A 53,986-nucleotide genomic window follows, 5' to 3' on the forward strand; every position below is an offset into this window, starting at 1 on the left:
TACTCGGCGGCCTGTGGCTTCATGGCTGATCTGAAGTTGTGTAGATACCTATGCCTATCGCTGGCAAGCCAGCTCCCACAGGGATCGCGTGCACCGCTGAACCTGTGGGAGCTGGCTTGCCAGCGATGAGGCCCGAAGGATCACTTCCAGCGACTGATCCGGCTCCAGATCCCCAGCACGGTATTCTCCACCGCCCCACTGGCCGCCAGCCCTACCCGCTCCTGCAGGCTCTTGCGCTCGGCAAAATGCAGGTGATACAGGTTCGATTCCCGGGCCCGCTCGCTGAGGTACTCGTCACTGGTCTTCAGTTCGTCCACCAGTTGCTTGTTCAGCGCCGCCACGCCCAGCCACACCTCACCGGTCGCCACTTCGTCGATATGCAACTGCGGCCGGTAGCGCGAAACGAAGTCCTTGAACAACTGGTGGGTCACATCCAGGTCTTCCTGGAACTTCTCCCGGCCCTTCTCGGTGTTCTCGCCGAACACGGTCAGGGTGCGCTTGTACTCGCCGGCGGTCAGTACTTCGAAATCGATGTCGTGCTTCTTCAGCAGGCGATTGACGTTGGGCAACTGCGCCACTACACCGATCGAGCCGAGGATGGCGAATGGCGCACTGACGATGCGCTCGCCGATACAGGCCATCATGTAGCCGCCGCTGGCGGCGACCTTGTCGATACACACGGTCAGCGGCACGCCAGCCTGGCGAATACGCGCCAGTTGCGAAGCGGCCAGGCCATAGCTGTGGACCATGCCGCCGCCGCTTTCCAGACGCAGCACCACTTCGTCCCGTGGTGTCGCCAGGCTCAGCAGCGCGGTGATTTCATTGCGCAGGCTCTCGGTGGCCGAGGCCTTGATATCACCGTCGAAATCCAGCACGAAGACCCGCGGTTTCTCGTCCGCCGGGGCTTTCTTCAGTTTCTTCTGCTCCTTGGCCTGCTGCTTGCGCAGGGCCTTGAGCTGATGCTTTTCCAGCAACCCGGCTTCAAGGCGCTCGCGCAGGTCCTTGTAGAACTCATTGAGCCGGGTGACCTGCAACTGCCCGCCGGCCTTGCGCCGGCCCTTGCCGCGCATGCCGGCAATGGCCGAAAGGACAACCAGCACGGCGATCACCAGGGTCGCGGTTTTGGCGAGAAAGCTTGCGTACTCTGCAAGAAACTCCACGATTACTCCTTGTTGAACTGCGCCGCCATGGCGCGAAAAACGATAGTGAAGCATACCGGCGACAACCTGCCCTCGCCAGCGTAGGAAATGTCTGGCACCACAGTTCAAACGCTCTTTTCAAACGCTTGTATGTTTTTTCGTTGACACTGCGCTGGCGGCAACCTAACCTCGCCAAATCCTATTTCCCCGGGCAGACGACGTGGGCAGCATCTACCTGATTCGACATGGCCAGGCCTCCTTCGGTTGCGACGACTACGACGTGCTGTCGACGGTCGGCAAACGCCAGAGCGAAGCCCTGGGCGCCCACCTGGTCCAGCTCGGCACCCGCTTCGATCGCTGCATCGCCGGTAGCCTGCGGCGCCAGCAGGACACCGCGCGCCTTGCCCTCGACGTGATGCAGGAAGACGGCGCCAAGGTACCCGAGGTGGAAACCGACCCCGCCTTCAACGAATTCGATGCCGACGCGGTGATCCGCGCCCTGCTCCCCGCACTGCTCCCGGAAGAACCCGAAGCCCTGAACGTACTGCGCAATGCCCGCGAACACCGCGCCGAGTTCCAGCGCCTGTTCGCCCTGCTCGTGCAGCGCTGGCACGGCGGCCAGCATGACCGCGACGGCATCGAGAGCTGGGCGGCCTTCGTCCAGCGCACCGGTGAGGGCCTGCAGCGCGTCCTGGACCAGGCCGCCAGCGGCGACAACATCGCCATCTTCACCTCGGGCGGGACCATCGCCGCCCTGCTCCACCGCATTCTCGGCATCAGTCCCAGCCAGGCCTTCGAGCTGAACTGGCAGATCATCAACACCTCGCTCAGCCAGCTGAAATTCCGCGGCATCGAGGTGACCCTGGCCTCCTTCAACAGCCAAGCCCATGTGCGGCTGATGAGGGTGCCGGAACTCGTCACCTGGCGATGATCCGGCGTGTAACGACCCTGCGTCACTGAAACCACTCAATAAGGAAAACACCATGAGCGAAGTCGCCAAAGCCGTTGAAGCCATGAAAGCCAAGTTCAATCCAGGCGCCGCTGCTGGCCTGGACCTGGTCTTCGGTTTCAACATCACCGATGAAGACAAGCACTACGCCCTGATCGTCAAGGATGGCACCTGCGACCTGCAGGAAGGCGAGAACCCGGACGCCAACTGCACCCTGGTCATGGACAGCGAAACCCTGAAAGGCATCGTCAGCGGTGAAACCGACGGCATGCAGGCCTTCATGGGCGGCAAGCTGCGCGTCGAAGGCGACATGATGCTGTCGATGAAGCTCAGCGAGCTGTTCCCGGCGTAAGTACAACGCCCGTGACGAAGAAACCGAAGCGCTTATCCGCTTCGGTTTTTTTTCGCCACCAACATGCATCAGGAGCGTTGATCGACCGGCAACACCCGCGCCAATAAGGCGTGTCGCTGCTTGGCAGGTCCGGACGCGAGAATTAGATTAGCCAATGTTCCATGGCTACCAAAATAAGGAAAAGGCATGTCGCTCACCGATCAGTCCACCCAGGTCCGCCCCGGCGAGGAGCTCGACTCCGCCCTGATCGATCCGTACCTGAAGGCCCACATCCCTGGCCTCGACGGCACCCCGGTGATCAGCCAGTTCCCCGGCGGCGCTTCGAACCTGACCTACCTGGTCAGCTACCCGCAGCGCGAGTTCGTCCTGCGCCGCCCGCCGTTCGGCAGCAAGGCCAAATCGGCCCATGACATGGGCCGCGAGTTCCGTATCCTCAACCAGCTCAACGCCGGCTTCCCCTACTGCCCCAAAGCCTACGTGCACTGCACCGACGAGTCGCTGATCGGCGGCGAGTTCTATGTGATGGAACGGGTCAAGGGCATCATCCTGCGCTCCGACCTGCCGCCGGAGCTGGGCTTCGACGCGGCGCGCACCGAAGCGCTGTGCAAGAGCTTCATCGACCGCCTGGTGGAGTTGCACCAGGTCGACTACCACGCCGTCGGCCTCGCCGACCTGGGCAAGCCGGATGGCTACGTCCAGCGCCAGATCGAAGGCTGGGCCACTCGCTACGAGAAAGCCCTGACCCCCGACGCACCACGCTGGGAAGCGGTGATTGCCTGGCTGCGCGACAAGATGCCGGCCGACCACCCACGCCCGGGCATCATCCATAACGACTACCGCTTCGACAACGTGATCCTCGACGCCGACAACCCGATGCGCATCATCGGCGTGCTGGACTGGGAGATGACCACCATTGGCGACCCGCTGATGGACCTGGGCAACACCCTGGCCTACTGGATCGAGGCCGACGACCCGGCACCGGTGCAACTGATGCGCCGCCAGCCGTCCAATGCCCCGGGCATGCTCACCCGTCGCCAGTTCGTCGACTACTACGCCGAGCGCGCCGGGATCGAGATCAGCAATTTCGACTTCTATTACACCTACGGCCTGTTCCGCCTGGCCGGGATCGTCCAGCAGATCTACTACCGCTTCTACCACGGCCAGACCCAGGACAAGCGCTTCGCCCAATTCATTCATATGAACAAGCTGCTGGAGCAGATGAGCCTCAAAGTCATCGCCGAATCCAGCCTCTGAAGAACGACAACAAGGAACCCGCCATGTCCAAGACCCAACTGTTCGACCTCGACGGCAAGATCGCCTTCGTTTCCGGGGCCAGCCGCGGTATCGGCGAAGCCATCGCCCACCTGCTGGCCCAGCAGGGTGCCCATGTGATCGTCTCCAGCCGCAAGCTGGACGGTTGCCAGCAGGTTGCCGAGGCCATCGTCGCCGCTGGCGGCAAGGCCACTGCCATCGCCTGCCATATCGGCGAGATGGAGCAGATCGGCGCGGTGTTCGCCCGCATCCGCGAAGAGTTCGGGCGCCTGGACATCCTGATCAACAACGCGGCGACCAACCCGCAGTTCTGCAACGTGCTGGACACCGACCTGGGCGCCTTCCAGAAGACCGTCGACGTGAATATCCGCGGCTACTTCTTCATGTCGGTGGAAGCCGGCAAGCTGATGCGCGACAACGGTGGCGGCAGCATCATCAACGTCGCCTCGATCAACGGGGTTTCGCCTGGGGTATTCCAGGGCATCTACTCGGTGACCAAGGCGGCGGTGATCAACATGACCAAGGTGTTCGCCAAGGAATGCGCGCCGTTCGGCATCCGCTGCAACGCCCTGCTGCCGGGCCTGACCGACACCAAGTTCGCCTCGGCGCTGGTGAAGAACGACGCCATCCTCAACACCGCGCTGCAACAGATCCCGCTCAAGCGCGTGGCCGATCCGAAGGAAATGGCCGGTGCGGTGCTGTACCTGGCCAGCGATGCGTCGAGCTACACCACCGGCGTGGCGCTGAATGTGGATGGCGGGTTCCTGTCCTGACTCTCCGCTGACCTCAGGGGCCCTATCGCTGCAGATGCAGATACCCATGCAGCGATAAGGCCATCAGGGCCGGTCAGGCGGGATCGGCAACCGGCTGTCCGACCTCTCGTTGCCCCCGGCTCTTCCACTTGCGCCGCACCCACTTGCGGCTCGGCTCTTCGATGAAATAGAAACCCAGCGCCGACAGCAGGGTCAGCACCACGAAGGCCGCCAAGGCCAACATGTGGTTATCGTTGAACACGGGGAAACGCGCCACCAAGGCATCGTGGTGGTCGATCAGGAACAGCAGCACCAGGGCCTGGAATGAATAGAAGCAATAGCTGATCTTGCCCAGCCAGACGAAAAGCGGCCGCGACAGCAACCAATCGAGCGGGCCACCGCCGAGGAACAGCGAGCCGATGACGAACGCGATCACCGGCACCACCAGCCAGTTGTGCCCGACGTAGTACGGCATGGCCACTGCGTAATTGCCCAGGTACCAGCACAGCAGGGCGATCAGCAGCGACTGCGCCAGCCACAACCCGCGCACGCGACCAAGGTCCTTCAACAACAGACAGACGCACACCCCGACGATGAACTCCGGCAGGCGGAAGATCGGCATGGCGTAGAACACCGGTATCCCGTAGCTGGGATACAGCTTGCCGGCCAGACTGAACATCAGGCCGAACAGGTAGGTCAGCGCCAGCACCGCGATCACGCCCTTGCGCGGCAGCCTGGCAAGGAAGGGAATGATCAGCGGCAGCAGGAAGTAGCAGAAGATCTCCACCGAAATCGACCAACTGCCGCCGTTGTTCCAATGGCTGAACAGCGGCGGGATCCACGCCTGGATAACGAACAGGTTGGCGACGAAGATGAACAGCATCTTCCAGATCGCCATCAGATTCGCCTCCAGGCCTTCGCCGAGAGGAATGTTCAGCCAAGGCAAAGTCACCAGCCCGGCCACGAAATAGATCGGATAGATCCGCGCCAGCCGGTTGACGAAGTAATCCGCCACCCGCCCCTCGATGGCGTGGTACTTCAGGCACAGCAGGAAGCCGGACAGGATGAAGAACACGCTCATGCCCACCGCCCCGACATCGAGCAGGCCCTTGAGCCACGGTTCCTGAGTCAGCGGCCAGCGCATATGAATGTGGAACAGGAACACGTAGAACGCCGAGACGAATCTCAGGCCGGTAAGCGATAGAACTTCTGACTGTTGTGGCACTCCGGCCTCTCCGTTCAGGGTGGTGCTTGTGTAGGAAAAGCCGTGGATTGTGGGGGATTGGGGCGAGGGTTGCCAGAGATTTACTGGCATCGTTGAGACAGCACCAGGGTGATCTGGACGCCAATCGGGAAAGTGCCGAAGGATTCGCTCTTCTGATACCGCTGGCATAAAAAGCGTACGACTGATGCTGTATTGGCCTACAACACCTCACCAATATCCGACTTTTATGTAGGCAATTTCCCAAGCATACTTTTCCGCCTGTTCAGCCGTTGCGCTCCTGGAAATCGGCTCCTAGTCTTCGCCGGTCGCTGAAAAATCAACGACCGGTCTTGACGGACCGACTTCACGGAGCGCTGGTTGCTATGGCAGCTGTGCGTGTGGGCGCCTTCGGGCGCGCCGGGTTATCTCTGTGGACCGGTCCGTCAACCCACGCACAGTCGCCACCCTCCTGCTTGACGGCTGGTCAGTGGCGTTTCATCCCTCCACGGAGACGAACACCATGAAAAAGCTGACACCCCATCCTCCTCGTCGCAAAACGGCCAACGTTCATTTCGGCACCTGTGCTGGCGCCCATCCCCATATCTTCGCTGTGTGCCCGGACGCCGATATCGAAGATGCTCTGGCGCATCTCTCCGCGGCCCTCACTTCAGCCTTCGAAACCAATGCGCAGCTTGCGACATGCTTTCGCGGCCGTTGGCGGACAAGGCATGGGCGACCTGGCAATCGCTGGAAATCTGCCAGGCGTTGACGGAGGCGTTGCGTAACGGAGTGGCTTGTTCGCGAACGGGAGAATAAGAGGCTTGCTTGGCGGGCCGCGCGTGCGGCCCTACAGGTTCGTGCTTGGTGGCAGTTGTGCGTGAGCGCGCCACCCTGCTGACCAACCTACGTCGATCAGCAGAGGCGGAGATCAGCAAGTATCGGCACCCGAAGCATGTTAAGTAAGTGCCATTCAAATCCGCCCCCCTTTTTCGTCCCCTTTTTCGCCATGTCCCCTTTTTCGCCCCGTCCCTAACTAGCCCTGCTCATAAACTCCAAATCAGCTCGGTTATAATCAACCATGGCCAAATAAAACTCATTAAAATCAACAAATTTCTCTACAAGCTCACCTGCAAACCATAACACTTCGCCCGCCTTACCTGTCGATGGCAAAGCCATAGCAAAAATATCTTTATCAGATTGAGCTGCGGCAATTGGTAACAAGCCATCTCGATGATAGCCGACAGACGTTATGACGCTATCATCCAAATAGCTAACCATAGCCCGAGCAGCAATCATCTTTTCACTCCCAATTAAATCATCCGTACCAAACAAATCGACCGAGTGAATTAACCCTGGCCACCCGTTGGCGAACCTTAAAAATTCGATATATTTCCCATCAAGCTTAATTTTCAAAACGCTCTCCGCTGCTTGAATAGACTCATCTGTAGCCGCTAACGCAGGAAGATTAAAAGGAAACAGTTTTTCTTCGTCAACACTAGCCAACGCCTGCTTAACCATTACAAGCTTGACAATTTCCTCTGGCCAATTCATGGCAACCCACCATCAAAGACAAATATCGTTGGTTTATAGCCAAGCGGATATCCACCTGCCTGGCCACCGAGGCTCATATTTACACGAGGTGATAGGTCTAGCCAAGCATAAGGTGTTGGAGTCCCCATCCATGTGGTATCTGGAACATGCCCGACGTGACCAACATATGGGGTCCCAGCCAGCAATCCCGCTTTTCGCTCTTGCATGGCCTGTCGAGATGCATCAAACCTCAAGGCACCTTTGGTAGAAACTCGACCTGTTGGAGAAAGCACGCCTGCCAGAACAGCGTCATTGCTTAGTTTTATATATGCGTTAATTTGATCTAGCTCGACTTGGGTCATTCCTGGCATTGGCTTAATCCAGACAGGCCCCATATCACGAGGAAATGGCCCTACAAACTCAATGTCATGTATGCTTCCACTATAAGTCTTGACTACCAGCGCCTCTTCAGCCTTGATTAGTTTTTCTGCTGTCTCTGCTCGCTCCGTAGATAGAGTTACCGTTTCTAGGACTTTTTCATCGACCTTTCTTGCACGCAAGACGAGTGGAAGCATTACCGCAGCGCTCCCCCCATCTCCGATGGCACTGCCAAATTGCTTCAGTGCCATAGTCTCCGCACGAACTACTACTTGAGGTGCACCTCCAACCAATGGAAGACGATCAATACCTCCTAACCCCGCCCAAATTAGAGCTTCATCAACTGCCCCAAGCGCAAGTCTACCGCCGCTCATCACTCCAGAAACGAGATTTATCACTTCTGCTAAAGAGTCATGTCCTCTGTCACCGTTCGAAGCTATATAAGGAATTATGGAGTAGTCATTATAAAACTCCTCCAGCCGCCCTCCCAAGCTCCACTGAGGCTTGGGCGAAAGCACATACTTCCCTGTAGCCGGATCAACCTCTGGCAGAGTTGGAACATCAGAATACGAGCTCAAGCCGCCCCCTGAACCCCGTACATACTTCAGCCCAAAGTACTCATCTTCCGTCAACTGCGAAACAACATTAAACCACCCAGACTCCCTATATTCAGCCACGGCTCCAGGATCCACAACCCCCGCTACATCCGAGCGTGAAACTGGCACAGCGCTTCCATTAGAGGCGAGCTGGAGTTGACTATTAAAATCTCTTGCAGAGTCAGAAGCGCTGTGAAAGGGATTTACTCCCTCACCAATTTTCGGCTTATCTACCCAGTGCTTTAAATCATCTAGCACCTGCTTCTTATCTTTGGTTTGCTTCTTATCTTTCGCCTGCGTCGAAATCTCACCAACTATATAATCAGCCAACGCATTCCCAAACGCATCCACCGCCACCTGACCATAATCCGGTCGCCCACCACCAAACCACTTATCTCTCATCCAGGCAGAAGTATGCGCACTTGCCTGACCACGAATTACGCTCCCCATGAACCCGTCGTCGGCATAAAGCTCACCCGCGACAGCCGAGGCGATTGCCGACGCCGCCATGTTCTTCCAACTGAACGACGTGTCTAGGCCAACTATCTTGCTGCCAACATAGTTGGTGCCATAGACGAGAGCACCTTGCGCAGCGTAACGAAGCATAGTGCTGCCGGTAGCGCTCTGCACCGCTCCCAACGCTGGAGCTGCCCAACTCGCCACCCCAGCAGTGAGACCTGCTACAGCAGCCTGCTTCCAGGAGATGTGGTCCACTACCCCCATTGCCTTGCCGACAGCCTGTGATGCCAAGCTACCCACCGCAGCTCCAATTCCCCATGAAACCGCCGTTACCGCACTCGCGATGGCGGTACCTGCAACACTCAGCCCCATACTTGTCGCCACACCCCCCAAGAGCGGAGCGGCAGCTCCAGCGGTTAAAACCGTCGCAACCACAGCAACCACCACCATCACCACCGAAGCCACCGCATTACACTTCTTCTTCTTCGGCTTAGGCGGCTGCGGCGGTGTAATCACATCGCCAATAACTTCATTCGGGTTATACGGCTTGAACGTCGTCGCATCATTACGGTTACTGCTGACAACGTTGGGGATCTTCAGACTGCTACCCGCCACCAGCGCTTCACTGAGATCCTTGCCGTTGGCGTCGGCAATCAGGTACCACATGCTGCGGTCGCCCCAGACCGTCTGGGCAATGCTTTCCAAAGTGTCGCCCTGGTTGACCACATAGCTGCTCGGCGCCTGGGCCGGGTAGTTATCCGAGATCGCCTCCAGAGTGTTGCTGATCGTGGCGATCGAGAGCCCACCGGCATTGGCCAGCGCCGCGTTCTGGTAACCAAGGTAGATTTGCGCCCTGCCGGTGTAGGCATCCTCCACACCGATCATCCGCGACTCGCCATCCACGGCAAACCTGCGGAACGTGCCCTTTAAGCCGGAACTCAGGTGCAGCAGATCGCCTCTGTCGCTGTAAACGTAACTGGTAACACCCGGATCCATGCCACTTGCAGTCGCGGTCAGCTGCAACGCCTTGTAAGTTTCAAATCCGGCATAGACCGTGCTGTAGTCACCTGCCTGGGTGGCGACCCCGGAAGTGTTAAAAGTTGCGAAGCGGTAGCGGGTCTGATTGCCTGCCGCGTCGAACATCCCCGCTTCGCCGAAATAATTGCCCTGGGCCAGATACTCGACGCCATAGCTGTAGCCGTAGGTCAGCTCCGATATTTTCTGGTTATCGCCACGATAACGAGAGTATGCCGTGCTCTGTGCCACACCCTCCTTGTAACTGGTTTGCGAGATAACCCGCCCGCGGTCGTCATAGCTGTTGAGCTGGTCGAGGTAAACAGCACTTGTGGATTGCACGGCAGCATTCGAGTTCGCCCAGGACGACCTGTAGAGATGCCTGATCGTTCTGCTCGCTACCTGGTTCTGATCGTTATAGGTGTACTCATAGCGCTCATAGACCGCTTGCCCCCAGTAATCCTGGATCCAGCGTTCAGTACCCGTACGCCGACCCGCAGCGTCATAGCTGAGGGTGTAGCCTTGGAGCGCATTGGCCACGATTGCACCGTTGTCGAGGTAGCCGTCCACGACGACAGCTCGGTCAGCGAGGTCATATTTGAACCAGTTATCGACATTCGCCTGCCAGCCATTGGGCTGGGCAGATTCCATCTTCGACCGTCGACGGTTGCCATATTCATCGAACTGGTAGGAAAGATTGATGTAGGTCGTATTACCTAGCGAGTAATGGAAATTATTGCTATCCCCATATCCGTATCCATATCCATATCCGTCGTCTGAAAAACCCTCAATAAAGTTAAAAGTCCCCGTCCCGTAAGCAAAACTTCCGGCAAGTGCATTGGCATTGGCCAGGCGCCCTGCTTCGTCAAACCTGTATCGGGTTTCCTGGCGGGTACTTCCATCACCGGATCTGTTCCCACCCACGTCCGTGGACCAGTTGATATACGACGCCAGCACATCATTGACCTTGTTACCCTGGAGGTCGTAGGAGTAAGTCGAGGTCTTGATATGCTGCCATTGCTCGTTATATTCGGCGTAACTCGACTGAAAACTCCGTTGCTGACCCGAGGTAATCACAATCGACTTCAACAAGCCATTACCGTAGTACAAATACGTTTTGTCCGAGTTCTCCGCCGTTACTTGCCCAAACCCGTTATAGACATAGCTGAAGTTCCTGTTGCCCAGGTCCTTGTGCGACACCAGCCGCCCGTAATCCCCTTCGTTGTAGGTCCAGGTCAGGCTGTTGCCCAGTCCATCGATCTCCTTCACCTTGCGGTTGGCCTCGTTGAACACGAAGGTTTTCTCGATCTTCGATTCATTGCGGGTCGCAACGATATTGCCGCGCTCGTCGAACAGGCTGAAACGGGTGTTGCCCGCCACCCCGGTGACCACACTCTGATAATTGCCTTGTGCAACGCTGGCCAGTGTCTCTTCCTGCGACGCCGCACCCTCGATCTCGGCATACAGCCGCCCGGCCTGGTCGTACTGGTTGACCTGCTGGATGACCCGCTGCCCATTGCGCACGATGCCGTGGACGGTATGCCGGTCCAGCGCGTCGTATTCGTCGAAGGTGACGATGCCCGCCGCATCGCTGGTCCCGACCCGGTTGCCGTTGGCATCCATCGCGTAACCGCGACACACCGAGGGCATCGATATCCCGTACCAGTTGCCCCGCCTGGTTATAGGCGTGCTGACGGGTACGCAGCACCCCGCCTCCGGTGCTGATCAGGTCCGCTTCCTCGACCAGCAGCCCGCGCACGTCATAGCGCTTTTCATGGATCAGGCTGGCCCGGTAACTGGTGCCGTTCTCCCGCAGGATGTCGGTTTCCGGCAGGGTTTCGCTGAGTACCTGGTTGTTGTGGTCGTAGCTGTAGTTGGTGACAGATGGTTTCTCCCAGGCGATCCCACAACCGCTCCACCCGCTCCACGCCGAAAGCGCGTAGCCCTGAGTGAACCAGGCCTTCGACCACATCGACCTCAGCCTCGCCCCCCGCCCTACGCAGTGCCGCCCCATAAGCCATCCCGTGATCACGCAACGGATCCACCCCGGCAACGGCGATGAACGCCGGCGCCAACCCGCTGAAATCCTCCGCCTCCAAAGGCATGGCACAAGGATCCCGCCAGTCGCGCTGATCAGGTACATAACCCGCCAGCGAACGCTTGAGCCCCGCTACCGTCAGCAGCGGCGCATCGGCATGCTCGGTCATCGACGGTAGATGATCGCGTGCAGTGAGCACCGGATATACCAATACCTGCCCAAGCGGCTGCGGCTGCCCGTCACGACGCAGGGCCATGCACAACCCTGCCGCCAGGGTGCCGCCGGCACTGTCGCCCGCCACCACCAACCGCTCACGGCTCAATGCTGGATCGACCCGCCCTGCCCTTAGACCGTGCCAAGCCGCCAGGCAATCCTGCAGCGGCGCCGGGTAGCTATGCTTCGGCGCCAGCCGATATTCCACTGCGACGATAGCGACCGGGACCCGCTGCGCCAGGGCATGGGCAAACCAGTCGTGGGTGTCGAGGTTGCCCAGGTCCCAGCCACCGCCGTGCAGGTACAGCAGCGTCGGCCAGCCGCCTTGAGGCACTTCACCGGCAGGTTTGTAGACACGCAGGCACACGCCGTCGAGGCGGATGTCAGTGATGGCCCAGCCCGCTGGAGCCGCGGGAGTGCAGGCCCGACAGGCGCGCAGGAAGGCGTCGCGGCGGGCGGATAGGCTGTCATCGACAGGGACGAAAGCTTTGCAGGCGTCGACGTACGCCTGGATGTCGGGGTCGAGCGTGTAGGTCATGAAGGGTCTCCATAGAAAATATCGTTGTGTCGAGGGTGCTTTGCCAGCGATGGAGCCAGCAAGAACAGCCCCGCCAGCAGGATCGATGTCGAAGCTGATGGCCTCATCGCCGGCAAGCCGGCTCCCACAGGGTGCCGGGCCAGCCGCAGGATTCAGGCCAGGCACAGGAACCTGTGGGAGCTGGCCTTGCCAGCGATGAGGCCGGCAAGAACAACACAGACCCGCAAGTTTGATGTTGAAGCTGATGGCCTCATCGCCGGCAAGCCGGCTCCCACAGGGTGCCGGGCCAGGCGCAGGATTCAGGCCAGGCACAGGAACCTGTGGGAGCTGGCATTGCCAGCGATGAGGCCGGCAAGAACAACCCAACCAGCAGGATCGATGTCGAGGCTGATGGCCTCATCGTCGGCAATGCCGACTCCCACAAGGTTCCGGGCCAGCCGCAGGATTCAGGCCAGGCACAGGAACCTGTTGGAGCTGGCATTGCCAGCGATGAGGCCCGCAAGAGCAACCCGACCAGCAAGATCGATATCGACGCTGATGGCCGGGCAGTTCTTGAGCGCGCAATCAATCTGCTTGCCTGCCACCCTGGCATCTCCCACAGGGACAACGGCTGCAAAACGACAGATCAGAACAACGGCAAGGTGTACGCCAGGATCACCCGGTTCTCATCCCGGCGCCCGGTGGCGTCGCCTTGCAGCTGCACATTGCGCCAGCGCAGGGCGAGGTTCTTGAGCGGACCGCTCTGCACGGTGTAGGTGATGTCGATATTGCGCTCCCACTCACTTCCGTCCTCGCCGGCAACCTTGAAGTTGTCACCCTTGACGTAGCGGGCGAAGGCCACCAGGCCCGGCACGCCCAGCGGGGCGAAGTCTAGGTCGTAGCGGGCTTGCCAGGAACGCTCCTGGGCGCGGTCGAAGCGCAGCACCTGGACGGCGTTGGCCGCCGCCGGCAGGTCGGTATCGTGGATGAACGGCAGCGCGCTGTCGCCGGCGTTGTATTGGTAGCCGAGGCGGAAGGTCTGCGGGCCGAGGTTGGCGCTGAGCATGCCGGAGGTCATGCGGCTATCCAGCTTGCCGGCCTTCTCGGCGCCGGATTCGCCGGTGTCGAGGTAGTTGAGGGTGCCGCCGAGGGTCCAGTCGCCGAGCTTGCGGGTGTGGGTGACGGTGGCCAGGTTCTGCTGGTAGACATCCTCCAGCCGCCCGCCCCACAGGCCAACCGACCATTGCGGGGTCGCCCGCCAGGTGCCGCCGAGGTAGTTGAAACGGTCGCTGAACACGCTGTAGTAGTTGCCCACCTGAATGTCCCGGGCGCCGGCGAATTCACGCTGGTTGACCTGGCGCATCTGCCCGGCACTGAGGTCGAGGTTGTCGATCTCCTTCACATCGAGCATCGCCCCTTCGAAGAACTGCGGCAGCAGGCGTGCATCGCCAGAGCTGACCAGCGGGATTTTCGGGAACAGGCCGCCAACCTTGAGCTCGCTTTTCGAGTACTTGAACTTGACCGCCGCCGTGGCTTCGGAGAATTCATCCACCGAACGCGGATCGGCGTTGCGCGGACCGCCGGCACGGTCATAGGCCCCCGGCAGCAAGGCGCTGCCGCTGCGTGACGGCGAAGAGTCGAGCTTGAGCCCAAGACCGGCATAGAAGTCCACGCCAACGCCGATGGTGCCCTCGGTGTAGCCCGATTCACCCTTGAGGATGAAGCCCTGGGCCCACTCCTCGATCTTGGACTGCGACGGCTTGGTGGAGTCGCGCAGGTCGTGGTTGTAGTAGAAGTTGCGCAGGGTCAGGTTGGCCTTGGCGTCTTCGAAAAACGCCGCATGGGCGCCCAGCGGCGCCAGGCCCAGCAGCAGTGTCAGGGGTTTTGCCGAGCGAGCGAAGCCCGCCCCGTACGAGGATGCTTTCATTGTTGTTGTTCTCTTCTTATGGGTGATGGATCGGTGTTGCGTGGCACAGCTCAGTGGCCGTGCCAGATGAACTCCAGGGTGGTTTCCAGGGTTTCTCCGGGGCCCAGCTCATGGGTGCCGACCTCGTCCCACTGCGTCCGTGGGCGGTTGAAGGCATCGGCCAGATGGGACACCGGCTCCAGGCACAGGTACGCCGACCCTGCCGGAGCGAAGGCGACGAAATGGCCCAGGGTGCTGTGCAGGTCGAGCCGGCCCTGCGGGTAGTCGATGCGCAGCTTGCCGTCCCAGCGCGACTGGTAATGGGCCAGTGACGCGCCGTTGTCAGCGGCGATGCGCAGGGTTTTCTCAGCGTCTTGATGCTCGCCGGTGGCGAGGTAGTCGGCGTCGATCTGCCATTCGCGCCCGACCCGGTACTCCACCCGCATGCCCGGATGCCGCTGGAAATACGGATGCAGCCCGAGGCCCGCCGGCATCGGCGAATCGCCCTGGTTGAGCAGGCGCAGGGTGACCCGCAGGCGGTTGCCGTCGAGCACGAACTGCTGCTCGGCGCGAAACGCCCAGGGCCAGTGCTCGCCCTGGTAGTCGCAGCGGATCAGCGCCCTCTCCGTGCCGACCTCGACCACCTGCCAGGGCCGGGTATGACTCACCCCATGCAGGGTGTGCGGCAGCGCCGCAGGATGCGCCGGCAAGCGGTGCTCGATGCCATTGAAATCCAGCCGTGCGTTGCGGATCCGGTTGGAATACGGCACCAGCGGATAGGCCCCGGCTCGCGGCCAGTCCAGCGGATCGAAGGACGCGCTGCTGATCGGCAGCAGCAGGTCCAGCCCCTCGGCATTCAGGGCGGCGATACGCCCGCCCCAGGCCGGCAGCAGCTTCAGTTGCCAGATGGCATTGTTCAGTTCGACAGCGTGCATAAGACCCTCCGTTACCCGAAAACGGGCACGACAAGCCCCTGCCGCCACGCAGCGCGCGGCGGAGGTTGACAGCCAAAGGACGAAAAACGGTCAGGTACGACGGAAGCGCTCGATCACCTGCAGATCGATATCCAGCCCCAGCCCGGCCCCTTGCGGGATCTGCAACTGGTTGCCGCTGCGCAGCGATTCCACCGGGTACAGCCAGTCCGCCGGCTCGACGAACAGGTATTCCACCTGCGGCACCCAGGGCTGTACCGCCGCCAGATGCAGGGTGGCGATCAGGCCGGGACCGAAGTACGGGCAGTGCGGCAGCACCACGGCATCGCGCTGACGCGCCAGTTCGCCGATGCGCAGGCATTCGGAAATGCCGCCGACCTTGGTCACGCTGGGCTGGATCGAGTCCACCGCACCGCTCGCCAGCGCCTGCTCGAATTGCACCGCGGTGCACCAGTTCTCCCCTGCCGACAGCGGCACGCCCTGCCCGCGCAGGCTGGCCAGGGTGGCGAAGTCTTCCGGCGGGAAGATCGGTTCTTCCAGCCAGGCCAGCTTCATCTCGGCCAGGGCCGGTAGCCAGTCGCGGGTATCGCTGACCTTCCAGCCGCAGTTGACGTCGGTAGCCAGCGGCACCTCGTCGCCAATGGCGCGACGGCAGGCAGCGATTTCGTCGAGGGTCACCTCGTGCAGCTTGATATCGCTGAAGCCCATGGCCAGGGCCTTCTCGCAGATGGCCGGGGCCACCTCGTTATCGGCGTAGCGCACCAGGCTGGCATAGGCCGGCACGCTGTCGCGCATCGACTCGCCGAGCAGGCGGTGCAGCGGCAGGTTCTGCCGGCGCGCCGCCAGGTCCCACAGGGCGATATCGATGCCGGAGATGGCGAACATGGTCACGCCATAGCGGCCGAACAGGTGCAGGCGCAGTTGCAGCTCCTGGTTGAACGCGGCGATGTCGGTGATCTCGCGGTTAAGCAGCAATGGCGTGATCAGCCGGTCGATCAAGGCCTTGGTGGCATTGGCGACGAAGTAGCCGAAGGCCTCGCCCCAGCCGACGTTGCCCTGCTCGTCCTCGACACGGATCAGCACGTTTTCCAGGGTGTTCCAGGTGGTCGGGGTGATGCCCAGGCCCTTGCCGCCGTCATGGAACGGGATTTCCACGATCTGCGTATCGATACGAACGATCTTCATTGCCCGCGCTCCAGCAGTGAGGCCAGGGGCACGCCGGCGTAGGCACCGCCGACATGGTCGCGACCGGAGCCTTCCGGCGCCATGGCCTCATAAGGCAGGTAGTTGTCGGCCAGGTGCTCGCTGGCATTGTCCTGGGGCTGGTAGCCCAGTTCGCGGGCGCGGCGGTTGTGGAACAGCGGGTTGGGGCTTTCCGAGACGCCGTAGACGATCTCGTTGCGCACCTCTGGGTGCTCCAGGCCGATCAGCAGCAACTGGGCCAGGTCGCGGGCGCTGGTCCACATGCGCAGGCGACGAGCATCGGAAACCTTGGGGTCGGCGTTGCCGATACGGACGATAAAGGTCGCTACCTCGCTGCGCAGGGAGAAGGTGGTGCAGGCCGCCTCGCCGAACACCTTGCTCAGGGCGTAGTAGCTGTCCGGGGCTACCGGCATGTCATCGAAGAACTCGGCCTGGTCGCTGCGGTACTGGCCCAGCACATGATGGCTGCTGGCGAAGACGAAGCGCTTGACGCCAAAACGCTGCGCCGCTTCCAGCAGGTACAGGGTGCCGTGGTAGTTGGGCTCGACGGTGCTGTTGAAGTGGATATCGGTGCCGTGGGCACAGGCCAGATGGAGGATGCCGTCGACGCCTTGCACCGCCCGCTGCACGAAGGCAGGGTCGGTGAGGTCGCCGACCAGCGCGGTCTCGCCCTCGGCCAGCCCGCTGACCGCCTTGCGGTCGAGCAGGCGCAGGCTGTAGCGCTGGCGCAGGAAGGGCCGCAGAGCGGTTCCGACGATACCGGCGGCGCCGGTGACAAGAAGCGTAGGCATGACGTATTCCCGAAATCTTTGGAGAAGCACAAGCAGGTTGCGGCCCGCAGGCCGCGTTCATGTATCAGGCTGCCGCGATCACTGCGTCGCGCTTGGCCGGCGCCTTGCCGACAAAGAACGCCACGATCAGCGCCCCCATCACACCCAGGCCGCCGGCCAGGGCGAAGCCGCTGCCGTAGGTGCCGGTGGCCTGGATGATGAAGCCGGTCACGGTCGGCGCGACGATGCCGGACAGGTTGGCGAGGCCGTGCATGAAGCCGCCGGCGGTGCCCACCTGGTGGTCCGGAACCGCGTCCTGGATCAGCGACCAGTAGGCCGGTGCGGTAAGCATGAGGAAGCCGATGGCCACGGTCATCACCGCCACGGTACTGGTGACGCTCTCGACCCGCCCGGTCAGCACGATGCACACCGCCGCCACCAGCAGGCAGGTGACCAGCACCACCTTGCGCGAGAACAGTTGCTTGCCGGTGCGCTTGAACACCCAGTCGATCAGCAGACCGCCGCAGACGAAGCCGACGGTACCCACCAGCCACGGCAGCGCGGTGACGATGCTCATCGACTTGAGGTCGATGCCCTTGGCGTCGATCAGGTAGCTGGGGAACCAGGTCATGAAGAAATAGAGGATGTAGTTGTAGCAGAACAGCGAAACACCAGTGACCAGCACCGAACGCTGCAGGATGATCTGCAGCACCGGGGTGCGCGGCGCCTGTTCGGCGGTCATCACCGGAGCCACACGGCCTTCGTTGATCTCAGCCAGTTCCTCGGCCGAGACCTTGGCGTGTTCCTGCGGCGTCGAGGTGGCCAGGCGATACCAGGCGATGGCCCAGAGCACGCCGATCACCGCGATCACCACAAAGGCCACGCGCCAGCCCAGCCACAGGGCGAGGAAACCGACGATCGGACCGGCCAGGGCGCCGCCCAACGGGCCGCCAGCCTGGTTGATACCGATGGCGCGGGCGCGTTCCTTGATCGGGAACCAACTGTTGACGGTCTTGTTGGCAGTGGTGGACACCGGCCCCTCACCCACGCCGAACAGCGCGCGGACGATCAGCAGCGACCAGAAGTTGAAAGCCAGCGCGGTGGAACCGCAGAGCACCGACCAGAAGCTCATCGACCAGGTCAGCACACGCTTGGGCCCGAAGCGGTCGGCCAGGTAGCCGCCGACGAAGCAGAACAGCGCGTAGCCGAAGAAGAAGCTGGAGAAGATCATGCCCTTTTCGGCAGGGGTCAGATGGTATTCCTGGGTAATGAACGGCATGGCGATGGACAGCGCGGCCCGGTCGACATAGTTGATGATCATGGCGATGAACAGCATCGTCAGGATCGTCCAGCGGTAGTTCTTTTTCTTGTTCATGTACGTCTCCGTCCGGCGCCAGTAGCGACCGGATCTTGTTGTTATAGCGTGCGCCCCCAGGCAGCGGAGCGCACGCCGTCGGGGTCAGACGCTGTAATCCACTGCCACCCACTCGAAATACTGCTTCAGGTCCGTGACCAGGGCCTGGTGCGCGGGGTGTGGCAGGTAACGCTCTACCGCAGCCGCATCGTCGAAGCCCGCGTCGAGGATGTAGTCCCAGCAGATGGGGCGCTCCAGTTCGTTGGCGGCGACGGTCCAGTCACGGATGAAATCGATCTCCTGATCGAGGTCACGCATGCGCGCGACCAGGCGTTGCTCCAGTTGCGGCTGCCGCTCGACATGAGCCAGGCGGCGGAACATCACGACATGACGCATCATCGCGGCGCCCTCCCCTCAGCCCAGCAGCCAGGCCGGCGCGTCCTGCAACGCGACCGGGCGCAGGAAGCGCTCCAGCGCGGCATAGCCGACCGAGGTGGTTTGCGGGGTGGTGGACGATGGCCATGGCCCGCCATGCTGCTGGGCGTGGCACACCGCGACGCCGGTGGGCACGCCGCCGAACAGCACGCGACCGGAGATCTTCCCGGCGCCGCGGACCAGTTGGCGGTTGTCGGCGCTGTCCTGCTCGGCGCCCCACAGGGTGGTGGTCAGGCTGCCGCCGACGGCTTCCAGCACGGCCACGACCTCAGCAACCGAAGCGGCACGTACCAGCAAGGCCGCCGGGCCGAACATCTCCTCGCGCAGATGGGCATTGGCAATGAACGCTGCCGCATCGGTGCTGAACAGGCGCGGCGCCGGGCCGGCACCATCGGCCGCAGGAGTGAACACGGCATTGGCATTCTCGGCCACGGTGGCAGCCGCAGCGTCGAAGCCCTGGCGTATGCCGGCGGTGAGCATACGGTGCGTGGCAATCGGCGCAATGGCCTCGGCCAACTGGGCGACGAAGCGCTCGCTGTGAGCCGATTCCAGCAGCACGATCAGGCCCGGGCTGGTGCAGAACTGACCGCAGCCGAGGGTGATGGAACCCGCCAGGGTCTTCGCCAGGCCTTCGCTGTCTTTTTCCAGGGCGGCAGGCAACGCCACCAGCGGGTTGATCGAACCCAGCTCACCGAAGAACGGTACCGGACGCGGACGCTCGTTGGCCGCCTGCCACAGGGCCTTGCCGCCCTGGTAGGAGCCGGTGAAGGCTACCGCTGCGATGCCCGGATGCTGCACCAGATAGGCACCGCCAGCGCGGGACGTGGCCTCGACCAGAGTCAGCAGCCCTTCCGGCAGACCTTGCTGACGTACCACGCCAGCGGCCAGCTCGAACACTGCACGGGACAGTTCCGGATGACCGGAGTGGGCCTTGACCACCACCGGGCAACCGGCGGCCAGGGCCGAGGCGGTATCGCCACCGAGCACCGAGAAGGCGAACGGGAAGTTGCTCGCCGAAAACATCGCCACCGGGCCGAGGGCACGCTGCACACGCACCAGCGCCGGACGTCCGGCAGGCGGCGCGCCGGCCACTGCTTCACTGACGACCTGACGATATGGCACGCCGGCTTCCACTTCCCTGGCGAAACCGCGCAACTGGAAGGCGGTACGGGCTACTTCGCCATTCAGGCGACCTTCGCCCAGGCCGCTTTCACGGTCGGCAATGGCTACCAGCTCGGTCTGCTGGCTTTCCAGGGCAGCGGCCAGACCATTCAGCAGCGCGGCACGCACGGCAGCCGGGGACTCAGCCCAGAAATCGGCGGCGGCGACGGCCTTGGCGACAACCTGGTCGATCAGCGCCAGGGATGGATCCTGTTGGTTGCTCATTCAAATAGTCCTTCAGCGTGCCTTGGGTTCGAGGTGATAGCCGCGACCGCTGTAGTCGAAGTCCACCAGCTCGTTGATGGCCACCTCCTTGTCCGCCGGCGAGGCGTAGTAGGCGCGGATTTCCTTGATCAGGCCGCTGTCGGCGTCGAAGCGGTACCACTCGTCACCACGCAGGGCGGTGCCCAGCTTGCTTTTCCAGTGGGTCCACTCGATCACCGCTTCGTCGCTGTCGTGGCTGACCAGGATCTTCTCGATGGTCCACTGCGAACCGAGGTTCTCCACACACCACACCCACTTGCGGGCGATGGTGTCGGCGCTGCGCCACGGCACTTCCGGCAGGCCGGCGGGGAAGTAATGCACGGCGTCGGCGGTGAAGCAGGACACCAGCTTGTCGTAGTCGCCTTCGTTGCAGGCGTCGAAGTAGCGGCGGATGGTTTGCGCGTGCTTGTGCTCGGCCACGGCTCAGTCCTCCTTTTTGTCGATGATCGACGGGATCGCCGGACGGCCACTGGCGACCCAGGCGTGGTAGTCGGACACCGAGGCCGGGCTCGGCGGATAGACGCCCCACAGCGGCTCGCCGGAAGCGATGCGCATGGCCAGGTAGTTCTCGATGTCGTCCTGCACGGTGCAGACTTCGGCCAGTTCCTCGGCCAGGTGCGCCGGCACCACGGTCAGGCCATCGGCATCGCCGACGATGATGTCACCCGGATACACGGCGACGCCGGCGCAGCCGATCGGCACCTGCAGGTCGGCGACGTGGTGGTAGGAGATGCGGGTGGTCGCGGTGATCTCGCGGGCATAGGCCGGCAGGTTCATCGCGGCGATCTCGCTGCCGTCGCGCAGGGCGCCGTCGGTGACGATGGCCTTGGCGCCACGGGCCAGCAGGCGGGTCACCAGGATGTTGCCGGCGGAGGCCGCGGCCGGGTCGTTGCGGCTGTCGATCACCAGCACGTCACCGGCCTGCACCTGCTCCACGCCGACCCATTGCAGGTTGTCGTCGTTGGGCTTGGTGGTCATGGTCTGGTAGGTGTCGATGTCTTCACGGGCGGGGATGAAGCGCATGGTGAAGGCACGCCCGGCGAACGGCTTGGTGTCGCGGGTCATGGCACGCAGGCCGACCAGGGCCGGCTGGCGGAAGCCGCGCTTGAACAGCTGGGTGGTCAGCGAACCGCTGCTGCAGGCGGCCAGCTTGGCCAGGGTGGCATCGCTGACTTCGACACGCTTGCCCGAGGCACTTTCGTGGGCGTCGGCATAGGTATGGATGACGGACATTCTTATAGGTTCTCCAGGCGGGATTCATCCGATGGGCGGCCGACATGAATTCCCAACATATGGAACAAGTGTCGGCTTCAACCCCCGTTGAGGCCGATTCTATGGGGGAAAGTCCCAAGGAAAAGGGGCAGAATCGGTGCCATGGCCACCTCGTTCCAACTGATGGGAATAACCAATGAAAACCGGAGAAGGCACCGCCGCCCTCGAAAAAGCCCTCGACGTCCTCCAGGCCGTAGGGGCCATGTCCAACGGCATCAGCCAGGCGCAACTGGCCGAGCAGGTGCCGCTGCCGCGCACCACCCTGTACCGCATCCTTGCCACCCTGGTGGAGCGCGGCATGATCCGCCGCGATCCAACGCGCAAGGTCTACCGCCTGGGCTTCAACTACCTGGAGATGGTCCGCAACGCCTACCTGGAGCCGGACCTGGTGGCTGCCGCCAGCGAGGAACTGCGCGCCCTGCGCGATCTCACCGGAGAGACGTCGTACCTGGCGGTGCTCGACGGCAACCAGGTGCTGTCGCTGGAGCGCTGCGACGGCGCCCATACCCAGCGCTCGGCGGCCAGCCTGGGCCAGGGCAAGCCGGTGTACTGCACCGGCCAGGGCAAGGCGATCCTCTCCGCCCTTTCCGCCAGCGAACGGGACGAGATCCTCAAGGCCGTGGTGCTGGAACCGCTGACCCCACTGACCATCACCGATCGCCGTCGCCTGCTGGCGGAGCTGCAGATCACCCGCACCCGTGGCTACGCCCTGGACGACGAGGAAATCCGCCTCGGCGTGCGCTGCGTGGCGGCGCCGATCATCGACAAGCAGGGCCTGGTACGTGGCGCCTTGAGCGTGGCCGGGCCGGCCTGGCGCCTGACCCTGGAACGCCTGACCCTGCTCGGCCCGGAGCTGGCGGACGCCGCGCGGCGGGTCGGCGAGCAGTTGCGCCCGGAGCCGGCGCAGCGCCCGTCCGGCGCGCTGAATGTGCTGCCGGCACCCTGGTCGTTCCATGGCGCCTTTCCGCGCTGGCATGCCGCTAGCGGCACGCTGTATTGGGCCGACACCCTGGCCCCGGCGATCCACTGCTGGGACGGCCAGGCCAGTCGCCTGCTGACCCGCCTGGACATGCCGGTACGGGCGATGGAACTGCACCGCGACGGCCTGCTGGTGGCCCAGGCCGGTGGCTGGTCACTGGTGGATTGGCAGGGTCGCGAGCATCCGATGCAGGACGTGCTCGGCAGTCGCCTGCTGGCCCTGGCCAGTCACCCTTCCGGCAGCCTGTGGGCCTGCGCGCGGACGGCAGGCGGTTGCCTGATCGGCGAGATGAGCAGCGAAGGCGAGCTGCGTCATGGCTGGGCCCTGAGCGAGCAGATCAGTGGTTTTCGCTGGGATGCCAGTGGCAGCGCGGTGTACGCGATCGCCCCGGAAGCCGGCGACATCCTGCGTTTGCAGCCGGGCAGCACGGCGGTGCGGCGGCTGGCGTCGTTGCCACGGGGTGGCGGCAGCCTCAGCGGCCTGGCCCTGGACGCCCAGGGCGGGGTCTGGACCACCCAGCGCGACGGCTGGAGCCTGGCGCGCTTCGATGCCGAGGGTAATCTGGAGCGCATGATCGGCCTGCCGGTGCCCTGCCCTACGGACCTGTGCTTTGGTGGCGACGGGATGAAGACCCTGTTCATTACCAGTGCGCGGCAGGAATTGAAGCTGGAGGTGCTGGGCAGTGCGCCGGACTCCGGAGGGGTGTTGCAGGTGGAAACCGAGGTGGCTGGGCAGGTGGTGGGGGGGATCGACAGATTTCCTTGACCTTCAGGCCTTTATCGCTGGCAAGCCAGCTCCCACAGGATCGCCATAGCAAATGCAATAAAGGAATTAACAAATGCAAATTCAGTATTTCTGGTTCTAAAAACAAATCAGTAGTCTCGGCTCATGGCCCCCTGCTCCAGACAAGGAATCCCCCATGAGCCAAGCCGCCACCGTCATCGACTTCACCCTGCACCGCAAACGCAAGCTGGCCCAGCAACAGGGTCGCCTGCTCTGGGCGATGTATGCGCAGCAGGCCGGCCTGGCCGTGCAACCCGGGAGCGTCGCCATCGCTGCGTCGAAAGCCCCGCGCCTGGCCTGAACGACATGAACACGCCCAACCGTTTCCTGGCCACCTCCGACGAACCGCCCCTGATCCTGCCCGAAGCCGTCGCCCATGAAGACGACGGCATCGGCCAGCGCGTGGCCAGCAATCTCCAGCGCCTGCGCGCCAAGCGCCAACTGTCCCTCGACGCCCTGGCCCGGGCCAGCGGGGTCAGCCGGGCGATGCTGGCGCAGGTGGAATCGGGGCGCAGCGTGCCGTCGATCCGCGTACTGTGCAAGATCGCCCGGGGCCTGAAGGTGTCGGTAGCGGCCTTCCTCGAACAACGCGAATGTGCCGGGGTGACGCTGTTACCGGCACGCGACAGCAAGCGCCTGGTCAGTGCCAGCGGAGCATTCGTCAGCCGTGCGCTGTATCCGGTGGATGCGGCGCATCAGGTGGAATTCTACGAACTGCGGGTCAGCCCGCTGGGTGAGGAGCACTCCGCCGGACATGGTCCGGGGGTGCGGGAGAACCTGGTGGTAGCCCAGGGTGCGCTGGAGATCAGCGTCAACGAAGAGCGCTTCCTGCTCTCCACCGGCGATTCCATCGTCTTCTATGCCGACCAGCCCCACCGCTACCGCAATCCGGTAGACAGCGAGGCCGTCGCTTACCTGGTGGTGACCCATCCCGAAAGCCGGGATTGAGTCGAGCGCACCTCGATCAGCAGGTGCAGCACATCATCGGCATGCCGTTGCAGCTCATCATCATCGGCATGCTGCAGTCGTTCATCATCTTCATCATCAGCATGCAGCAGCTGTTCATCATCTCCATGCTCATGCCTGCCATCGGCATCATCTTGCAGGTCATGCCGTCGGCCATGACGGTGCATTCCATCATGCATTTCATCATCGGCATCATCATGCCGTTCATGGGCATGCTCATCATCGGCATACTCATCGGGGTCATGCCCATCATCATCAGGTTGCCGCACTGCATCATCATCGGCATGCCGCAGTTCATCATCATGCACATCATGTCCGCACTGTTGCGGAACATCGCCATGTCCATGCCGGCGGCGGGCTTCATGGTGCAGAGCATGCCGTCGTCGACCATCTTGCAGGTCATGGTGGCCATCATCATCGGCATGCCGGTCATGGGCATCATCGGCATGGCGTTGTTCATCATCGGCATCTGCATTGCGTTCATCATGGTGAAGTCCTTGTTCAAGAGTGACGAGAGGAGATGGGCGCCGATTCTAGGGCTGGGCGCAGCGGCGACAAGATGGCGGGAAAGCAGCGGCTGGCGCCGTGGCCATGGGCGAACCTGGGGCTGTGGCGATGCCGCGTGATGCAATAACGTCGATTGGAAAACCATCACGGATACAAAACCGTTCAAGGCAGCAAAACCGGCGCGATGGATATCGCCAAACGCTCCATGCTCATAACCGCCATGCATATTCGATCTAAGCCGCTGCGAAATAATTGCCCGTCGTGCCTGCATCGCGGCTCTTCACCCGCTGGCGGATCACGGCTAACCTTGGCGACCGGCCTGTCGCCCTGTTTCTGGAACCCACTGTCACGATGGAAATCTCTGCCCCTCAACCTGCGGCCAACGGCAAGGACAACGCCGGCGGACGCGTCCAGGTCATCGACCGCTCGATCGTGCTGCTGCGCGCCCTGGCCAACCTCAAGCACGGCGCCAGCGCCCTCGACCTGGCGCGGCACACCGGCATCGAACGCTCCACCATCCATCGCCTGCTCAAGACCCTGACCTACTGGGGCCTGATCGAGTCCCGCGGGGCCACTTACCATATCGGCCCGGAAAGCCTGATCTACTCCGCCGCCTACCTGAACCGCCTGAACCTGCGTCGCCTGGCCCTGCCCTATGCCATCGAGCTGCAACGGGTGATCGGCGAGCGCCCGGCGATCGTCTCGCTGTCGGTGCCGGTGGGTGACCAGGTGGTGCTGATCGAGCGCATGTGGACCCCGGCCACGCCGCTCAACGTGATCGTCGACCTCGCCGACCAGTTCCCCATCGAAGGCAGCCCCAGCGGGCGCGCGGTGCTGGCGACCTACAGCGAGGCGCTGGCCTTGAACGTGCTGGGCGAGGAGCGCTATGCCAAGGCGCTGCCGGGGTTGCAGGTGATCCGCAGCGAACAGGACTTTGCCTTTGGTCATGGCGAGTTCAAGCCGGGGTTATCGTCGGTGGCCTTCCCGATCCGGGTGGCCGGTGGCCAGGCACTGGGCGCCGTGGTGGTGGCCGGGCTGGATATGGAGGAAGAGACCCATCCGGGGTCGCCGCTGGCGGCGCATGTGCGGCGGGCTTGTGAGGGAATTGCGGCGCAGCTCGGGAATCTGTAGGGACTTCACCGACCCCATCGTCGGCAACGCCGACTCCCACAGAGCTCCCGGCCAGCCGCAGGTTCCAGGCCAGGCGCAAAACCTGTGGGAACTGGCATTGCCAGCGATGAGGCCCGCAAGAACAGCACTGACCAGCAAGATCGATATCGAAGCTGATGGCCCCATCGCCGGCAATGCCGGCTCCCACAGGGTTCCGGGCCGGCCGCATGATTCAGGCTCGACATAGGAACCTGTGGGAGCTGGCGTTGCCAGCGATGAGGCCCGCAAACACGACGCTGCCCCAACATCAGAGCCAGATCGCATCCCAATGCGGATAATCTCCAGCCTTGCATACCAGCCCGGCGCGTATGGGGTTGGCAACGATGTAACGCGCCACCGCAACAACATCTTCCTCCCGACGCAAAGCACGATCATGGAAACCTTGCTGCCATAAACGCCCGGTTCTGCCAAAGGCCTTGTTGATCAGGCAGGTGCTACGACATTTCACCCGGCGCATCAGGGTAGCCAGCGAGACTCGCTCCAGCTCTATCAACCAATGCAAATGATCAGGCATGACAACCCAGGTCAACGAGCGAACCATCCCGGTCCGCTCGGCATGACGCAACTGCTCCACCATCAACCTGGCGGTAGCGAAATCACCGAACACAGGCTCGCGCCCTGCCACCGTAGTGGTAAGCAGATACAACTGACCAGGAATCGAAACCCGACCACGACGCAACCGGTTGGAAGATGGACCGTCCATGTCACTCTCCTTGCGAACAAATCCTCAAGGTAGAAACAACAATCAGGAAACGATCAGGAACATGATCACAAGGTGTTTCCACTACCCACCCGCCAACACCGCCAACAACCGCTTCCGCTGCACCTTCCCATAATGCGAACGCGGCAGTTCCTCGACGAACCACAGCTGCCTCGGCACCTTGTAGCGCGACAGCAGCCCCCGGCAATGCTCGGCCAGCGCTTCCTGCGACACCATCTGCCCCGCCTCCAGCACCACCGCCGCACACACCTGCTCGCCCCATTCCACATCGGCCATGCCGAACACATGGGCCTCGCGCACTGCGGCGTGCCCCAGCAACGCCTGCTCCACCTCCCCCGGCTGCACCGACTTGCCGCCGCTGCGGATGATGTCCTTGCAGCGTCCGAGCACTTCAAGCTGCCCGTCAGGGCGGATCCGCCCGAGGTCACCACTGCGCAGCCAACCGTCCACCAGCACTTCGCCGGTCAGACCCGGCTGCTGCCAATAGCCCGCCATCAATTGCGGCCCGGCCAGCAGGATCTCGCCGATACCCTGGTCATCGACCCGCTCGACCTTCACCGCCGCTGAAAACAAGGAACGACCTACCACGCCTTCGGCGCTCTCACCAGCCAAGCGCAGGGCCGCCATTTGCGCGGCGGTCAGGTAGCAACTCCAGGGCGCTTCGGTCATGCCGTAGAGCACGGCGATCCGCCCGGCAAACAGGCTGAACGAACCATCCAGCACTTCCCCGGTCAAGGCAGCAGCACCGATATCCAGGCTCCTGAACGCCGGCAGATCGGCCGCAGCACTGCCGTGCTCACGCAACAAACGCAGCAACTGGGTCGGCACCAGCGAACTGAAGGCCACCCGGTATTGCCGTAGCTGCCCGAGGAACAGGCGAGCATCGAAGCGCCCGCCCAGCACCACTTCACCGCCGCTGAGCAGATGAGCCAGCACCGCCACTGCCGCGATGGGCCACAACGGCCGGACATTGAGCAGCACATCCCCCGGCAGCGCCCCTCGGGCCATGACCACGTTCTGCAGCACCGCACACAGGCTGGCATGCCGATGCATCACCGCCTTGGGCACGCCGGTGGTGCCGCCGGTGTAGTTCAGCGAGGCCAACGACTGCGGCGGTTGCGCCGGGCGTGCCGGCAATGCCGATGGCGCACCGTTCCCCAGCCCAGCCAGCGGCCGACAGTCGATGCCCTGCCCGCGCAGCCCCTCGGCCAGAGCCAGGTAGGCCTCGGAAAACAGCAGCAACGCCGCGCCGGCGTCACGCAACTGGGCCAGCAATTCGTCCTGGGACAAGGCCGGATCCAGCGGCACCCGCACTCGCCCGTTGGCCATGCAGCCATAGTCGGCGATCAGGTAGTCGACGCTGGCATCGGCCAGCAGTGCCACGCGCGCACCAGACTCGACACCCAGGCCGTCCAGCACCAGACCGAAGGATGTCAAGGCCTGGTCCAGTTGCGCAAAGGTCAGCCGCCGCCCGCTGGCCACCTCGTGCAGCGCCGGGGCATCCGGCCATTTGCGGGCCGCCTGGCCCAGCAAGGTACTGATATCCATGCCTACCACCCACTCAGGACGATACGTCCGTTGACCTGCCGCGACTCCAGCAAGGCATGGGCCTCGGCTGCCTGAGGGAACGGCAGCACCCGGTCGATCAACGGCCGGACCTGCCCGCCATGGATCAGCGCCAGGGCAGTGCGCAACTGCTCCAGGGTGGCACTGCCCGAGCCCCGCAGTTGCAAGCGACGGCCAATCAGCAGCCCCGGATTCACCGGCACGCTACCCGGCTCGACATTGCCCAGCACCACCACGCGACCGCCGAGGGTCATGCTGCGCAGGGTGTCCTCAAGGGTATGGCCGAGGTTTTCCATGGCCACATCGACGCCACGCTTGCCGGTGAGTTTCCACACCTCGGCGCTGTAGCCCGCGCTGGCGACCACCACCTCATGGGCACCGAGCTCGCGCAGGAAGTCCCGTTTCGCCTCGCTGCCGGTGACCGCGATCACCCGCGCGCCCAACGCCCGGGCCAGTTGAATCTGATGCGCGCCAAGGCCGCCGCTGGCACCGTTGATCAGCACTGTTTCTCCCGGCTGCAACCCGGCCTCGCCATACAGGGCGCGGACACTGGTGGCGATCGGACAGGAGGCCAATGCGGCCAGCGAGTAGTCCAGCCCCTCCGGCAATTCGACGGCGGAAATCGCCGGAATCCGCAGGTACTCGGCGTAGGCCCCCTCGGTGTCCACCGAAGGCAGGCCCAGGGCCCGGCACAGGTCCTGGCGCCCGCGCAGGCAATCCCGGCACTGGCCGCAGAAGCGCCGCTGATAGACCACCACCCGCGCGCCCACCTTGAGTTGCAGCACTCCGGCACCGACCTCGACCACTTCCCCGGCCACCTCATGCCCCAGCACTACGCCGGTATGGGCACCCGGCAATTGCCCGGCACGGTGCAGCAGGTCGTGGTGGCAGACACCGGCAGCGTGCACTCGCACCAGCACTTCACCCGGCCCGGCCTGGGGTGTGGGCACCTCTTCCAGTTGCAGCTGCTCCGGCCCGCCGAAGGCTTTCAGTACTATCGCTTTCATTTTTTATAACCGTTTGTGAAGAACCCAGAACATGTTCGTATAACAAACATGTTGTTTGCATTGTGAACATACTTTAAGTTTTCCCCACTTCGACGCCGCGCCGCAAGAGGCAAAACGTCTTTCTTTCACCCGCAGCGAAAACACGTCATGACAGTCGAGTACCAACACCTTGGCGACGGGGTTGTGCAGATCTCCCTCAACCGCCCCGAGCGTCTCAATGCCCTGGATGGCCAGGCCAAGCGCGAGCTGGCCGAAGCCTGGGAGCGTGCTGCCGGGGACCCGGACGCCCGCGCCATCGTCCTGCGCGGCGCTGGCGACAAGGCGTTCTGCGCCGGTTCCGATCTCAAGGAAATCCAGGCCACTGGCGAAGCGGTGGCCAGCGCCCTGCTCGCCCGTGCCCTGCCCGATGTCGGTAGCGAACTGAACAAACCGGTGGTCGCCGCCCTGCACGGCCATACCCTGGGCCTGGGCATCAGCCTGGCGATCCACTGCGATTTCCGTATCGCCCGGCCCGACACCCGCTTCAGCTTTCCGGAGGTGCGCCACGGCATGCTCTCCGGCTTCAGCGCGATCACCCTGCCCGGCCTGATCGGCGAGGCGGCGGCTCTGGACATCATGCTCAGCGCGCGCCACTTCGGCGCCGAAGAGGCCCTGGCCCTGGGCCTGATCAACCGTATCGCGGAGGACCCGCACAGCGCCGCCATCGAGCTGGCGACGCAACTGGCCGACCACTCGGCCAAAGCCATGGAATGGAGCAAGACCCTGCTGCTGGCCGAGCGCAGACGCCGCCTGCAACAGCATATGGCGCTGGTCGACCAGGCCCGACAGGACGTCATGCTGTACCGATAACCACAACGACACTGCCCAACACCCAAGCCTCGCCAGTACTGTCAGGAACACCCACCACCAGGAATGGATAGCGGCCCCCGAACCCGGAGCCTCACCATGTCTCGCCCCACCTTTTTCCAGCCCAGGCTCAACCTGCTCACCGCAGGCATCCTCGGCCTGTGCGTCGCGCCCCTGGCCAGCGCCGCCGACACCAGCAGCGACACCGCCCTGCAGACCGTAGTAGTGACCGGCGCCCGTGACAGCGGCCGTACCGTGGCCAAGAGCCTGGCGCCGATCGATGTGATCAGCGCCGACGACCTGGCCCGCTCGGGCAAGCAGAACCTGCGCGACGCCCTGGCCGCCGCCGTGCCCTCCTACACCAATGCCGCCGGTTTTACCGGCGGCACCGGGCTGTCGGTGAAATCCGCGGCCCTGCGCGGCCTCGGCGGCAACCATGTGCTGGTGCTGGTCAACGGCAAGCGCCGGCACAACACCTCGCTGATCTTCGTGCAGACCGCCGCCAGCTCCAGCGGCCAGTCGCCGGCAGACCTCGACCTGATCCCGGTCAGCGCCGTCGACCACGTGGAAGTGCTGCGCGACGGCGCCGCCGCCCAGTACGGCTCGGACGCCATCGCCGGGGTGATCAACATCATCCTCAAGGGCAACGACAGCGGCGGCAGCGCCAGCGCGCTGTACGGTCAGTACGAGAACCGCATCGGCGGCAAGGGCAATTTCGGCGCCCGCGGCCAGGGCCAGATCAACCAGGGCTTCGCCTTGCCCAATGACGGTTTCTTCAGCCTCAGCGCCGATATCGGCATCCAGGAAAGCTCCAACGTCGCCGGTGCCGTTCCGGCCCGTACCAGCATCTATTTCCCGGTCAATGGCGCCGCCGACCCGCGTGAAAACGGCGAAAGCCGCTACCGCCAGCAACTCGGCCAGCCCCGTTCGCAGACCTATAACTTCGGCTACAACGCCGAGCTGCCGCTGAACGAAAGCGTCAGCCTGTATTCCTTCTCCACCCTCAGCCACCGCAACTCCACCAGTTGGGGCACCTACCGCACCGCCAACTCGCCGCAGAACATCGTCTCGGTCTATCCGGACGGCTTCTCGCCGCGTTTCGTGGTGGAAGAGGACGATTTCCAGACCGTGATCGGCCTGCGCAACGAAGACGTGCTGGGCTGGAAGCTCGACCTCAGCACCAGCTACGGCTACAACGACGCCAACACCCGCAACGAGAAATCGCTGAACCCGTCCCTCGGCCCGGACAGCCCGCGCAACATGGACGGCGGTCATCTGATCGCCAGCCAGTGGACCAACAACCTCGACCTGACCCGGGGCTTCGACACCGGCCTGTTCGCCAAGCCGCTGAACGTCTCCACCGGCCTGGAATTCCGCCGCGACGGCTTCGAGATCGAGGCCGGCGAATACGCCTCCTATGCCGATGGCGGCTATGTCTTCCCCGCCGGTCACCCGCTCGCCGGACAACGCCCGAACCCGGGTGCTCCGGGCCTGGTCGGTTTCACCCCGGCCGATGCGCACAATTATTCGCGGACCAACACCGCCGGCTACATCGACCTGAGCCAGAGCCTCACCGATCAATGGGACGTCAGCCTGGCCGGACGCTTCGAGCACTACAGCGACTTCGGCGATACCGCCAGCGGCAAGTTCTCCACGCGCTATGCCTTCACCCCGCAATTCGCCGTGCGCGGCACCATCAGCAACGGCTTCCGCGCACCGTCGCTGCAACAGCAGTACTACTCGTCGTCGCTTACTGCCTGGCGCACCAGCCCGCTGACCGGCGTGCTGGAACAGGCCACCACCCGCTACGTCACCGTCGACGACGCGGCCGGCCGCGCCCTGGGTGCCAAGGACCTGAAGCCCGAGAAGTCGATGAACTACAGCCTCGGTTTCGTCGCCACGCCGAGCGAGAACCTCGACATCACCGTCGACCTGTACCAGATCGATATCAAGGACCGCATCCTGCAGACCAGCAACCTGCAAGGCACCGCCGTGTCCAACATCCTCGCCGCCAATGGCCTGGACCCGAACCAGATCGTCTCCTACTTCGGCAACCTGGCCGACACCCGCACCCGCGGCATCGACCTGGTCGCCGACTACCGCTACGACCTCGGCCAATACGGCAAGACCAAGTGGACCCTGCTGAGCAACCAGAGCCTGCAGACCATCGAGAAGATCAAGGAGCCTGATGCCCTCGCCGGCACCGGCGTGACGGCGGTGGGCCGCGACCGCCAGGGCAACCTGACCACGGCCTACCCGAAGAACGTCACCTCGCTGACCGCCGCCTGGCAACTGGGCGACTTCGACGTCACCCTCAAGGGCACGCGCTATTCCAAGGTCACCGGACGCAACCAGATCTCCGCCAGCCGCGACGAGGAAATCCGCCCGGCGTTCATCACCGACCTGAGCCTGGGCTACTGGATCAGCGACGCAGTGAAAGTGACCATCGGCGGCGAGAACATCTTCGACCGTCGTCCGCAGCAGCTCAACGCCGAAGCCAAGCGCTACTACTTCTTCCCCACCGACGATCCGACCTACAGCTGGTACTCGCCGTACGGGCTGGAAGGCGCGTACTTCTTCGGCAAAGTCGACGTGAGCTGGTAATCCGCGATGAGCAGCCTGTCCGCACACTCCGCCGTCGCGTTCGACCAGCGCCTGTACCGCAAGCTGGCCTGGCGCATCATGCCGTTCCTGTTCCTGTGCTTCGTGCTCAACTGGCTGGACCGGGTCAACATCAGCTTCGCCCACCTGCAGTTCAAGGCCGACCTGAACATCAGCGACGCCACCTTCGGCATCATCGTCGGGGTGTTCTCCATCGGCTATCTGCTGTTCGAGATCCCCAGCAACCTGCTGCTGGAGAAGTTCGGGGCGAAGAAGACCATGACCCGGATCATGATCCTCTGGGGCCTGGTGACCATCGCCACCGCCTTCGCCCAGACCCCGGCGCAGTTCTATGTGCTGCGGGTGCTGCTGGGGGCGGCCGAGGCCGGGTTCTTCCCCGGCGTGATCCTGTACCTGACCTACTGGTTCCCGGCGGCCTACCGGGCGCGGATCACCTCGCGCTTCATCATGGCCATCGCCGTCTGCGGCATCGTCGGCGGGCCGCTGTCGACCTGGATCATGGGTCACTTCGGCGGCTTGGGCGGGTTCAGCGGCTGGCAATGGCTGTTCGTGGTCACCGGTATTCCGCCGGTGCTGGCCGGGCTGTTCGCCTGGTACTGGCTGGATGACAAGCCGGCCAAGGCACGCTGGCTCAGCGATGACGAAAAGCGTGCCATCGAAGGCGCCCTCGCCCATGAACGGGCCAACCGCAAGCCGGGTGGCCACCAGCGTTTCGTCGAGGCGCTGAAGGACCGCAAGGTCTGGTTCATCACCCTGGCCTACTGCCTGACCATCATGTGCACCGGAAACGTCACCAATATCTGGGCGCCGTCGATCATCCGCGATTCCGGGGTGAGCAACCTCGGCCAGCTCGGCCTGTTCTCGGCCCTGCCCTATGTGGTCGGCGTGCTGGTGATGCTGTGGGCCTGCCGTCACTCGGACCTGCACCAGGAACGCCGCTGGCATTTCGCCCTGGGCGGACTGACCGCGGCCCTGGCCATGACCCTGCTGCCGAACCTGATCGCCGGCCCCTGGTCGGCCATCGCCCTGCTGACCCTGATGACCAGCGGCTACCTGGTGGCCACGGCGGTGTTCTGGACCATTCCCACCTATTACCTCTCCGACCGCGCCCGTGCCGCCGGGCTGGCGCTGGTCAACTGCTGCGGGCAGGTCAGCAGCCTGCTGACGCCGATCATGATCGGCAGCATCAAGACCAACACGGGCGATATCAGCCTGGCCCTGTACATCGTCGCCGGCCTCGTCGCCAGCGGCACCCTGATCCTTTTGCTCGGCGTTCCGCGCCAGGCCTTGCGCGATGCACCCTGACTTCCTTTTCGAGACATGCTCATGACCGACTACCTGGCACTGGCCAATCAACTGGCCACCCACATCCAACCCGGCGCAGCCGAGCGCGATGCCCAGCGCATCCTGCCCTACGAGCAACTGGACCTGATCCGTAATTCCGGCCTCGGCGCCGCGCGGGTGCCCGTCGAACTGGGCGGTGGCGATGTCAGCCAACTGCAGGTGGCGCAGATCTTCATCGCCCTGGCCAAGGCCGACCCGAGCGTGGCCCAGGCGCTGTTTCCGCATTTCGCCACGGTCGAGCATCTGCGCCTGATCGCCAACCCGGAGCAACAGCGCCGCTACCTCGGCGCCTTTGCCGAGCGCCAGCTGTCCTCCGGCGCCATCGCCGAACGCAGCGGCAAGTTCCGCGGTGAAATCCATACCCGCCTGGAGCGCGACGGTGATCGCCTGGTGCTCAACGGCAGCAAGTTCTACAGCACCGGCTGCCTGTTCGCCGACCTGCTGAAGATCCAGGCGGTGGACGAGGCCGGCAACGCGGTGTATGTCATGCTCGCCGCCGACACCCCCGGCATCACCCTGCTCGACGATTGGGACGGCATGGGACAGCGGGTCACCGCCAGCGGCACCACCCTGCTGGACAAGGTGCCGGTGCTGCCCGAGCAGGTGATCCCGCTGGCCGAGTGGTACCAGCGGCGCAACTACATCGGCGCCAGCGCGCAACTGATCCACTGCGCCATCGATATCGGCATCGGCCTGGCGGCGCTGGACGACGCGGTGCAGTGGTCGCGCACCGGGGCACGGCCAGTACGGGAAAGCGGTGTCGATGAAGCCCGCAACGACCCGTACATCCTGCACACCGTGGGCGATCTGGCCGCTGCGATCCATGGCGCCGAGGCGCTGGTGGAAAAAGCCGCGTTGAGCGTCGACCTGGCCGCGCGCAGCCAGTTGCAGGGTCTGCTCGAAGGCGAAGCGCTGGACGCCCTGCTCGCCCGTACCTCGATTGCCGTGGCCGAAGCCAAGATCGCCTCGACCCGCGCCGCCCTGCATGTCTGCGAGCGGCTCTACGAAGTCGGCGGCGCCGCCACCACCCAGTCGCGCTACAACTTCGACCGCCACTGGCGCAACGCCCGCACCCACACCACCCACGATGCCGTGGCCTACAAGTACAAGGCCATCGGCGACTACCTGGTGAACGGCAACTACCCGCCGATCGCCTTTACCTACTGATCCGGGGAGCCGGGATGCCACCGTTTCGTATCGCAGGGATTGCCCTGCTGTTCTGCTGTGCCAGCGCTTCAGCCCAGGACTGGGGCGATCTGGATGCCCGGATCGCCAAGGCCTTGCCCGGGGTCATCGAAATCCGTCACCAGATTCACCAGCATCCCGAGCTGGGCAACCGCGAGGTCGAGACGGCCAAGCGTGTCGCCCAGCGCCTGCGCGAGCTGGGCCTGGAGGTGCAGACCGGTATCGCCCATACCGGCGTGGTCGGCATCCTGCGCGGCGGCAAGCCAGGGCCGGTAGTGGCGATCCGCGCCGAGCTGGACGCCCTGCCGCTGACCGAACAGACCGGCCTGCCCTATGCCTCGACCGTGCGCAGCGTGGACCAGGGCGGCGATTTCCGCACCCGTGGCAAGGAAGTCGGGGTGATGCATGCTTGCGGCCACGACGCCCACATGGCCATGGCCCTGGGTGTCGCCGAGGTGCTGGCGGCGCAGCGTGACGAATTGCCGGGGACCTTGAAGCTGATCTTCCAGCCCGCCGAGGAGGGTCCGCCGCTGGGCGAGGACGGAGGCGCCAAACTGATGATCGAGCAAGGTGTGCTGGAGAATCCGGCGCCGGCGGTGATCTTCGGCATCCATGTCACCGCCGGTACGGCAGGCGCTTTCACCCTCAGCCGCACCCGCACCACGGCGGCGGCGGATACCTTCGTCGCACGGATCAAGGGCCGCCAGACCCATGCCGCATTTCCCTGGACCGGTATCGACCCGGTACCGGTGGCGGCGCAGACGATCCTGGCCTGGCAGACCATTCCCAGCCGCCAGTCCAACCTCAGCGTGTTGCCGGCGCCGGTGATTTCCGTCGGACGGATCGAGGCTGGCGACCGGCACAACATCATTCCCGCCGAAGTGCGCCTGGAGGGCTCGATCCGCACCGTCAGCGACGAACAGCGCGAGGACGTGCTGCAACGCATGCGCCGCACCGCCGAGAAGATCGCCGAGGCGTCGGGGGCCAGTGCCGAGGTGGAGTACCTGCCGGGCAACTACCGCGCCGGGCACAACGACACGGCGCTGGTGGATCGCCTGCTGCCGGTGCTGGAACAGGTGTCCACGGTGCCGGTGAAGATCGACAACGGCACCTATGGCGCCGATGACTTTGCCGAATATGCGCGGCAGATTCCGGGGATCTTCATGCGCATGGGGGTTACGCCTGCGGAGTTGGCGGACAAACCGGTGTGGCCGACCCACTCGCCGGGGTTCCAGGTGGATGACCAGGCGCTGGCGGTGGGGATCCGGGCGTTGAGCAGGATGACCTTGAGTTATATGCAAGAACATTGATGGTGTTCCTCAGGGCCCTATCGCTGGCAAGCCAGCTCCCACAGGTCCGGCGGTGCACGCGGTCACTGTGGGAGCTGGCTTGCCAGCGATAGGGCCACCAAGGTCTAGACTCAACCAGCCACCCCACCCCGGAGCTGCCGTCATGACCGCCAAAAACACCCTCTGCCTGTGGTTCAACGGCGACGCCCTCGACGCCGCCACCTTCTACGCCGCCACCTTCCCCGACAGCCGGGTCATCGCCGCCCACCCAGCCCCCGGCGATTACCCGTCCGGCAAGCAGGGCGACATCATCACCGTCGAATTCACCGTCATGGGTCTCCCCTGCCTGGGCCTCAACGGCGGGCCGATGTTCAAGCACAGCGAAGCCTTTTCCTTCCAGGTCGCCACCGACGACCAGGCCGAGACCGACCGTTACTGGAACGCGATCATCGACCACGGCGGCGAAGCCAATGTCTGCGGCTGGTGCAAGGACAAATGGGGCATTTCCTGGCAGATCACCCCGCGCATCCTCACCCAGGCCATCACCCACCCCGACCCGGCCAAGGCCAAGCGCGCCTTCGAGGCGATGATGCAGATGGGCAAGATCGATATCGCCGGGATCGAAGCGGCGCTGAAGGATTAGGCAAGAACCCGGTCGAATCGGGTTACCGGCAGAAACCGTCCGACGCCGAAGATAGAGCGGTCATTCACCGCCCTCGAGGAATACAGCATGCAAGTCATCGCCTATGGTGCCCATGCCGGCCATCAGCCGCTGGAGCCGCTGACCATCACCCGCCGCGACGTCGGTGCCCACGACGTGCGGATCGAAATCGCCTACTGCGGCATCTGCCACTCCGACCTGCACCAGGTGCGCTCGGAATGGGAAGGCACCCAATACCCCTGTGTACCAGGCCATGAAATCGTCGGCCGGGTGGCCAGCGTCGGTGGCCATGTCAGTGGCTTCAAGGTCGGCGACCTGGTCGGCGTCGGCTGCATCGTCGACAGCTGCAAGCACTGCGCTGACTGCGACGAAGGCCTGGAGAACTACTGCGACGGCATGATCGGCACCTACAACTTCCCGACCCCGGACGCGCCGGGCTGGACCCAGGGCGGCTACTCGCAGCAGATCGTCGTGCATGAGCGCTACGTCCTGCGCATCCGTCACCCCGAGGCACAACTGGCGGCGGTCGCCCCGCTGCTGTGTGCCGGGATCACCACCTGGTCGCCACTGCGTACCTGGGGCGCCGGGCCGGGCAAGAAGGTCGGCGTGGTCGGCATCGGCGGCCTGGGCCATATGGGCATCAAGCTGGCCCATGCCATGGGCGCCCACGTGGTCGCCTTCACCACCTCCGAGTCCAAGCGCGAAGCGGCGCTGGAACTGGGCGCCGATGAAGTGGTGGTGTCGCGCAATGCCGAGGAAATGGCCGCCCACGCCAAGTCCTTCGACCTGATCCTCAACACCGTCGCCGCGCCCCACGACCTCGACGCTTTCCTCGTCCTGCTCAAGCGCGACGGCACCCTGACCCTGGTCGGTGCCCCTGCCAGCAACCACCCGTCGCCGAACGTGTTCAACCTGATCTTCAAGCGCCGCACGATTGCCGGTTCGATGATCGGCGGTATTCCGGAAACCCAGGAAATGCTCGACTTCTGTGCCGAGCACGGGATCGTCTCGGATATCGAACTGATCCGCGCCGAGCAGATCAACGACAGCTACGAGCGGATGCTGAAGGGCGATGTGAAGTATCGGTTCGTGATCGATAACGCGACCTTGGCGGGCTGAGCCCACCCTGTGGGAGCCGCCGGCGATGAGGCCAATCCGGTTGGTCAGTGTTGCTCTTGCGGGCCTCATCGCTGGCAATGCCAACTCCCACAGGTTTATGTGCCTGACCTGGATCCTGCAACTGGTCCAGAACCCTGTGGGAGCCGGCATTGCCGGCGATGAGGCCATCAGCTTCAGCGCCGCAACCGCTCCAGCACTTGCTGCGCATTCTCCACACAGCCCTGCCCTTCGGGCCGCGCTTCGATCCCTTCGATTGCCACCAGCAACTGCGCCTTGCTTCGAGCCAGGCGCTCCTGCATCACCTCGATCTCCGCCACCTTGCGCCGCAGGCCGGCGACCAGTTCGTCCTGCCGCCAGTCACCATTGGCCAGCGGCAGCAGGCCGCGCACTTCTTCCAGGGAGAACCCGGCGCGCTGCGCCCCGGTGATGATCTCTAGTATCCACAACGCATCCGGACCATAGCTGCGATAGCCGTTACCGGTACGCTCCACGGCATTGAGCAACCCGCTGGATTCATAAAAACGGATGCGCGATGCCGTTAAGCCGCTGCGTTTCGCCAGCTCGCCGATTTTCATGTGCCACCTCATAGCAAAGTGCTTGACCTTAAAGTTCACTTTAAACCTAAGGTGAGGCCACGACCAATCGAGGTGTCCCCTTATGACCACCCTGTTCACCCCACTGACCCTGCCCAACCACACCGTGATCGCCAATCGCCTGGCCAAGGCGGCGATGGAAGAGAACATGGCCGACGCCGACCACGCGCCGTCCGCCGAACTGCTGCGGCTCTACCAGGCCTGGGCCGACGGCGGCGCCGGGTTGCTGATCAGCGGCAACGTGATGATCGACGGCCGCGCCATGACCGGCCCCGGCGGCGTGGTGCTGGAAGATGATCGCCACCTGCAACGCTTTCGCCAGTGGGCGCAGGTCGGTCGTGCCGGGGGTGCGCAATTCTGGTTGCAGCTCAATCACCCCGGGCGGCAGATGCCGGCCAATCTTGGCCAGCCGACCTGGGCGCCCTCGGCGGTGCCCTTGGCGCTGGGCAATCTTTCCCGGCATTTCGCCCCGCCCCAGGCGATGGATGAAGCGATGATCGAGCAGGTGATCCAGCGCTTCGCCAGCAGCGCGCGGCTCGCCGAGCAGGCCGGCTTCAGCGGGGTGCAGATTCATGCCGCCCACGGTTACCTGCTCAGCCAGTTTCTTTCGCCACTGAGCAACCGCCGCGACGACCAATGGGGCGGATCGCTGGACAACCGCGCCCGCCTGTTGCTGGAAGTGGTCAAGGCCGTGCGTGCCGTGGTCTCGGAAGGCTTCACCGTGGCGGTCAAGCTCAACTCCGCAGACTTCCAGCGCGGCGGCTTCAGCGCCGAAGATGCCCGCGAGGTCGTGCTGCGCCTGAACGAACTGGCGGTGGACCTGGTGGAACTGTCTGGCGGCAGCTACGAAGCACCGGCCATGCAAGGCGATGCCCGCGACGGTCGGACCCTGGCCCGTGAGGCCTACTTCATCGAGTTCGCCAAGGACCTGCAAAGCGTGGCGAAAATGCCGCTGATGGTCACCGGCGGGATCCGTCGCCGTGCGGTGGCGCAACAGGTGATCGATTCCGGCGTGGCCATGGCCGGGGTCGGCACCGCCCTGGCCATCGAACCCGATCTGCCACGCCGCTGGCAGCAGGGCCAGGACAACGCCCCGGCGCTGCGTCCGATCACCTGGAAGAACAAGGTGCTGGCGTCGCTGGCGAACATGGCAGCGGTGAAGTTCCAGTTGCGTCGCCTGAGCCGGGGCCGCGCGCCGAGGCCGGACGTCACCCCGGCCTGGGCACTGCTGGTCCAGCAAGTGGCAACGGCCGTGCAGGCGCGCCGCTATCGCCGCTGGGCCAACGGACACAGGCGCGCCTGAAACACGCACACCTCCACATGCGTCATTTCGCATGGCACACATGTTTTCCCAGCCATGGGTCTGATGCCGGGCTTTCCCTAGCATGGGTCCGGCAATGCACCGCCGGATCGAGGCAAGCGACCCGCCGCCGCGTTGCTCCCGTGTCAGTCCCTGTCGAGGAAAACAACAACATGAACAGCGCCGCCATTGCGTGCCAGGACATCACCTGGAACCCCATCACCAAGACCAGCACCTTCAGCGCCCACGACCGCGAGATCCTCACCCGCCACTGGCATCCCGTGGCCTTTTCCACGGATGTCACCGACCAGCCCTACGCGGTGATCCTGCTCGACGAGCCGGTGGTGCTCTACCGTACCGGCGATACCATCAACGCTGCCCGGGATATCTGCAGCCACCGCGGCGCGCCGCTGAGCAAGGGCTGGGTGCGCGACGGCAATCTGATCTGTCCGTACCACGGCCTGCACTTCGGCACCGACGGCCGCTGCACGCGGATTCCCTCGGAGCCCAACGCCAAGCTGACCGAACGCCACCGCATCCAGATGTACAAGGCCCGCGAGGAATACGGCCTGATCTGGGTGCTGATGGCCGGTGACGATGCGCCCTTCGCGCAGATGCCGTCCTGGCACGACCCCGAGTTCCAGCGCATCCTGCCGCCGTCCATCGATATCGCCGCCTCGGCCGGGCGCCAGGTCGAGGGCTTTATCGATGTCGCCCACTTCGCCTGGATCCACCACGAAGCCTTCGCCGAGCGGGACAACCCGGTGGTGCCGACCTACAAGGCCGAGGTCACGCCCTATGGCGTGCATGCCGAGTACGTCAGCAGCGTCAGCAACTTCCCCAAGTCCCTCCAGCATCGTGCCCCGGCGGACTACCTGTGGACCCGCACCTTCGATGTGTTCGCGCCGTTCACTGCGCGCCTGAGCGTGGACTTCCCCGAGCCCGGCCAGCGCCTGGTGATCCTCAATGCCGCCAGCCCGATCTCGGCGCGCAAGACCCGCATGTTCTGTGCGATCACCCGCAACTTCGACCAGCACATGCCCCTGGCAGACGTGTATGCGTTCAACCAGCAGGTGTTCGAGGAAGACCGCGATATCGTCGAGCTGTGCCGCCCCGAGGATCTGCCACTGGACCTGTCCCTGGAAATCCACATTCCCGCCGATCGCTCTTCCACCGCCTATCGCCGCGCCCTGAGCGCGCTGGGCCTGGGTCGGGCCTTTACCAGCTGAGGGAGGGATGGACATGTACAAGTGGGAATGTCTGGTCTGCGGCTTTTTCTATGACGAGGCCCTGGGCCGACCGGAAGACGGTATCGCCGCCGGCACGCGCTGGGAGGACGTACCGGAGGACTGGTACTGCCCGGAGTGCGGAGTGGGCAAGGCGGATTTCGAGATGGTGCGGCTGCCGCTGGACGCCGTCGCGCCAGCGGCGACGACGCAGCCCGACCCGGTGGTCATCCTTGGCTCCGGTCTCGCCGGCTATACCGTGGCCCGTGAGCTGCGCAAGCTCGACAAGAGCACGCCGATCCTGATCGTCACCCGCGATGGCGGCGAGTTCTATTCCAAGCCGGCGCTGTCCAATGCCTTCCAGACCGGACGCTTGCCGGAGCAACTGGTCACCTCCACTGCCGCGCAGATGGCCGCCCAGTTGCAGGTGCAGGTCAGGGCCGGGGTCGAGGTGCAACGCATCGATAGCGCGGCGCAGGTGGTGTATATCGACGGCCAGCCGCAGCGCTATGTCGCGCTGGTCCTGGCCCTGGGCGCCGATGCGCGGCGGGTGGTACTGGAGGGCGACGGGGCGCAGGCGATCATCACGGTCAATGACCTGCAGGACTATCGCCGCCTGCGCGGGGAGATCGGCAGCAATGCCAGGATCGCCATTCTCGGTGCCGGGCTGATCGGCTGCGAGTTCGCCAACGACCTTAGCCATGCCGGGCACCAGGTCTGCGTGGTCGACCGGGCGAGTTGGCCGTTGAGTCGGCTGTTGCCGGCGGAGGCCGGCGAGCAGATGGCCGATGCGCTGGCGTCCCTGGGCGTGCGCCTGGAACTGGGCAATGGCCCGGTGTCGGTCTGGCGCCGGGGCACGGCCTACGAATTGCAGTTGGCGGACGGCCAGGCGATCGAAGTGGACTACGTGCTCTGCGCCGTCGGCCTCGAACCGCGGGACGCATTGGCGCGCGCCGCCGGACTGGAGGTGGGCGCCGGGATCGTCACCGATGCCTGCCTGCGCACCAGCGCGGCGAATGTCTACGCCCTCGGCGACTGCGCCCAGGTGCATGATCTGGTGCTGCCCTATGTCATGCCGATCATGCTCCAGGCCCGCGCCCTCGCCCAAACGCTGGCCGGACAGCCGACCGCGGTGGCCTACCCGGCGATGCCGGTGACCATCAAGACCAGCGTGCTGCCGACGGTGGTGGCCTCGCCCCTGGACAGCGGAGGGCAGTGGTCGACGCGGCTGGCAGAACGTTGCGACCAGGGCATCGCCAACCTGCGCTCGCTGTACCACGACGAGCAGAGCCGGATGCTCGGCTTTGTACTGATGGGCGCGGCGACCCAGGAGAAGGCGGAGTTGCTGAAGGAATTGCCGGATTGGCGGTAGTCGGGCGGATCGCTATATAGTCAGCTACGTATCGATTGTTTTTGATGGCCTCATCGCTGGCAAGCCAGCTCCCACCGGGACTGTGTGCGCCGGTCCTGTGGGAGCTGGCTTGCCAGCGATGAGGCCATCAGCATCCCCCCAGACCGCAAGCCGAGTCCACCCGTGCCCACTCCCCTGCCCAACTGCGACGCCCAACTGATCCGCACCCTGCACACCCTGCTCACCGAGTGCAGCGTGTCGCGCACCGCCGACCTGCTTGGCCAGAGCCAGCCGGCCATCAGCGTGGCCCTGCGCCGCCTGCGCGAACTGACCGGCGACCCCCTGCTGGTACGCAGCGGCCGGCGCATGGTCCTCACCAGCCACGGGCAAACCCTGATCGAACCGGCCGCCCGCGCCCTGAGCAGCATCGAGCAGATCCTCCACCCCAGCGACCGCTTCGACCCCGCCACCACCCGCCAGACCTTCCGCATCAGTACCCCGGACTACCTCAGCGTGTTCTTCGTCCCCGCCATCGTCGAACGCTTTAACGCCCAGGCGCCCCACGCCACCCTCGAACTCACCCACCTGCAAGCCGAAGGCGGCTACGCCAAGGGCCTGGAAGACGGTCACCTCGACCTGGTCATCGGCAACTGGCGCACCCCGGCCGATCACCTGCACCTGCAACCGCTGTGCGATGACGACCTGGTCTGCCTGCTGCGCGAGGAACACCCGATCCGTCCGGGTGAGTTGACGCAACAGGCCTATGCCGACGCGGATCACCTCGCCGTCATGACCCACAACGCCAGCGGCCACGGCACCATCGGCGACGAACTGGCGGGCAACGGCCTGGCCCGCCGGGTGACCACCACCCTGCCGTATTTCTGCATCGCGCCCTATGTGCTGGTGAAGTCGGACCTGGTGTTTACCACTACACGCTCGTTTGCCAAGCATTACAGCGAACTGCTGCCGCTACGGATCGAGCCCTTTCCGGTGCAGGTACCGGCGTTGCGGTATTACCAGTTGTGGCATGCGAGGAAGCATCGCTCGGAAGCTTCGCGGTGGTTGCGCGGGGTGGTGCTGGAGGCTGCACGGGAGATCGGGGCCAAAGTGCAAGGAGCGCAGCTGAGCGCCCCTCGCTCGACTCATCAGTGCTGAAAGACTTTCTTGCGGTGATGCTTCAGATACCCCAGCATCCCGTTCGGCACCGAGCGCAACGATCGTGGCAGGCCAAGTGCTGCACGGTGGCCACCACTCAGCCAATGGGACACCAGCATCTCCCCCCGCTCGTCGAAACTGATCAACCCGCGATAGAACAGCACATCCAGATTCGCCGACAACAGCAGCCCATTGTTGGCATCCAGCCGCTCCAGCGTCGTCGCCTCTGCCCACGGCTTGATATGCGAAGCTCGCAGTACCTCGCTGCACGCCAGCCCGGTCACGGCACAGGCTCCGCCCCAGATCTCCAGCAGGTCCTGGCGGAACTTGCCGCGCCCGCGGCGAGCCTGGAGATTGGTCAGTTGCTCGGTCACCAGCTCGCTGCCCTCCAGTAGCGCGTCGCGGTCCGACGCCGCCACCGGCTCGGTCGGCGCGCAGTGGATGGCATCGATCAAGCGGGTCCAGCGCTCGCCACGCTGGGCCTCGGGAATAGCGTCCATGATCCGTCCGACCAGGGCCAGGTCCAGTTCGCTGGAGCCACCGGAGAGCAGCTTCTCCACCCCGCTGATGCTGCGCGGGTCGAGGGTCACCGGCTCGTCGAGCCACCAGTAATATTCCTCGGGGCAGATCCAGTGGGGAATGCAGTGCAGGTTCTGCTTCCAGTTGCGCAGGAAGTGGTGGCGATCGTCCTCATGAATCCGCCGCACCTTGGTCACGGACCAGGCTTCTTCCCAGAGGTCTTGCAGGGTCAGTTTGTCGACGATCTGCTGGCGCTGCGGCAGCAGGCGCTCGTCGATCAGGCCGACAGCGTTTCCGGCGATGCCCACCAGTTGCAGGATGCCGTTGTGCGCGGAGGTCATGAAGACAAAGGTCTGGCCGGCATTTTCCACCAGTGGAGCGCTGCCCGAGCCGTCGGTGTGGAACACCCGGTAACGCTGGTTGCCCTGGCGCAGGAGCAGGCGCGGCGAGTTGTTCCATTCCTCATGGCCGTAGCCGTTTTCCTTGGCATAACCACTGGTGGCGAAGCCGCCGGACGGGGCGATGTACTTGTTGGTGTTCCAGAACACCGGCTTTTGCAGGAATAGCGCCATGAGCCTTGGGGGTCCTTGTGCAACTCGCTTCGGGAGAGCGTCGGATTTGATTTGTGGGCAAATGATAGCAAAAAGACACTAACGATAAGAGCCCGACAGTGGGCGCGATCCCGGTCAGTGGACCGCGTCGGCCTGACGGCATCGGCAGCGCCCTTGGTTAATGCTCAACACTGATGTTATCGACCGATAAAATACAAAATTCACATAATTAGCTTAGAACCAAAAAGCCTTTCCCTCCTACCCTCTCCCACGCCTATCGTTCTATCCCAAGACCCGACCCCATTCCCGGCGGAGGCCGTCCTCAACGACCTTTGCAGGAGTGCGCTCGTCCATGAATCCCCTGTTTCACAATGCCCCCGCCCCGCTCCAGCTGGATGCCGACGTACTGGTGATCGGCGGCGGCCTGGCCGGTAGCTGGGCGGCGGTCGCCGCTGCGCGTGAAGGCGCGCGGGTGGTGCTGGCCGAGAAAGGCTTCTGCGGTACCAGCGGCGTGACTGCCAGCGCCGGCCCCGGCCATTGGTGGGTGCCACCGGAGCAACGCCCGACCGCGATCGCCAAACGCGTCGAGAGCGCCGCCTGCCTGGGTGATGCCCGCTGGATGGCGCGGATTCTGGAAACCACCTGGCAGTCCCTGCCGCAACTGGATCGCCTCTACCACTTCCCCCACGACGACCAGGGCCGCAAGCAGTACCGCGCCCTGCGTGGCCCGGAATACATGCGTGCCATGCGCCAGTTGGCCGTGGAGCACGGCGTCACCCTGCTGGACCAGAGCCCGGCACTGCAACTGCTGCGCAACGATTCCGGCGAACTGGCCGGTGCCCGCGGCTGGCAGCGCCAGGCCAAGCGCGAATGGCAGGTCAAGGCCCGGGCCACGGTACTGGCCACCGGCGGCTGCGGATTCATGTCGCGCCTGCTGGGCAGCCATACCAATACCGGCGACGGTTACCTGCTGGGCGTGGAGGCCGGGGCCGAGCTGTCGGGCATGGAGTTTTCCGCCTATTACTGCATCGCCCCGGCCGGCAGCACCATGACCCGCTCCATGGTCTACACCTTCGGTCGCTATTTCGATGCTGCCGGGCGCGAGCTGGACATTGCCCAGGGGCCGGACTTCAACAACGTGCTGGCCCGTCATCTGCTGCAAGGCCCGGTGTTTTGCCGCCTCGACCGCATCCCCGCGGATATCCGCGCGCGCCTGCCCTATGTGCAGCCGAACCTGATGCTGCCCTTCGCCCGCCAGGGCATCGACCCCTACCGCGACAAATTCCAGGTGACCCTGCACGGCGAAGGCACGATCCGCGGTGTCGGCGGCTTGCGCGTGATCGACGAGCACTGCCAGACCAGCGTACCCGGGCTATTCACAGCAGGTGATGCGGCCAGCCGCGAAGCCGTGACCGGCGCCATCTCTGGCGGCGGCGCGGTCAACTCCTCGTGGGCCCTGTCCAGCGGACAGTGGGCCGGAACAGGTGCCGCCCGGTACGCCAAAAGAAATCGTACCGTGATACGTACCATAGCACGGTACGCAGATTTTCCATTTTCCACTTCCACCGCCGATTACCGCGAGAGCATCCGTGCCGTGCAGGACGAACTGCACCCCTACGACAAGAACCTGTTCCGCAGCGGCGCCCAGCTTGAGCGCTCGTTGCAGACGCTGGACAGCCACTGGGACCGCCTGCGCAACCGGCGCGGCGCCAGCGACCCGACCAGCCTGCTGCGCTGGCGCGAAACCGAGGCACTGCTGGCCAGCGCTCGCTGGTGCTATGCCAGCGCCCTGGCGCGCAAGGAAAGCCGTGGCATCCATCAGCGCGAGGACGCGCCGACGCAACACCGCCACTTCGACGCCCACCTGCGCAGCGGCGGCCTTGACTCGCCCTGGGTCCGCCACGACCCGGTGCAACACCACGCACAGGTGCCGGCATGATCGAACTGATCTTCAACGAGCGCTGCACCGGCTGCAGCCGCTGCGTCAGCGTCTGCCCCACCGACGTCCTCGCCACGGGCAGCGACGGCAAGCCGCGCATCGCCGACCAGGCTGCCTGCCAGACCTGCTTCATGTGCGAGCTGTACTGCCCCGGCGATGCCCTTTACGTCCACCCGGACTGCGAGCAGGCCGTGCCCCTCGACCCGGCACGCATCCTTGCCAGCGGTCTGCTCGGCCAGTACCGCCGCGACTCCGGCTGGGACGAGTTCGCCGCCGACCCGCGCTACGAAAACCAGCATTGGCGCATGGAGGGCATCTTTGCCCTGGCCCGCGAGCTGGCAAGCACTTCTCCCTCCTCTTCCCCCGACACAGGATCCCGTCATGAGTGAATCCCTCAACCACCTGCTGGCCGAGCTGCATGCCGAACGCGTGCGCACCTGGGCTCCGGAAGCCCTCAAGGTGAATATCGACCAGCGCCAGCGCCTGGTGGACGAAGCCGATCCGCAGCGCTTCATCAAGGCCGGCGACAGCGTCGAGCCGTTCGAACTGCTTAAGGTCGAAGGCGGCAGCCTCGACCTCGACCAGTTGCTGAGCAACGGTCCGGCGGTCCTGGTGTTCTTCCGCTTTGCCGGCTGCCCGGCGTGCAACATCGCCATCCCCTACTACGAGCGAAACCTGCAACCGGCACTGAAACGGCGTGGTGTTCCGCTGGTTGCGATCAGCCCGCAAGTCCCGGAGCGACTGGTGGAGATCAAGGACAAGCATCAACTGACCCTGCAAGTCGCCAGCGACCCTGACAACCAGCTCGGCCGCCGTTTCGGCGTGCTCTACAGCTTCGACGAAGCCTCGCGCCAGGCCGCCCTGGCCAAGGGCAACGGCATCGGCGCAATCACCGGCACCGGCACCTGGGAGCTGCCACAGCCGACGGTGGTGGTGATCGGTCGCGACCGCCGCGTGCACTTCGCCCAGGTCAGTCCGGACTGGCTGGTGCGCAGCGAGGCGCAGCCGATCATCGATGCGGTGGATGCCGCCCTCGATGCCGACAGCCTGCAAGTCCGCCACGCCTGGGCCTGATGCCCGTCCTTTCCGCAATCACAGGAGCTGAATCCATGAGCACACGACACTTGCACCTCGGCGCCATCCTCACCGGCGTCGGCACCGACCAGCAGGAATGGCTGGACCCGAGCATCCCGGGTAACGCCAGCATCGATATCGACTGGTACAAGCAACAGGCACGGGCAGCCGAGGCGGCGAAGTTCGACTTCGTCTTTATCGTCGACAGCCCCTACATCACCCCGGACTCGGCGCCGCACTTCCTCAACCGCCTGGAGCCGCTGACCCTGCTCTCGGCCCTGGCCGGGGCCACGGAGCGCATCGGCCTGGTGGCGACCCTGACCACCTCCTACACCGAGCCGTTCAACGTCGCCCGCCAGTTCGCCTCGCTCGACCAGATCAGCCATGGCCGCGCCGGCTGGAACGTGGTCACCACCGGCCTGGAAGGCGCCGCCGGCAACTTCGGCCGCGAGCAGCATATCGACCATGGCGAGCGCTATCGCCGTGCCCACGAGCATGTGGCGGTGGTCCAGGGCCTGTGGGACTCCTACGAGGACGATGCCTTCCCCCGCGACCGGACGAGCAAGCGCTTTCTCGACCCGGCCAAGCAGCACCGCCTCGACCATCGCGGCGAGTTCTTCTCGGTCGCCGGGCCGCTGAACATCTCGCGTTCGGTCCAAGGCCAGCCGGTGATCTTCCAGGCCGGGGTCTCGGAGTCCGGGCGCGGACTGGCGGCGCAGATCGCCGAGGGCATCTTCGCCGGGGTCGACAACTTCGAGGACGCCCGCGAGTACTACGCCGATATCAAGCGCCGCGCCGCTGCGGCCGGACGTGATCCACGCCAGGTGCTGGTGTTCCCCGGCATCTCGCCGATCATCGCCGACAGCGACGAGGAGGCGCAGGCCCTGCTCAAGGCGCGGCATGGCGAACTGGACCTGAACAAGGCCCTGGTACAACTGGGCCGGCCATTCAACTACCACGACTTCAGCCAGTACGAGCTGGACGCGCCCTTCCCCGAACTGGGCGACCTGGGCAGCAACGGCTATCGCGGGCATGCCGAGAAGATCAAGCGGGTGGCCAAGGAACAGGGGCTGACCCTGCGCGAGACGGCCTTGCGCTTTGCCCGGCCATTCACCGGTTTCGCCGGCTCGCCGGAAACCGTGGCCAACGAGATCGAGCGCTGGTTCAGCGAAGGTGCCGTGGATGGCTTCAATATCCACGTCGGCGCACCGGCGGCCTTTGCCCGGTTTACCGACGAGGTGTTGCCGATCCTGCGGGCGCGGGGTCTGTTCAGGGACGACTATGCCGGCAGGACCCTGAGGGATCACCTGGGGCTGGAGGTGCCGGTCAACCGGTATCAGACGGAACCGGTAGAAGCCGTCGCCTAGAAAAGATACGCCAGCTGCGCCCACAGGCGTGGCTGGTGTTCCCCCGCTGCTGAAGCCGGTTGCTCACCGATTTTCCAGCCGGCCAGCGTACTGATGCTCCACGTTCGGGTCGACCAACCCGCGCCCAGGCCTGCCGCAGACAGCCGGCGGGGCGCGGTGTCGATACTCAGGGCCGGGGCATTCAGGCGTGCTTCGCCGTGGTCGGCAAAGGTAACCAGGCGCCAGTTATCGGTGAGGGCGTAACGCAGCTCGGCGCTGGCCAGCCAGCCGCGGTCGCCGAAGGCCGCCGTCTGGTAGGTCGAGCGCGCGCCGAACACGCCGCCGATGTACAGCCGCTGCGAGTCATCCAGGTTGTCATCGCTCCACTGGCCTTGCGCACGAAGGTACAGGGCCAGGCCTCCACCCAGCTGCTGCAGGCGCGCCAGCCTGACCCGCAGCACGCTGAAATGCCCCGGGTCGGCCTTGCCCACCAGTGACCAGGGCGAGCCATCGATATCCAGGTGGCCCTCGCTCCAGCTCAGGGTCAGGCTGCTATCGGCCCCTGCGAGCAACCCATCGCGAACGCTACCGGTAACGCTGTAGTCGAGGACGCGGGAGCGCTTGTCACTGTCGATGCCGAGCAGGCCGATTTCGTCCTCCAGGCGCTTTTCGTCGTACTGCAACCGGGCCTTCAGGCTGAACCCCTGCCCTTGCACCAGCGGCTGGATGATGAAGGCACTGGCGGTACGGGTCTTGCCCTTGGCCGCGAGGATCTTCAGCTCGTCACCCAGCTCATAGGACAAGTCCGACAGGATAAAGCCCGCGCGCGTCGACCAGGGCCCGATGCCCAGGTGGTACGCCGCCCAATGGTAATGCCCCTGCTCCGCCGAGCCCATGCTGCGCAGGCTGAGCAGATCGCTCGACGCCAGCAGGCCGCGGAAGTTGATGGCCGTGGCCAGCCGCCCTTGGTCCTCGTGGCCGCCGAAGTTGTCCAGCGCCACGCCCCCGCTGAGAAACGGCATGCTGGCCAGGTCCTCCGGCGGCTCGTAGGAGGTGTCACCCTGGGTCAGGCTGGTAGCGGACGGCAGATCGGGAATTTGCTGGAACGGCAGCAGGCCCTCTCCGTTGCCATTGGCCAGGCAGGCAAGAGGAAGCAGGCAGAACGCGGACAACAGGCAGGACGCCATGCGCATACGGGCAATACCGGGAGGATGATCGGAGGACCTAGCTCGGGCGGCGTCCCTGCATTCGCCCTGGATCCGGCAAGATATGGCTTTGTGCCACCCTCACGCAAGCACTGCCCGACAGCTAATACCTGTCAGGGGCCGCTCTGCGGCCCTTCGCGAGCAAGCTCGCTCCCACAGAGTTTGGCGCCGTGGGAGCGAGCTTGCTCGCGAAGGGCTGCAACACAGCAGCAAAATCAGTCACCAATAGGCTGACTGACTAGCATTAACTCCGAGCCTGTTATCAACGCAGCATGGTCGCCGCACAGACTTAGAAGAACTTCACCACCTGCACCCACACCCGCGGGCTGCGGTCGACATCGCTTTGCGGGTCATCGTTGCCCAGCTTCCACGCCGACACCGCATTGACCTGCCAGCCATACGCGGCCCAGCGCGCGCCGACACCCGCCGCCGACAGGCTGCGGTGGTTCTCGCCATTGCTCCAGGTGTTCTTGTTCAAGCGCACTTCACCGTGGTCGACGAAGGTACTCAGCTGCCAGGCATCGGTCAGCGCGTAGCGCAGTTCGAGGTTGGCCAGCCAGCCCTGGTCGCCGGATGCCTCGCCCTGGGGATAGGCACGCACCCCATAGGCGCCGCCAAGGCTGATCTTCTCCGAGCTGTCGAGGTTGCCGTCGGCCCACTGGCCTTGCAGTTGGGTGTACAGGCTGAAACGGTCGGTCAGGCGCTGAAGACGCACCAGGCTCGGGTTGAGCTTGTGGAAGCGGCCTTGCGTGCCAGCGGTCAGGTCGTCGATGGCCTGGTTCAACTGGCCGTCGATATTCAGGCTGCCCTGGCTCCAGGCCAGGGCAAAACTGTTGACGCCGCCGCCGAGCAGGTTGTCGCGGCTATTGCCGTTGAGGGTGGCGATAACCACCCGTGAGCGCTTGTCGCTCTTGCTGTCGAACAGGTCGATGTCGTCCTTCAGGCGCTTGTCGTCGAACTGCACTTGCGCGTAGAGGGAAAAGTCGCGGCTGCGCACCAGCGGCTGGATCGCGTAGAGGCTGGCGATACGGGCATTGCCGTGGGCCTTGAGGTCATCGAAATCCTTGGCCAACTGGTAGTCCATATCGGAATAGGCCACACCGACCTGGGTGGCCCAGGGGCCGAGCGGCAACTGGTAGGCAATTCGACCGTATTGCTGGTCTTCGTCCGAGCCCATGGCGCGCAAAGTCAGGCGATCGCCCAGGCCCAGCGGGCTGTTGACGTTGAGCGTGCCGCCCAGACGGTATTCGCCGGTGAAGCGGTTGCCGTAGTTGTCGGCATCCACCGAGCCGGACAGCAGCGGCCCCGGCGTGACATCCACCAGCAGGTCGGTGGCGCCCACCGAGGCGCCCGGCTTGAGCGTGGACTTCACCTCCACGCCCGGGGTGTCGGACAGCAACAGCAGGCTGCGCTCCAGTTCGGCCGAGCGCACGGCGTCGCCGCTCTTGAGCGCCGTGAGCGGGGTCAGCGCCGCATCCGAGACCCGCGAGCTGTTGTTCAGGCCGACCTCGCCGAAGCGGCCTTCCATCACGGCAATCCGCACCACGCCGCCATCGATCTCCTGCGCCGGAATGTAGGCCCGGGCCAGCGGGTAACCGCGCTCGCGGTACAGCCGGGTGATGCGGTTGGCGCCGGCCTGCAATTCACCGAGGGACACCGTGTGGCCTTGCAGATCGCCGAGCAGGGGCAGCAGCTCGTCGCTGGCGATGGCGCCGTTGCCTTCCAGGGTGAAACCGTTGACCTGCAGGCGGGGGCCACTGGCCGTCGCCGCAGCCGGCGGCGTGTCGGGCAGGTTCAGCTCCAGGCGCTGCTTGCCGGGCAGTTGCAACGGCTGCTGGTCGATGTTCTGTTGCGACTGGCCGGCATCCGGCAAGGTGGCCGCCAGCACGGACAGCGACAGCAGGGACACGCCACCGCCGATCAAAGAACGAACGAAACGCATGAATCAAATTCCTTCTGGCAGGCGGATGCCCTGGTTGACGACGTGCAGGTTGAGGCGCTCGTCGGACGGGTTGGTGATCAGCATGTCGCGGCCCTGGGACTCGGACTCGGCGGACTGCCGCCCGGCCTCGCTGGAGAGGACCTGGCCATTGGAGGCCAGGACGCTGACATAGGGCTGGCCGGTAACGGGCAGACTCGGCTGGCTCGGCTGGCTCGGCTCAGTTGGCTGGCCAGGTTCACCAGGCACGCTGGGCGCAGGAGTAACCAGCAGGGTGCCGTCCTCGTAACGGATGGCATAGTTGTCCAAGGCCGAGCCGCTAGCGTCGCTGGCAACGATGGCGTAGCTGCCCGCCGCCGCACCGACCGGCTCGCCGCTACTGGCGAGGCTGACCGCTGCGACGCTATCGCCGGCGACCAGGCCTTGTGTGCTGTAGCCACTCAGGACAATGCCCTGCCCGGCCACCTTGCTGGCGTCAGAGGCGGTGATGGTCAGCGCAGCCTTGGCGATATTGGCTTGAGTGCTGCTGGTATCGCTGGCAAGGACATAGTTGCCGGCGTCGGCGCCTGCGAGGGTGATGCCCCTGATCGCGACCGTCTTGCCGTTGCCGGCGTTCTTGTCAGCAAAGGCGCCGCTGGCCGAAGCTACGCTCAGCTCGTCGTTGCCGAAGCGACCGCTGAAGCCGGCATTGCTGTAGTTCAGGCTGGCGTCGGTGGTGCCGTCATAGGTTCGGTCTTGCGCGGTGATACCGGTCACGGCGCTGATACTGGCCCTGGCGATATCGGCGTGGCTGCTCGCGGTGTTATCAGCCAGCGTGTAGTTGCCGGCGTCGGCGCCACCGAGGACGATCCCGGTGATCGCGACCGTCTTGTCGTTGCCGGCGTTCTTGTCGGCGAAGGTGCCGCTGGCCGAGGCCACGCTCAGTTCGTCGTTGCCGAGGCGACCGGTGAAGCCGGCACCGCCTGCGTTCAGGCTGGCATCGGTGGTCCCGTCGTAAGTGCGGTTCTGCGCAGTGATGCCGGTCACGGTGCTGATGCTGGCCTTGGCGATATCGGCGGTGGTGCTGGCGGTGCTGTCGGCCAGGGTGTAGTTACCGGCATCGGCACCACCGAGCACGATATTGCCGATATTCACCGTCTTGCCGTTGCCGGCGTTCTTGTCGGCGAAGGCGCCGCTGGCCGAGGCCACGCTCAGTTCGTCGTTGCCGAAACGACCGCTGAAGCCGGCGGTGCCGGTGCTCAGGCTGGTATCGGTCGTGCCGTCGTAGGTGCGGTTTTGCGCGGTGATGCCGGTCACGGCACTGATGCTGGCCT

47 protein-coding genes are annotated in these 53,986 nt (G+C 64.3%); 23 read left to right on the forward strand and 24 right to left on the reverse strand.

Annotation, left to right across the window (positions count from 1 at the left end):
* Window positions 1-140: 140 nt before the first annotated feature.
* Window positions 141-1,160 carry a protease SohB gene (gene sohB, locus ACODSK_RS20435; protein ID WP_489018669.1) on the reverse strand — a complete coding sequence of 340 codons (1,020 nt, stop codon included), beginning with the start codon at window positions 1,158-1,160 and terminating at the stop codon, window positions 141-143.
* Window positions 1,161-1,359: 199 nt separating this feature from the next.
* Here sohB and ACODSK_RS20440 point away from each other — a divergent pair, with 199 nt between their 5' ends.
* The 4 genes from ACODSK_RS20440 (at window position 1,360) to ACODSK_RS20455 (ending at window position 4,485) form a co-directional block, all read left to right on the forward strand.
* Entirely contained in the window at window positions 1,360-2,070 is a 711-nt protein-coding gene (locus ACODSK_RS20440) for a histidine phosphatase family protein (protein WP_489018671.1), read from the forward strand.
* 52 nt (window positions 2,071-2,122) lie between these two features.
* Window positions 2,123-2,440 carry an SCP2 sterol-binding domain-containing protein gene (locus ACODSK_RS20445; protein WP_489018672.1) on the forward strand — a complete coding sequence of 106 codons (318 nt, stop codon included), beginning with the start codon at window positions 2,123-2,125 and terminating at the stop codon, window positions 2,438-2,440.
* Between the two features lie 186 nt (window positions 2,441-2,626).
* The gene (locus tag ACODSK_RS20450; protein WP_489018674.1) at window positions 2,627-3,694 is read left to right on the forward strand and encodes a phosphotransferase family protein; all 1,068 of its coding nucleotides are present in this window, start codon (window positions 2,627-2,629) and stop codon (window positions 3,692-3,694) included.
* A gap of 23 nt (window positions 3,695-3,717) precedes the next feature.
* On the forward strand, window positions 3,718-4,485 hold the full coding sequence (locus tag ACODSK_RS20455; protein ID WP_489018675.1) for an SDR family oxidoreductase: 768 nt from the start codon (window positions 3,718-3,720) through the stop codon (window positions 4,483-4,485).
* 73 nt (window positions 4,486-4,558) lie between these two features.
* On the opposite strand, the gene ACODSK_RS20460 is transcribed toward ACODSK_RS20455, so the two are convergent.
* The 14 genes from ACODSK_RS20460 to ACODSK_RS20525 form a co-directional block, all read right to left on the reverse strand.
* Window positions 4,559-5,689 (reverse strand): acyltransferase family protein, encoded by a 1,131-nt coding sequence (locus ACODSK_RS20460; RefSeq protein ID WP_489018677.1) that lies wholly within the window; start codon window positions 5,687-5,689, stop codon window positions 4,559-4,561.
* A 1,008-nt stretch (window positions 5,690-6,697) separates the two neighbouring features.
* Complete coding sequence (locus ACODSK_RS20465) at window positions 6,698-7,219, reverse strand: SMI1/KNR4 family protein (RefSeq protein WP_489018679.1); 522 nt, start codon at window positions 7,217-7,219, stop codon at window positions 6,698-6,700.
* Window positions 7,216-11,268 (reverse strand): LysM peptidoglycan-binding domain-containing protein, encoded by a 4,053-nt coding sequence (locus ACODSK_RS20470; RefSeq protein ID WP_489018681.1) that lies wholly within the window; start codon window positions 11,266-11,268, stop codon window positions 7,216-7,218. The genes ACODSK_RS20465 and ACODSK_RS20470 overlap by 4 nt, the downstream gene beginning before the upstream one ends.
* Window positions 11,269-11,417: 149 nt before the next feature.
* On the reverse strand, window positions 11,418-12,434 hold the full coding sequence (locus ACODSK_RS20475; protein WP_489018683.1) for an alpha/beta hydrolase: 1,017 nt from the start codon (window positions 12,432-12,434) through the stop codon (window positions 11,418-11,420).
* A gap of 446 nt (window positions 12,435-12,880) precedes the next feature.
* Complete coding sequence (locus tag ACODSK_RS20480) at window positions 12,881-13,018, reverse strand: hypothetical protein (RefSeq protein ID WP_489018685.1); 138 nt, start codon at window positions 13,016-13,018, stop codon at window positions 12,881-12,883.
* Between the two features lie 41 nt (window positions 13,019-13,059).
* Window positions 13,060-14,340, reverse strand: a complete 1,281-nt coding sequence (locus ACODSK_RS20485) for an OprD family porin (protein WP_489018687.1) — start codon at window positions 14,338-14,340, stop codon at window positions 13,060-13,062.
* Between the two features lie 50 nt (window positions 14,341-14,390).
* Complete coding sequence (locus tag ACODSK_RS20490; RefSeq protein WP_489018689.1) at window positions 14,391-15,254, reverse strand: aldose 1-epimerase; 864 nt, start codon at window positions 15,252-15,254, stop codon at window positions 14,391-14,393.
* A gap of 90 nt (window positions 15,255-15,344) precedes the next feature.
* Window positions 15,345-16,436, reverse strand: a complete 1,092-nt coding sequence (locus ACODSK_RS20495; RefSeq protein WP_489018691.1) for a mandelate racemase/muconate lactonizing enzyme family protein — start codon at window positions 16,434-16,436, stop codon at window positions 15,345-15,347.
* Window positions 16,433-17,245, reverse strand: a complete 813-nt coding sequence (locus tag ACODSK_RS20500) for an NAD-dependent epimerase/dehydratase family protein (RefSeq protein ID WP_489018693.1) — start codon at window positions 17,243-17,245, stop codon at window positions 16,433-16,435. Before ACODSK_RS20500 ends, ACODSK_RS20495 begins: the two co-directional genes overlap by 4 nt.
* Before the next feature lie 64 nt (window positions 17,246-17,309).
* Window positions 17,310-18,599, reverse strand: a complete 1,290-nt coding sequence (locus tag ACODSK_RS20505; protein ID WP_489018695.1) for an MFS transporter — start codon at window positions 18,597-18,599, stop codon at window positions 17,310-17,312.
* A gap of 84 nt (window positions 18,600-18,683) precedes the next feature.
* Complete coding sequence (locus ACODSK_RS20510; protein ID WP_489018697.1) at window positions 18,684-18,977, reverse strand: Dabb family protein; 294 nt, start codon at window positions 18,975-18,977, stop codon at window positions 18,684-18,686.
* Window positions 18,978-18,992: 15 nt separating this feature from the next.
* Window positions 18,993-20,399 carry an aldehyde dehydrogenase (NADP(+)) gene (locus ACODSK_RS20515; RefSeq protein ID WP_489018699.1) on the reverse strand — a complete coding sequence of 469 codons (1,407 nt, stop codon included), beginning with the start codon at window positions 20,397-20,399 and terminating at the stop codon, window positions 18,993-18,995.
* A 12-nt stretch (window positions 20,400-20,411) separates the two neighbouring features.
* Window positions 20,412-20,858: a nuclear transport factor 2 family protein gene (locus ACODSK_RS20520; protein WP_489018701.1), complete on the reverse strand. Its 447-nt coding sequence runs from the start codon at window positions 20,856-20,858 to the stop codon at window positions 20,412-20,414.
* A gap of 3 nt (window positions 20,859-20,861) precedes the next feature.
* Window positions 20,862-21,671, reverse strand: coding sequence for an RraA family protein (locus ACODSK_RS20525; RefSeq protein WP_489018703.1), 810 nt, complete (start codon window positions 21,669-21,671; stop codon window positions 20,862-20,864).
* Window positions 21,672-21,846: 175 nt separating this feature from the next.
* Here ACODSK_RS20525 and ACODSK_RS20530 point away from each other — a divergent pair, with 175 nt between their 5' ends.
* The 3 genes from ACODSK_RS20530 (at window position 21,847) to ACODSK_RS20540 (ending at window position 24,420) form a co-directional block, all read left to right on the forward strand.
* On the forward strand, window positions 21,847-23,454 hold the full coding sequence (locus ACODSK_RS20530) for an IclR family transcriptional regulator domain-containing protein (protein WP_489018705.1): 1,608 nt from the start codon (window positions 21,847-21,849) through the stop codon (window positions 23,452-23,454).
* 154 nt (window positions 23,455-23,608) lie between these two features.
* On the forward strand, window positions 23,609-23,773 hold the full coding sequence (locus ACODSK_RS20535; RefSeq protein WP_489018707.1) for a hypothetical protein: 165 nt from the start codon (window positions 23,609-23,611) through the stop codon (window positions 23,771-23,773).
* 5 nt (window positions 23,774-23,778) lie between these two features.
* Window positions 23,779-24,420 (forward strand): helix-turn-helix domain-containing protein, encoded by a 642-nt coding sequence (locus ACODSK_RS20540; protein ID WP_489018709.1) that lies wholly within the window; start codon window positions 23,779-23,781, stop codon window positions 24,418-24,420.
* 16 nt (window positions 24,421-24,436) lie between these two features.
* Here ACODSK_RS20540 and ACODSK_RS20545 read toward each other — a convergent pair whose 3' ends face one another.
* A complete protein-coding gene (locus ACODSK_RS20545; RefSeq protein ID WP_489018756.1) occupies window positions 24,437-24,925 on the reverse strand; it encodes a hypothetical protein in 489 nt (162 codons plus the stop codon).
* Window positions 24,926-25,296: 371 nt separating this feature from the next.
* Here ACODSK_RS20545 and ACODSK_RS20550 point away from each other — a divergent pair, with 371 nt between their 5' ends.
* A complete protein-coding gene (locus ACODSK_RS20550) occupies window positions 25,297-26,076 on the forward strand; it encodes an IclR family transcriptional regulator (RefSeq protein ID WP_489018711.1) in 780 nt (259 codons plus the stop codon).
* A 286-nt stretch (window positions 26,077-26,362) separates the two neighbouring features.
* On the opposite strand, the gene ACODSK_RS20555 is transcribed toward ACODSK_RS20550, so the two are convergent.
* From ACODSK_RS20555 to ACODSK_RS20565, 3 genes are all read right to left on the reverse strand, one after another.
* Window positions 26,363-26,818 (reverse strand): REP-associated tyrosine transposase, encoded by a 456-nt coding sequence (locus ACODSK_RS20555; RefSeq protein WP_489018713.1) that lies wholly within the window; start codon window positions 26,816-26,818, stop codon window positions 26,363-26,365.
* A gap of 81 nt (window positions 26,819-26,899) precedes the next feature.
* Window positions 26,900-28,384, reverse strand: a complete 1,485-nt coding sequence (locus ACODSK_RS20560) for a class I adenylate-forming enzyme family protein (protein ID WP_489018715.1) — start codon at window positions 28,382-28,384, stop codon at window positions 26,900-26,902.
* Window positions 28,385-28,386: 2 nt separating this feature from the next.
* Window positions 28,387-29,409, reverse strand: coding sequence for an alcohol dehydrogenase catalytic domain-containing protein (locus tag ACODSK_RS20565; protein ID WP_489018717.1), 1,023 nt, complete (start codon window positions 29,407-29,409; stop codon window positions 28,387-28,389).
* 147 nt (window positions 29,410-29,556) lie between these two features.
* Here ACODSK_RS20565 and ACODSK_RS20570 point away from each other — a divergent pair, with 147 nt between their 5' ends.
* From ACODSK_RS20570 to ACODSK_RS20600, 7 genes are all read left to right on the forward strand, one after another.
* Complete coding sequence (locus ACODSK_RS20570) at window positions 29,557-30,258, forward strand: enoyl-CoA hydratase/isomerase family protein (RefSeq protein ID WP_489018719.1); 702 nt, start codon at window positions 29,557-29,559, stop codon at window positions 30,256-30,258.
* Between the two features lie 96 nt (window positions 30,259-30,354).
* A complete protein-coding gene (locus tag ACODSK_RS20575) occupies window positions 30,355-32,859 on the forward strand; it encodes a TonB-dependent receptor plug domain-containing protein (protein ID WP_489018721.1) in 2,505 nt (834 codons plus the stop codon).
* A gap of 6 nt (window positions 32,860-32,865) precedes the next feature.
* Entirely contained in the window at window positions 32,866-34,182 is a 1,317-nt protein-coding gene (locus ACODSK_RS20580; RefSeq protein ID WP_489018723.1) for an MFS transporter, read from the forward strand.
* A gap of 21 nt (window positions 34,183-34,203) precedes the next feature.
* Complete coding sequence (locus tag ACODSK_RS20585) at window positions 34,204-35,388, forward strand: acyl-CoA dehydrogenase family protein (protein WP_489018725.1); 1,185 nt, start codon at window positions 34,204-34,206, stop codon at window positions 35,386-35,388.
* 14 nt (window positions 35,389-35,402) lie between these two features.
* Entirely contained in the window at window positions 35,403-36,716 is a 1,314-nt protein-coding gene (locus ACODSK_RS20590) for a M20 metallopeptidase family protein (protein ID WP_489018727.1), read from the forward strand.
* Between the two features lie 142 nt (window positions 36,717-36,858).
* The gene (locus ACODSK_RS20595) at window positions 36,859-37,338 is read left to right on the forward strand and encodes a VOC family protein (protein WP_489018729.1); all 480 of its coding nucleotides are present in this window, start codon (window positions 36,859-36,861) and stop codon (window positions 37,336-37,338) included.
* 87 nt (window positions 37,339-37,425) lie between these two features.
* On the forward strand, window positions 37,426-38,475 hold the full coding sequence (locus tag ACODSK_RS20600; protein WP_489018731.1) for an NAD(P)-dependent alcohol dehydrogenase: 1,050 nt from the start codon (window positions 37,426-37,428) through the stop codon (window positions 38,473-38,475).
* Between the two features lie 173 nt (window positions 38,476-38,648).
* Here ACODSK_RS20600 and ACODSK_RS20605 read toward each other — a convergent pair whose 3' ends face one another.
* The gene (locus ACODSK_RS20605; protein WP_489018733.1) at window positions 38,649-39,050 is read right to left on the reverse strand and encodes a MerR family transcriptional regulator; all 402 of its coding nucleotides are present in this window, start codon (window positions 39,048-39,050) and stop codon (window positions 38,649-38,651) included.
* 82 nt (window positions 39,051-39,132) lie between these two features.
* Here ACODSK_RS20605 and ACODSK_RS20610 point away from each other — a divergent pair, with 82 nt between their 5' ends.
* The 4 genes from ACODSK_RS20610 (at window position 39,133) to ACODSK_RS20625 (ending at window position 44,100) form a co-directional block, all read left to right on the forward strand.
* On the forward strand, window positions 39,133-40,371 hold the full coding sequence (locus tag ACODSK_RS20610) for an NADH:flavin oxidoreductase/NADH oxidase family protein (RefSeq protein ID WP_489018735.1): 1,239 nt from the start codon (window positions 39,133-39,135) through the stop codon (window positions 40,369-40,371).
* Window positions 40,372-40,541: 170 nt separating this feature from the next.
* Entirely contained in the window at window positions 40,542-41,597 is a 1,056-nt protein-coding gene (locus ACODSK_RS20615) for a Rieske 2Fe-2S domain-containing protein (RefSeq protein ID WP_489018737.1), read from the forward strand.
* 13 nt (window positions 41,598-41,610) lie between these two features.
* Window positions 41,611-42,966 (forward strand): FAD-dependent oxidoreductase, encoded by a 1,356-nt coding sequence (locus tag ACODSK_RS20620; RefSeq protein WP_489018739.1) that lies wholly within the window; start codon window positions 41,611-41,613, stop codon window positions 42,964-42,966.
* A gap of 162 nt (window positions 42,967-43,128) precedes the next feature.
* Window positions 43,129-44,100: a LysR family transcriptional regulator gene (locus tag ACODSK_RS20625; RefSeq protein WP_489018741.1), complete on the forward strand. Its 972-nt coding sequence runs from the start codon at window positions 43,129-43,131 to the stop codon at window positions 44,098-44,100.
* Here ACODSK_RS20625 and ACODSK_RS20630 read toward each other — a convergent pair.
* Complete coding sequence (locus tag ACODSK_RS20630) at window positions 44,091-45,191, reverse strand: HNH endonuclease (RefSeq protein ID WP_489018743.1); 1,101 nt, start codon at window positions 45,189-45,191, stop codon at window positions 44,091-44,093. The two genes, ACODSK_RS20625 and ACODSK_RS20630, sit on opposite strands and share 10 nt — an antisense overlap.
* 331 nt (window positions 45,192-45,522) lie before the next feature.
* Between ACODSK_RS20630 and ACODSK_RS20635 the strand changes: the two genes are divergently transcribed.
* Genes ACODSK_RS20635 through ACODSK_RS20650 form a run of 4 tightly spaced genes read left to right on the forward strand, consistent with a single transcriptional unit; the run spans window position 45,523 to window position 49,550 of the window.
* A complete protein-coding gene (locus tag ACODSK_RS20635) occupies window positions 45,523-47,109 on the forward strand; it encodes an FAD-dependent oxidoreductase (RefSeq protein WP_489018745.1) in 1,587 nt (528 codons plus the stop codon).
* A complete protein-coding gene (locus ACODSK_RS20640; RefSeq protein WP_489018747.1) occupies window positions 47,106-47,498 on the forward strand; it encodes a 4Fe-4S dicluster domain-containing protein in 393 nt (130 codons plus the stop codon). The genes ACODSK_RS20635 and ACODSK_RS20640 overlap by 4 nt, the downstream gene beginning before the upstream one ends.
* Complete coding sequence (locus tag ACODSK_RS20645; protein ID WP_489018748.1) at window positions 47,491-48,183, forward strand: peroxiredoxin-like family protein; 693 nt, start codon at window positions 47,491-47,493, stop codon at window positions 48,181-48,183. Before ACODSK_RS20640 ends, ACODSK_RS20645 begins: the two co-directional genes overlap by 8 nt.
* Before the next feature lie 35 nt (window positions 48,184-48,218).
* The gene (locus ACODSK_RS20650; protein ID WP_489018749.1) at window positions 48,219-49,550 is read left to right on the forward strand and encodes an LLM class flavin-dependent oxidoreductase; all 1,332 of its coding nucleotides are present in this window, start codon (window positions 48,219-48,221) and stop codon (window positions 49,548-49,550) included.
* Here ACODSK_RS20650 and ACODSK_RS20655 read toward each other — a convergent pair.
* The 3 genes from ACODSK_RS20655 to ACODSK_RS20665 all read right to left on the reverse strand — a co-directional run.
* Window positions 49,547-50,722, reverse strand: a complete 1,176-nt coding sequence (locus tag ACODSK_RS20655; RefSeq protein ID WP_489018751.1) for a ShlB/FhaC/HecB family hemolysin secretion/activation protein — start codon at window positions 50,720-50,722, stop codon at window positions 49,547-49,549. The two genes, ACODSK_RS20650 and ACODSK_RS20655, sit on opposite strands and share 4 nt — an antisense overlap.
* Before the next feature lie 301 nt (window positions 50,723-51,023).
* A complete protein-coding gene (locus ACODSK_RS20660) occupies window positions 51,024-52,676 on the reverse strand; it encodes a ShlB/FhaC/HecB family hemolysin secretion/activation protein (RefSeq protein ID WP_489018753.1) in 1,653 nt (550 codons plus the stop codon).
* Window positions 52,677-52,679: 3 nt separating this feature from the next.
* Window positions 52,680-53,986, reverse strand: a 1,307-nt coding sequence (locus tag ACODSK_RS20665) for a YDG domain-containing protein (RefSeq protein ID WP_489018754.1), incomplete at its 5' end; no start/stop codon positions are given.

This window comes from Pseudomonas sp. FG98 (genome assembly GCF_057808595.1).

Coding starts and splice junctions, on each gene's coding strand:
- ACODSK_RS20445 (WP_489018672.1), top strand. CDS start 2,123: ATGAGCGAAGTCGCCAAAGCCGTTGAAGCCATGAAAGCCAAGTTCAAT.
- ACODSK_RS20450 (WP_489018674.1), top strand. CDS start 2,627: ATGTCGCTCACCGATCAGTCCACCCAGGTCCGCCCCGGCGAGGAGCTC.
- ACODSK_RS20455 (WP_489018675.1), top strand. CDS start 3,718: ATGTCCAAGACCCAACTGTTCGACCTCGACGGCAAGATCGCCTTCGTT.
- ACODSK_RS20465 (WP_489018679.1), bottom strand. CDS start 7,219: ATGAATTGGCCAGAGGAAATTGTCAAGCTTGTAATGGTTAAGCAGGCG.
- ACODSK_RS20470 (WP_489018681.1), bottom strand. CDS start 11,268: ATGGATGCCAACGGCAACCGGGTCGGGACCAGCGATGCGGCGGGCATC.
- ACODSK_RS20475 (WP_489018683.1), bottom strand. CDS start 12,434: ATGACCTACACGCTCGACCCCGACATCCAGGCGTACGTCGACGCCTGC.
- ACODSK_RS20485 (WP_489018687.1), bottom strand. CDS start 14,340: ATGAAAGCATCCTCGTACGGGGCGGGCTTCGCTCGCTCGGCAAAACCC.
- ACODSK_RS20490 (WP_489018689.1), bottom strand. CDS start 15,254: ATGCACGCTGTCGAACTGAACAATGCCATCTGGCAACTGAAGCTGCTG.
- ACODSK_RS20495 (WP_489018691.1), bottom strand. CDS start 16,436: ATGAAGATCGTTCGTATCGATACGCAGATCGTGGAAATCCCGTTCCAT.
- ACODSK_RS20500 (WP_489018693.1), bottom strand. CDS start 17,245: ATGCCTACGCTTCTTGTCACCGGCGCCGCCGGTATCGTCGGAACCGCT.
- ACODSK_RS20505 (WP_489018695.1), bottom strand. CDS start 18,599: ATGAACAAGAAAAAGAACTACCGCTGGACGATCCTGACGATGCTGTTC.
- ACODSK_RS20510 (WP_489018697.1), bottom strand. CDS start 18,977: ATGATGCGTCATGTCGTGATGTTCCGCCGCCTGGCTCATGTCGAGCGG.
- ACODSK_RS20515 (WP_489018699.1), bottom strand. CDS start 20,399: ATGAGCAACCAACAGGATCCATCCCTGGCGCTGATCGACCAGGTTGTC.
- ACODSK_RS20525 (WP_489018703.1), bottom strand. CDS start 21,671: ATGTCCGTCATCCATACCTATGCCGACGCCCACGAAAGTGCCTCGGGC.
- ACODSK_RS20530 (WP_489018705.1), top strand. CDS start 21,847: ATGAAAACCGGAGAAGGCACCGCCGCCCTCGAAAAAGCCCTCGACGTC.
- ACODSK_RS20535 (WP_489018707.1), top strand. CDS start 23,609: ATGAGCCAAGCCGCCACCGTCATCGACTTCACCCTGCACCGCAAACGC.
- ACODSK_RS20540 (WP_489018709.1), top strand. CDS start 23,779: ATGAACACGCCCAACCGTTTCCTGGCCACCTCCGACGAACCGCCCCTG.
- ACODSK_RS20545 (WP_489018756.1), bottom strand. CDS start 24,925: ATGATGAACGCAATGCAGATGCCGATGATGAACAACGCCATGCCGATG.
- ACODSK_RS20550 (WP_489018711.1), top strand. CDS start 25,297: ATGGAAATCTCTGCCCCTCAACCTGCGGCCAACGGCAAGGACAACGCC.
- ACODSK_RS20555 (WP_489018713.1), bottom strand. CDS start 26,818: ATGGACGGTCCATCTTCCAACCGGTTGCGTCGTGGTCGGGTTTCGATT.
- ACODSK_RS20560 (WP_489018715.1), bottom strand. CDS start 28,384: ATGGATATCAGTACCTTGCTGGGCCAGGCGGCCCGCAAATGGCCGGAT.
- ACODSK_RS20565 (WP_489018717.1), bottom strand. CDS start 29,409: ATGAAAGCGATAGTACTGAAAGCCTTCGGCGGGCCGGAGCAGCTGCAA.
- ACODSK_RS20570 (WP_489018719.1), top strand. CDS start 29,557: ATGACAGTCGAGTACCAACACCTTGGCGACGGGGTTGTGCAGATCTCC.
- ACODSK_RS20575 (WP_489018721.1), top strand. CDS start 30,355: ATGTCTCGCCCCACCTTTTTCCAGCCCAGGCTCAACCTGCTCACCGCA.
- ACODSK_RS20580 (WP_489018723.1), top strand. CDS start 32,866: ATGAGCAGCCTGTCCGCACACTCCGCCGTCGCGTTCGACCAGCGCCTG.
- ACODSK_RS20585 (WP_489018725.1), top strand. CDS start 34,204: ATGACCGACTACCTGGCACTGGCCAATCAACTGGCCACCCACATCCAA.
- ACODSK_RS20590 (WP_489018727.1), top strand. CDS start 35,403: ATGCCACCGTTTCGTATCGCAGGGATTGCCCTGCTGTTCTGCTGTGCC.
- ACODSK_RS20595 (WP_489018729.1), top strand. CDS start 36,859: ATGACCGCCAAAAACACCCTCTGCCTGTGGTTCAACGGCGACGCCCTC.
- ACODSK_RS20600 (WP_489018731.1), top strand. CDS start 37,426: ATGCAAGTCATCGCCTATGGTGCCCATGCCGGCCATCAGCCGCTGGAG.
- ACODSK_RS20605 (WP_489018733.1), bottom strand. CDS start 39,050: ATGAAAATCGGCGAGCTGGCGAAACGCAGCGGCTTAACGGCATCGCGC.
- ACODSK_RS20610 (WP_489018735.1), top strand. CDS start 39,133: ATGACCACCCTGTTCACCCCACTGACCCTGCCCAACCACACCGTGATC.
- ACODSK_RS20615 (WP_489018737.1), top strand. CDS start 40,542: ATGAACAGCGCCGCCATTGCGTGCCAGGACATCACCTGGAACCCCATC.
- ACODSK_RS20620 (WP_489018739.1), top strand. CDS start 41,611: ATGTACAAGTGGGAATGTCTGGTCTGCGGCTTTTTCTATGACGAGGCC.
- ACODSK_RS20630 (WP_489018743.1), bottom strand. CDS start 45,191: ATGGCGCTATTCCTGCAAAAGCCGGTGTTCTGGAACACCAACAAGTAC.
- ACODSK_RS20635 (WP_489018745.1), top strand. CDS start 45,523: ATGAATCCCCTGTTTCACAATGCCCCCGCCCCGCTCCAGCTGGATGCC.
- ACODSK_RS20640 (WP_489018747.1), top strand. CDS start 47,106: ATGATCGAACTGATCTTCAACGAGCGCTGCACCGGCTGCAGCCGCTGC.
- ACODSK_RS20645 (WP_489018748.1), top strand. CDS start 47,491: ATGAGTGAATCCCTCAACCACCTGCTGGCCGAGCTGCATGCCGAACGC.
- ACODSK_RS20650 (WP_489018749.1), top strand. CDS start 48,219: ATGAGCACACGACACTTGCACCTCGGCGCCATCCTCACCGGCGTCGGC.
- ACODSK_RS20655 (WP_489018751.1), bottom strand. CDS start 50,722: ATGCGCATGGCGTCCTGCCTGTTGTCCGCGTTCTGCCTGCTTCCTCTT.
- ACODSK_RS20660 (WP_489018753.1), bottom strand. CDS start 52,676: ATGCGTTTCGTTCGTTCTTTGATCGGCGGTGGCGTGTCCCTGCTGTCG.